This window comes from Streptomyces sp. NPDC050448, assembly GCF_040655295.1.
Taxonomy (GTDB): Bacteria; Actinomycetota; Actinomycetes; order Streptomycetales; family Streptomycetaceae; genus Streptomyces.
This window is the reverse complement of record NZ_JBFAJR010000021.1, coordinates 1-56,800: the sequence shown is the minus strand read 5'-3', so window position 1 is coordinate 56,800 and position 56,800 is coordinate 1. Positions and strand designations below refer to the sequence as shown.

The window sequence follows — 56,800 nt, the reverse complement described above, 5'->3', positions numbered from 1 at the left end:
TCATGGCTTCATGCTCGCCGCCACGGTCGCCCGGCCGACAGCGGCAACGGGGACCCGAACCGATGGGATCCTGCCAAGATGGCAGCATGCATCGTGTCGCCGTCGTCGTCCAGCCCGGCATCCGCAGCTTCGACCTCGCCGTCATCACCGAGGTCTGGGGCCCCGACCGCAGCCGCCTCGGCGTCCCCCGCTTCGAGCTGCGCCGGTGCGCCGTGGACACCGGTCCGATCGCCCTGCCCGGCGGGCTCACCCTGACCCCGGACCGGCGGCTCGACTGGCTCGCCGAGGCCGATCTCGTCGTCGTGCCCGCGCTGGCCGAGCCTTCCGACCCGACGCCCGAGCCCGTCCTCGCCGCCCTGCGGGACGCGCACGCCCGGGGCGTACCGGTCGCCGCGCTGTGCGCCGGGGCGTTCATCCTCGCGGAGGCGGGACTGCTGGCGGGCCGGCGGGCCGTGACCCACTGGTGGCTGGCTCCGCAGCTCGCCGCGCGCCACCCGTCCGTGCTGGTCGAGGACGCTCCGCTGTACGTGGAGGACGGCGGGCTGTGGACCTCCGCCGGGGTGGCCTCCGGAATCGACCTCTGCCTGCACCTCGTGCGGGAGGCCCACGGCGCGGAGGTCGCCGCCGCCATCGCCCGGTCCATGGTGACGGGCCCGTTCCGCACCGGCGACCACGCCCAGTACCTGGACCGGCCCACCCCGGCGGCGGACCGGACCGCTGACGCCCTGGCGGCCGTACGGGAGCGGGCCCTGCGCCATCTGCACGAGCCGCTGTCCGTGGCCACGCTGGCCCGCTGGGCGGGGATGTCGCCGCGCTCCTTCGCCCGCCACTTCGTCGCCGCCACCGGCACCACCCCGCACCGCTGGCTCCTCGGTCACCGCCTGGACGAGGCCCGCAAGCTGCTGGAGCGCACGGACCACCCGGTTCCGGAGGTGGCCCGGCGTGCGGGATTCGCCAGCGAGGTCACCTTCCGCCAGCACTTCACCTCGTACGTCGGCCTCAGCCCCCGCGCGTACCGCGCTGCGGCGACCGCCACACCTGCAGCCCCGCCCAAATCCCGATGACAGTGTTAGAAATGGCTCATGACCGGACGTGTGGGTCGACCCAGGGGATCCCCGCCCCGGCAGCCGTCCGGGCGGGACCCGGACGTGCCGCCACGCCTCTCCCTGGGTGCGCGCAGCGTCGCCGGTCAGGTCTTCGCGCTCCAGGCGTTCATCGTGGTGCTGCTGATCGCCGCCGCCTCGCTGGCCCTCGTGTTCCAGGAGCGGTACGACACCGAGCGCGATGCGCGCCACCGCTCCCTCGCGGCCGCCGAGGCCTTCGCGCACGCCCCCGGGCTCCCCGAGGCCCTCAGGTCGGCGAACCCGACGAGCGAGCTGCAGCCGCTGGCCGATGCCGCCCGGCGAGCCGCGGGCGTCGACTTCGTCGCCGTGATGACGCCCGACGGGATCCGCTACACCGACTCCCGGCCGGAGCTGATCGGCAAACGGGCCACCGGCGACCTCTCGCGCGCCGTCGGCGGGCAGTCCTTCACCGAGGTGTTCAAGGGCTCGCCGAGCGACGCGGTCCGCGCGGTGGTCCCCGTACGGGACGCGAGCGGGGCGGTCGTGGGCCTGGTGGGCACCGGCATCGATGTCGCCAAGGTCTCGGACGTGGTCCAGGGGCAGCTGCCGCTGCTGCTCGGCGCCACGGCGGGCGCGCTGCTGCTCGGCACGGGCGGCGCCGCTCTGGTCAGCCGGCGGCTGCGGCGCCAGACCCGGGGCCTGGGCGAGGTCGAGATGGCCCGGATGAACGAGCACCACGAGGCGGTCCTGCACGCGGTGCGCGAGGGCGTCCTGATCATCAGCGCCGACCAGCGGCTGCTGCTCGCCAACGACGAGGCCCGGCGGCTCCTGAACCTCGCGCCCGACGCCGAGCGGCGCCATGTGAGCGAGCTGGGCCTCGACCCGCGCACCACCGCACTGCTGGTGTCCGGACGGGTCGCGACGGACGAGGTGCACCTGGCGGGCGACCGGCTCCTCGCCGTCAACGTCCGCCCGACCGAACCGTACGCGGGGCACCCGTCCGGCAGCGTCATGACCCTGCGCGACACCACCGAGCTCGCCGCGCTCTCCGGCCGCGCCGAGGTGGCCCGGGAGCGGCTCCAGCTGCTGTACGACGCGGGGGGCCGGATCGGGACCACGCTGGACGTGGTGCGGACCGCGGAGGAGCTGTCGGAAGTGGCCGTCCCCCGGTTCGCCGACTTCGTCACGGTGGAGCTGCTGGAGCCGGTGCTGAAGGGCGAGGAGCCCTCGCCGGCCGCCGGCGCGTACACGCGGATGCGCCGGGCGGCGATGAGCGGGGTGCGCACCGACCAGCCGCTGCAGCCGGTCGGCGACATCATCCGGTTCGAGGTGCCGACGGCGCCGATGGCGGCGGCCCTGGACGCCGGGCACGCGGTGCTGGCGGCCGATCTGAACGCCGCGATGGGATGGCGGGCGCAGGACGAGGCCGGCACCCGCCAAGCCCTGGGGTACGGGCTGCACTCGCTGATCTCGGTGCCGCTCCAGGCCCGCGGCGTGGTCCTCGGCATGGCCAACTTCTGGCGGGCCGCCGACACCCCGGAGGCCTTCGACGAGGAGGACCTGTCGTTCGCGGAGGAGCTGGGCGCGCGGGCGGCCGTCTCCGTCGACAACGCCCGCCGCTTCACCCGGGAGCACGCGACGGCCGTGGCCCTCCAGCGCAGCCTGCTGCCCCGGTCGCTGCCGGACCAGAGCGCCGTGGAGGTGGCCTTCCGATACCTGCCCGCGCAGGCCGGGGTGGGCGGTGACTGGTTCGACGTGATCCCCCTCGCCGGTGCGCGCGTGGCGCTGGTCGTCGGCGACGTGGTCGGGCACGGGGTGCACGCGGCGGCCACGATGGGCCGGCTGCGGACCGCCGTGCACAATTTCTCCACCCTGGACGTGCCGCCCGACGAACTGCTGGGGCACCTGGACGAGCTGATCCACCGCATCGACCAGAACGAGTCCGGGACCGCCGGGAACGGCGGGGACGGCGGGGACGGGGCGGGCGAGGCGGCCGGCGTCACGGGCGCCACCTGCCTGTACGCGGTCTACGACCCGGTCTCCGGGCTCTGCACGATGGCGAGTGCCGGGCACCCCGGACCTGCCGTGATCCGGCCGGACGGGGGCGTGGAGTTCCCGCAGCTGCCCGCCGGGCTGCCGCTCGGCGTGGGCGGCATGCCCTTCGAGGCCACCGAGCTGCGGCTGCCGGAGGCCAGCCGGCTCGTGCTCTTCACGGACGGCCTGCTGGAGGACCGCGACCGGGATTTCGACACCGGCCTCGGCCTGCTGGCCGAGACCCTCGCCCGCCACGGCCGCAGCCCCGAACAGGCCTGTGCGGACGTGCTGGCCGCGCTGCTGTCCCCGGAGCCGAGCGACGACATCGCCCTGCTGGTCGCCGACACCAGGCGGCTGGAGGCGGACCGGATCGCCGAGTGGGAGGTGCCCGCGGACCCGGCCGCGGTCTCCCGGGTACGCAACGCGGGGTCGGCGCAGCTCGCCGCGTGGGGGCTGCAGGACATCGCGTCCTCGGCCGAACTCATCCTCAGCGAGCTCATCACCAACGCCATCCGGTACGGGACCGCGCCCATCCGGGTGCGGATGCTGCGCGACCGCAACCTCATCTGCGAGGTCTCCGACGGCAGCAGCACCTCGCCGCACCTGCGGTACGCGGCCACCACGGACGAGGGCGGCCGCGGCCTGTTCCTGGTCGCGCAGTTCGCCGAGCGCTGGGGCACCCGGTACACCGAGCGCGGCAAGGTCATCTGGGCGGAGCTGCCGCTGACCGGGGGGCCGGAGCCGGCGTTGCCGGTGATGGACCTGGAGGCGCTGGAGGACCTGGCCTGGTGAGGGTCGCCGACGCGGCCGGGGCGCGGCGGTGCAAACAGGGCTCTGCGGTGCAAACAGGGCGGCGGCGGGTCAGCGGGGCCGGGGGGCTGCCGTCCGGGCGAGCAGGACCGCCACGTCGTCCTGCGGGTCCCCGGGCAGCACACGCGCCAGGATGTCGTCGCACAGCCGGTCCAGCGGCTGCCCGGCGTCGCGCAGCGCCCGCCCGAGCTGGGCCATGCCCTGGTCGAGGTCGCGGTCGCGGGCCTCGATGAGGCCGTCGGTGTACAGCACGAGCACGCTGCCGGGCGGCAGGGCCACCTCCTCGGTGCGGAACTCCTTCCCGCCGGTGCCCAGCGGGGTTCCGGGCGGGCCGTCGAGGAAGGCGACCTCACCGCGGGCCGTGGCCACGGCGGGCGGCGGATGGCCGGCACGGGCGATGACGCAGCCGCCCGTTGCCGGGTCGTGCACGGCGTAGACGCAGGTCGCCATCTCGTCCTCGCCCAGGTCGGCGACCGCGGCGTCGAGCGAGCGGAGCAGCCGGGTCGGGGAGACGTCCTGGCGGGCGAGGGTGCGTACGGCCGTGCGCAGCTGTCCCATGACGGCCGCGGCGTGGATCCCGTGGCCCATGACGTCCCCGATGACCAGGCCGGTGCGTCCGCCGGGCAGCTGGATGACGTCGAACCAGTCGCCGCCGACGTCGTGGTCGCTGGCGGGCAGGTAGCGGCCGGTGAGTTCGAGGCCGGTGACCTCGGGCAGGGCGCTGTTGCTGAGGCTGCGCTGGAGGGTCAGGGCGGCCCGCCGCTGGTTGGTGTACATCCGGGCGTTGTCGATGTTGAGCGCGCTGCGGGCGACGACCTCGTCGAGGAGTACGCAGTCCTGCTCGTCGAAGGGCTCGCGGCCGCGCAACCGTGTCACGGTGACCGCGCCGAGCACCGTCCCGCGGGCGAGGAGCGGGATGAGCCGGGCGGAGCCGAGGGTGGCGAGGTAGTCGCGCAGCTCCGTGGCCCGCGGGTCGGGGAGCAGGGCGTGGAGGTCGGACACGTACAGGTTCATGGGCCGCCCCTCGGCGATGACCCGCTCGTAGACCGTGTCCGCCGGGATCTGGAAGGTCTGGCCGGGCGCCAGTGCGGCGGTGGGCGCGTCCGCGTCGGGGAACTCGACGGCGAGGCGGCGGAGCACGCCCTGGTGCGAGGCCGCCGCGTCGTCGGGCGCGAGGACCGCCTCCAGCAGCTGTACGTCGGCGGAGTCGGCCAACTGGGGTACGAGGACCTGCACGATCTCCCGGGCGGTCTGGCCCAGGTCGAGGGTGGTGCCGATGCGGGTGCCGGCCTCGGCGAGGACGGCGAAGCGGCGGCGGGCCCGCTCGGCCTCGACCTGCGCCTGCTGGCTCTCGGTGATGTCGATGAGGGAGGCGATCACGCCGAGCACGCGGCCGGAGCCGTCGAGGAGCGGGGCGTACGAGCAGGACCAGGTCCGGTCGCGGTCGGGGTCGGCCGGGGTCCGGCCGGTGCGGCGGACGTCGACGACGGCGGTGCCCCGGTCCATGACCTGCTGCATCGTCGCCTCGAGCGCGACGGCGTTGACGCCGGGCACGACCTCGGTGAGCCGCTTGCCGACGTGCGCGGCGGCCGAGACGCCGTTCATCCGGGCCAGTGCGTCGTTGACGCGCAGGAAGCGCAGGTCGGGGCCGAGGGTGGCGAGTCCGATGGGCGACTGGGTGAAGAGGCTCTGCAGGGCGGCGAGCGAGTCCCTCATGCGCAGGACCTCGGAGGTCTCCACGGCGATCAGCATGGCCCCCGTACGGCCGCGCGGGTCGGCGGCGGGGACGATCCACATCTCCATCGTGACGCGATGCCCGTCGCGGTGGCGTACGGGGAGCGTGCCGACCACCGTTTCACCCGCCTGGACGCGCCGGGTCAGGTCGCCGGCGAGCGCCCGGTTGGCCTCGGGGACGAGCACGGAGGTGCCGGGGCGGCCGAGGATGTCCTCGGGGCGGTGGCCGAGCAGGTCCTGGGCGGCGAGCGACCATTCGACGATGCGTCCGTCGGCGTCCTCCCGCCACAGGGCGATCGGCAGCAGCTCGCGGAGCACACCGGCGTACCCGACAGCCACGGCCGGCTGATCCGGGACCTCGCTCGTCGACTGGAATGTGTCCACCGCACCGACCTCACCCCGGGGGGCCCGATTCCTACCGATTCACCCTATCCGAGCCATCGGCGCGGGGCGCTGCGTCGATCGGTGTGGTCCACGGCCGCGGACAGAGCCGGGGAAGGACGAAGGTGACCCAGGAGAGGACGGCGTAGAGGATGAGGGCGCCCCACCAGCCGCCGAGCCCGGGGCGGCCGAACTGGACGAGGGCGGCGATCGCTCCCCCGACCGCCGCGGCCGCCGGCAGCCGCCACCACCGGCCGGCGGCGACGTACAGCACGGCCGCGGCGGCGAGGGCGAAGGCGGCTCCGACGATCAGCGTGCGGGCGCCGTCGCCGACGTCCGGGGTGTCCAGGCCGCGCAGCTGCCAGAGGGCGACGGGTGGGCCGGCCACGATCAGGAAGGCGGGGATGCGCAGCCGGGCGGGCCGGATCCACTGCCGGACGAGTGCCGCCAGGGCGACCATGGCGTACAGGCAGACGGGGACGTGGCCGGGGAGCGAGGACCAGTGGCCGGTGGAGAAGGCGATGCCCGTCCACATCAGCACGGCCGCGCACAGGGCCGGTACGGGTGCCAGCACCCCGACCAGCGCCGGGAGGCAGACCAGCGGTTTCAGCGCCCCGAGGAGGCCCCGCACCGGACGGGCCCCGGATTTGCCAGTGGGCTGGAGCGCCGACCAGGCGAGGAGGCCGGTCCGCAGGGCCGCCCGGCGCGGATCCCGTGCCCGCATCAGCCGGCCGACCTCCTCGGCGCCGACCTCGCGGAAGGCCGCCAGCGCCGCGTCGAACTCGGCCCGTGTGGTGAGGCCGGGCGGGCTCGGCGGGGGGTCCGGGGGCCGGTTGCCGCCCCGGAAGCCCTTGCGGTGCAGCGCGGCGAGGAACGGCAGTTCCTCGTGGAGGATCTCGTGCTGGCGGACGGCGGTGAGCACGTCCCGTACCCGGTCCCAGCGCGCCACGTCCGGCCGGGAGGTGACGTCCTGCGCCCAGAGCTCCGTGAACGGCGGGCCGAGTGCCATCTCCCCGGCGATCTCCTCGCCGAGCGCCGTGAGGTCCGCGGTGTCCCCGAACGCGTCGTGCAGGCGCTCGTCGGTGGCGACGACCGACACGAGGGAGGCGGCCCCGTCGAGCCGGCCCCAGGTCCAGTCGCTCATCCGCCAGCGGGCGCTGAGGAACGCGGCGAAGTTGTCGAGCCGGTCGCCGCTGAGCTTGGCCGTGACCATGTCCTTCGGGGAGTTCCCGTCCACCTGCGGCAGCACCGTGCGCGTGGCCCAGCTGCTGTCGGCCGCCGAGACGGTGTGGAAGCCGATGCCGGTGGCCTCGGCCAGCGGGTCCGGGCGCAGCGGGCCGAGCAGCACCTCGGCGTACGCCAGCGCCTCGGCCATCGGCGGACCGGCTCCGCGTGCGGCCGCGTGGAGCGCCTCGTAGCCGTCGACGTCGGGGCTCAGGTCCAGGCCGATCTCCTGGCCCAGTTCCGCGAGCCGCTCCCACAGGTGCCCGAAGCCCTCCGGCACCGCCGCCGGGCCGCTCTCGGGTACCTGCGGCAAGGACCCGGCGCAGACCGCCGTCGCGAGGTTCGCCGCCCAGGTCTCCCACTGCGCCGGCGCGGCCTCGGGCGGGGGCGCAGGCGGCATGAGGGTGCCCAGCAGGCGGGTCGCCTCGCCGAAGGGGGCGGTGGCATCGGTGGGCATCAGCCCCAGGGACAGGGCGGCCCGGTAGCGGCCGAGCAGCAGCCGGTCCCGGGCGGCGGTCAGGGTGGCGACGGCGGAGCGGCACGCGAACAGCCGTGTCCGGTACGCCTCCACCAGCTCCGCGTCCACCGGCCCGTCGCCGCATTCGTACGCCTGCAGCCAGTCCATGAGCAGCCGTACCGTACGCGCCGGGACGAGCGGCGAGTACCCCGGCCCGGGCAGCATGCCCGGACTCACCGCCAGGCCGTCCGAGGCCTGGCGCAGCCGTGCGAACAGGGCCGCCGGGCCCTCCGCCGCGCTCTCGTCCAGCGCCTTCAGCGGCCCCGGTCCCGCGGGCAGCGGCAGCGCGTCCGGGCCGGTCACGTCCGCCGGGTCCTCCAGCAGCCGGATGAGCCGCAGCGCCTCCGCCCTGCCGACCGTGCGGGCGTACGTGTCCCGCCGGGCCATCGCCGCGTCGTACAGCTCGGTGAGGGTCAGGGGCAGCACCCCGGTGAGGGCACGCTTCCGTTCGGCCGCGGCCTCGACGGCGCGCAGTTCGAGGGCGTCGTCGCGCAGGGATTCGGAGCCGGCGTGCACGGCCAGGGACTTCGCGGCCATCCGCACCAGCCGGGTGACGCGCCGGCCGCTCCCCGGCTCGGGAGGCGGCGGGAAGGGGGGCACCGGCTGGAGGAACAGCAGCCGGCGATCGGCCTTGCGCGCCACGGGTGCCCCCGCGACGGCCCGTACCGCCCAGGCGGCGGGGATGCCGTCCAGCAGCCCGCCGTCGATGAGTTCGGCGCAGCCGTTCAGGTTCTCGTCGGGGTGACCGGTCTCGCTGCTGACGCCGCGCATGTCGACCCGGGGCGGGTCCTCGACGGGCTGCGCGCCGTTCCCGACGTACACCCGGCCCGGTTCGAAGGCTCCCGGAAACGAGGAGGAGGTCCGCGCCGCGTACGCCAGCCGGTCCAGCGCCGCCTCCCGGGCCGCGCCCGTGACGTCGTCGGGGAAATCCGTCAGGGCGCCGCGGTGCCGGAAACGGAAGCAGGCGTGGGAGCGCCCGACGGGAAGCGGCCGTCCGAGGGCGGGCCGGATGCGGTCCGGGCGGGGCCGAAGCCGGGTCGCCGTCAGGATCAGCCGCAGCGAGGCGGGCGGCCGCCGGTCCGGCGGGGCCTCGTCGATGAGCCGGCCCAGGGCGCCGCGCAGCTCCTTGTAGAAGACCTCGTCCCCGCACATCAGCGAGGCCGGCCCGTGGAAGGGAGCCGAGCGGCGCAGCAGCCCTTCGAGGTCGCCCAGACGCAGCCACACGTCCCGCACGCCCCGGCCGAAGGGCATTCCGTACACAAGGTGGCAGGCCAGCAGTACGCAGTCCAGCCCCCCGGCGCTGGCTCCGACGAGGACGTCGATGTCGACGTCCTCGTATCCGCACGTGTCCAGCAGCCCTGCGTAGACGCCCGCTTCCGGGGCGGGCTGCTGCCCGGCCGCCGCCCGGAGCGCCGCCGTCTCGCAACAGGCCCCGCCCGTCCATACGGCGAGACTGGCCCCGCCGCGCATCGCGAGGGCCAAGCGTAGTTCCGTACTGCGCCGACCCGGCCGGTCGTCGCTCATGCCTCCAGCTTGGCCCCGGTTCAGGCGTGCCGCACCCGGACGGCCACCGCCTCGCGGGTGCGGGTGGCGGAGCGGCAGAAGTTCCGTATCAGGCCGGAGAGTTCACACCCCGGTTCCACCCCGAGTTCGCGTGGGGCGAGGTCGCGGTACGCGTCGTGGGTGCGCATCGCCTCGATCAGGTTGCCCTCCGCCAAGTGCGCCTCGATCAGGGCCCGCTGGGCGCTTTCGCGCAGTGGTTCGGCGCTCACCGCGACCATGATGGCGGAATACACCCACCTCTGTCCCCCGTGCACCCCGCACACCGACGAGGCCGAGGAGGAGGACCCGGACGCCGACCACGGCGCCGATGCGGCCTGACCGTATGCGCCTCCCCCCAGCCCGCGGGCCCGGGCTACTGCCAGTCGTCCCAGGGCGGGTCCGTCTCGTCGAAGTCGAAGGGCGGTTCCTCGTCTGCATGCGGGGCCTGAGGCTCCGGCGGTGCTGCCGGGGACGGTGGGGACGAGGGCTCGGGGGTGCCGGTCCCGGCCAGGGCGTCGAGGATCCCCTCCGCGTACTTGGCGAGCTTCGCCTCGCCGACGCCGCTGATCGTGCCCAGCTCCTCGGCCGTGGCGGGCAGGCGGGTCGCGATCTCCCGCAGCGTCGCGTCGTGGAAGACCACGTACGCCGGCACGCCCTGCTCGCGCGCGGTCGCCGCCCGCCAGGCGCGCAGGGCCTCGAAGACCGGCACGGCCGCCGCCGGCAGGTCGACCGGGACGCGCCCGGCCTTCCCGGAGCCCGAGCCGGACGTCTTGCGGGACACCGCGGCCGGCGCCGCCTCCTTGCGCATCGGGACGCTGCGGCGGCCGCCCAGCACCTCGCCGCTGGCGTCCGTGAGCACCAGCGTCCCGTAGTCGCCCTCGACCGCCAGCAGCCCCGCGGCCAGCAGCTGCCGGACGACCCCGCGCCATTCCGCGGTGCCCAGGTCCGCCCCGACCCCGAAGACCGAGAGGCCGTCGTGGTCGAACTGGATGACCTTGGCCGTCTTCTTGCCCTGGAGGATGTCGATGATCTGGCCCGCGCCGAACTTCTGCCGGCGCTCCTTGGCCAGCCGCCACACGGTGGACAGCAGCTTCTGCGCGGCGACCGTGCCGTCCCAGGACTCGGACGGCGTCAGGCACGTGTCGCAGTTGCCGCACGGCCCGGCGGCCGCCTGCCCGAAGTACGCGAGCAGCCGCACCCGGCGGCAGTCGACCGTCTCGCACAGCGCGAGCATCGCGTCCAGGTGCCCGGCCAGGGAGCGGCGGTGCGCCTCGTCGCCCTCGGAGCCCTCGATCATCTTGCGCTGCTGCACCACGTCCTGGAGGCCGTACGCGAGCCACGCCGTGGCCGGTTCTCCGTCGCGGCCGGCGCGGCCGGTCTCCTGGTAGTAGCCCTCGACCGACTTGGGCAGGTCCAGGTGCGCCACGAAGCGGACGTCCGGCTTGTCGATGCCCATGCCGAACGCGATCGTGGCCACCACCACGACCCCGTCCTCCCGCAGGAAGCGCGCCTGGTTCGCCGCGCGCGTCCGGGCGTCCATGCCCGCGTGGTACGCGACCGCGTCGATGCCGTGCTCCACCAGGAACGCCGCCGTCTTCTCCACGGACGCCCGCGAAAGGCAGTAGACGACCCCGGCGTCCCCGGCGTGCTCGGTCCGGATCAGCTCCAGCAGCTGCCGGGTCGGGTTGTTCTTGGAGGCGATCCGGTACTGGATGTTCGGCCGGTCGAAGCTGGCGACGAAATGCCGGGCGTCCCCCTCCGCCAGCCCCAGCCGCGCCGCGATCTCGGCGTGCGTGGCCTCGGTCGCCGTCGCGGTCAGCGCGATCCGCGGCACCTTCGGCCAGCGCTCGTGCAGCATCGACAGCGCGAGGTAGTCGGGCCGGAAGTCGTGGCCCCACTGGGCGACGCAGTGCGCCTCGTCGATCGCGAAGAGGGACACCGTGCCCCGGTCGAGCAGCCGCTGCGTGCCCTCGGTGCGCAGCCGCTCCGGGGCCAGGTAGAGGAGGTCCAGCTCGCCGGCGAGGAAGGCCTGCTCGACGGCCTGCCGCTCGTACGGGTCCTGGGTCGAGTTGAGGAACCCGGCCCGCACCCCGAGGGCGGTCAGGGCGTCCACCTGGTCCTGCATGAGCGCGATCAGCGGCGAGATCACCACTCCCGTACCGTCTCTGACCAGCGCCGGGATCTGGTAGCAGAGCGATTTGCCGCCGCCGGTCGGCATCAGGACCAGCGCGTCGCCGCCGCCGGCCACGTGCTCGATGATCTGCTGCTGCTCGCCGCGGAAGGAGTCGTATCCGAAGACGCGGTGCAGCACCTGCAGGGCATCGGGGGTCTCGGTGGGCGCGTCGACAAGGCTCATCCCAGAAGCCTAGCGACCTCCACGGACACGTCCGGCCGGATCCGCCGGACCCGGGGTCCCCGCCGCCGCGCAGCGGTCAGCCCAGGGCCGCCTCGAACGCCGCGTACGCCGTCTCGTCGAAGAGGACGAAGCGGACCTCCTCCACGGCCGGCGCCGCGGCCGCGCGGGCCGTTTCCACCGCGATCCGGGCGCCGTCGTCCATCGGCCAGCCGAAGATGCCGGTGGAGACGGCCGGGAAGGCGACCGTACGGGCGCCCAGCTCGGCCGCGACCCGCAGGGACTCGCGGTAGCAGGAGGCCAGCAGCGCCGAGCGGTCCTCGTCGCCGGACCAGACGGGGCCCACCGTGTGGATCACCCAGCGGGCCGGGAGCCGGCCCGCCGTCGTGGCCACGGCCTGCCCCGTCGGGAGGCCCTTGCCGTAGTGGGAGGCGCGCAGCGCCCGGCAGGCCTCCAGGATCTCGGGGCCGCCGCGCCGGTGGATGGCGCCGTCCACTCCCCCGCCGCCGAGCAGCGAGGAGTTCGCCGCGTTGACGACGGCGTCCGCGTGCTCGGCGGTGATGTCGCCCCGGACGAGGGTGATGTGCACCATCAGGAAGCCTTTCGCAGGTGGCGCCATACGGCCTTGGCCGCGTTGTGCCCGGACATCCCGTGGACGCCCGGGCCGGGCGGGGTGGCCGAGGAGCAGATGAAGACCGCCGGGTGGGCCGTCGTGTACGGGGACAGGGACAGCTTCGGGCGCAGCAGCAGCTGGAGCCCGGAGGCGGCGCCGCAGGCGATGTCGCCGCCGACGTAGTTGGGGTTGCGGGCGGCCAGCTCCGGCGGGCCGGCGGTGGCGCGGGCCAGCACGAGGTCGCGGAAGCCGGGGGCGAAGCGCTCCAGCTGGCGCTCGACGGCCTCGGTGAGGTTGCCGCCCCAGCCCGCCGGGACGTGCCCGTACGCCCAGAACACGTGCTTGCCCTCGGGCGCCCGGCCGGGGTCCACCAGGCTGGGCTGGGCGGTGATCAGGAAGGGGGTGCGGGGGGCCCGCCCGCCCGTGGCGAGCTGGAGGGCGGCGTCGATGTCCCGGGCCCGCGGGCCGATCTGGACGGTGCCGGCCCGGCGCGGCGCCTCGGCGGTCCAGGGCACGGGGCCGGACAGGGCGTAGTCGAGCTTGAAGACCCCGGCGCCGTACGTGTAGCCGTCGTACGCGCGCCCCAGCCGGGCGATCCGGGCCAGTGCGGTCGGGGAGGTGTCGAAGACGTACGCGCGGGCCGGCGGCAGGTCGTCGAGGCGCTTGACCTCGAAGCCGGTGTGGAGGGTGCCGCCCAGGTCGCGCAGGTACCCGGCGAGGGCGTCCGAGACGGACTGCGAGCCGCCGCGCGCCATCGGCCAGCCGCCGGCGTGCGCGGCCAGGGCGAAGACCAGGCCGACGGCGCTCGTGGCGATCCCGCCCAGCGGGGCGATGACGTGCGCGACGAGCCCGGCGAACAGCGCCCGCGCCCGCTCCTCGTGGAAGCGGCTCAGCAGCCAGGTGGAGGGCGGCAGGCCGGCGAGCCCGAAGCGGGCCAGCGTGAAGGGGTCCCGGGGCAGGGCGGTCGACGGCAGGGACATGAAGTCCCGGACCAGGGTGTCCCATTTGCCGAGGAACGGCTCCACCAGCCGCCGGTACGTGCCCGCGTCGCGCGGACCGAGGGACGCCGCCGTCTCGGAGACGGAGCGGGAGAGCACGGCGGCCGTGCCGTCGTCGAAGGGGTGTGCCATGGGCAGGGGGGCGTGCAGCCACTCCAGCCCGTACCGCTTCAGCGGCATGGTGGCGAACACCGGCGAGCCGATGCCGAGCGGGTGCACGGCCGAGCAGGGGTCGTGCCGGAAGCCCGGGAGGGTGAGCTCCTCGGTGCGGGCCCCGCCGCCGACCGTCTCCGCGGCCTCGAACACGGCCACCGAGAAGCCGCGACGGGCCAGCTCTACGGCGGCAGTCAGCCCGTTGGGCCCCGCCCCCACCACGACCGCATCGAGAATCGACGGCACCTTGAGACTCCTTCGTCCGGCGGCGGCTGCGCTCCCAGGATATTCGGCCCGTCCATACGGGCCCTGCCCGCGTCGGGTTACGCGCCGCGCAGCAGGTCGCGGATCCGTATGACCGTGGCCTCGTCGCGGCCCACGGCGAACGGCAGCTCGTTGTCCCGGTCCACCCGGAAGGGGACCCCGGTGACGGTGCTCTGCGTTCCGCCCGCCTCGGCGACCAGCAGCAGTCCGGCCGCGTGGTCCCACGCCGAGGGCCAGGTGAAGGCGAGGCCGTCCATCTCGCCGCGGGCCACCTTCAGGTACTCCAGGCCCGCGGAGCCGCACGGCCGGGCCGCGACCCCGGGCACGTCGAGGCGGGCCAGGGTCCGCTTGTCCTCGTCGGAGGTGTACAGCGGGTGGGCGATGGCGACCCGCAGCGCGGCTCCCTGCTCCGGCGAACCGCTGTGGATCCGCTCGCCGTTGACGTACGCACCCTGCCCGCGCACGGCGGTCGCCAGCTCGTCCAGCGCCGGGGCGAAGGTCCAGGAGGCGAGGATCTCCCCCCGGTGGGCCAGGGCCACCAGGGTGCAGAAGGCCGGGTCGCCGGCGACGAACTGCCGGGTGCCGTCGACCGGGTCCACGATCCACACCGGCGCGTCGGCGCGCAGCGCCCCGTACACGGTCGGGTCGGCGTGCACCGCCTCCTCGCCGACGACGGCGGAGCCGGGCAGCAGGCGGGTCAGGGAGGCCGTGAGGTGCTCTTCGGCCTTGCGGTCGGCGACGGTCACCAGATCGTGCGGACCGCTCTTCTGGTCCACCTCGTGATCGGCCAGCTGCCGGAATCTCGGCATGATCTCAACCGCCGCCGCCTTGCGGACCGCTTCTTCCACCGCGGACAGGTCTTGGGCCAGGAACTGTTCGATCATGCATCCATCACACCACGCCCGGCTGACAAACCGCACCGACAATCGGGTCCGCCGGCCGGACTCCAGGTGGACTCCGGGTGCCGCGGGGAAAGGGAGGTGCAGGGCCGACTGGTGGAGACCCGGCACGACGACGGTTCGGGCCACGAGCAGGCGGAGGCCGAGTTCTGCCGCATCGGGGGCGACCAGGCCGCGGCTGCGCTCGGCCCACGGGCCTGGCGATCGGGTCCGCGGGACGCTGTGCCCGCATGACCGCCGACGGTTCCATTGCTACGACGTCGCGGTCCGGGGGGGGCGTGGGAGCCGGTGCGGCAGGCTCGGCCACACGTGCCACGGTCAGGTGCTCTTCCACGTCACCGGCCATGCGGCGTGACGCCACGTGAGGGTCGAGCGCGTCACTCCTGGTGTGAGTGGCTGAGGTACGGGAGATCCCGGTCGGGATGCCGACGGCTCATGAGCATCGTGTAGAGCAGCATCGACGAGGCCAGGCCCACCGCCCAGCCGTAGTCCGCGAGCGGCTTCAGGAGGGGGATCAGCCCGTCCTCGGGGAAGGGGCCCTGGCCGGGGGCCGAGTGCGAGCCGCCGATGGCCAGCACCCCGCCGACCAGGAAGGCCGCCACCGCCCGGACGTTCCAGCCGCCCGTGTACCAGTACGGCCCGCCCTCCCGGTACAGGTCGGGCAGCGACAGCCGGGTGCGCCGCACGATCCAGTAGTCCGCGATGAGGATGCCCGCGACCGTGCCGAGCAGACCGCCGACCAGGCCGAGCCAGGTGAAGATGTACAGCTCGGGGGTGGAGGTCAGCTTCCACGGCATGATCAGTACACCGACCACCCCCGTGATCAGCGCGCCCCGGCGGAAGTCGATCCGGCGGGGGGCCAGGTTGGCCAGGTCGTACGCCGGGGAGACGACGTTCGCCGCGATGTTGACCGAGATCGTCGCGACGAGCACCGTCACCAGGGCGTAGAGCAGTCCGAAGACACTGTCGGCCTTGGCGACCAGCTCCACCGGGTCCCAGATCGGGGTGCCGTACACCGCCTCCGACCCGGAGGTGACGAACACCGACAGCAGCGCGAAGAGGGTCATCGTCGTCGGCAGGCCGAGCGTCTGCCCGAGGATCTGGGAGCGCTGGCCGGCGCCGAAGCGCGTGAAGTCCGGGATGTTGAGCGAGAGGGTGGACCAGAAGGCGATCATCCCCATCAGCGACGGGAAGAAGACCGCCCAGAAGTCCTCGCCCCAGCCGAGCCTGGACGGCTGGTCGAGCAGCTCGCCGAAGCCGCCCGCCTTCACCCCGATCCACGCGAAGAGCGCGAGCGCGCCGACGATGACGAACGGCGCGGCCCAGTTCTCGAACCGCCGCAGGGTCTCCATCCCCCGGTAGATGATGGCGAGTTCGAGGGCCCAGAAGAGGATGAAGCACAGCCACAGCGGCCAGGGCTGGCCGGCGATCTTCTCCGCGGCCGCCCAGCCGCCGAAGATCTCGCCGAGCAGGACGTAGATCCCGGACCCGCCGATCCAGGTCTGGATCCCGAACCAGCAGCAGGCCACGGCGGCCCGGATCAGCGCGGCCAGATTGGCTCCGCGCACTCCGAACGAGGCCCGGGCCAGCACCGGGAACGGGATCCCGTACTTGGGACCGGCATGCCCGGTGAGCAGCATCGGCACCAGCACGATGAGGTTGGCCAGCGCGATGGTGAAGACTGCCTGCTTCCAGTCCATCCCCAGGGCCACCAGCCCGGAGGCGAGCAGCCAGGAGGGGATGTTGTGCGCCATGCCGACCCACAGGGCCGTGAAGTTGTACGTCGTCCAGCGCCTGGCCTCGACCGGTACGGGCAGGAGGTCGGGGTTGGCGAAGCGGCCGTCGGAGGGGACTTCGCCGGGAGCGAGCTCGACGCGGTCCGGGGTGTCGCCGATGGTGTGGTCCAGCATGAGCGCGCTCCCTTCGGGTCGGGATCCGGGCCCGGTCCGGGCCCGGGCGTCAGGATCCGAGCGCCGGGATGACGTGCTGCCCGTACGCGTCGATGGTGGCCTCCTTCGCGTCGTGCATGTCGTACAGGGCGAACTGGTCGACGCCCAGGTCGCGCAGGGCCCGCAGCTTCTCGATGTGGGCCTCGGGCGGGCCGAGCAGGCAGAAGCGGTCCACGATCTCGTCCGGCACGAAGTCGGCGGACGGGTTCCCGGCGCGGCCGTGGTGGCTGTAGTCGTAGCCCTTGCGGGCCTTGATGTACTCGGTGAGGGCGTCCGGCACCATGCCGGAGTGCTCGCCGTAGCGGCCGACCAGGTCGGCGACGTGGTTGCCGACCATCCCGCCGAACCAGCGGCACTGGTCGCGGGCGTGGGCCAGGTCCTCGCCCACGTACGCCGGCGCCGCCACGCAGATCGTGACCGCGCCCGGATCGCGGCCCGCCCGTTCGGCGGCCTCACGGACCGATCCGACCATCCACTCGGTGAGGTAGGGATCGGCGAGCTGGAGGATGAACCCGTCAGCCTTCTCGCCGGCGAGGGCCAGCGCCTTCGGCCCGTACGCGGCCATCCAGACGGGGAGTTTCCCGTCCCGGACCCACGGGAGCCGCAGGGCGTTGCCGTCGACCTCCGCCTCGCGGCCCTCCGCGAGGTCCCGGATGACGTCGATGGCCTCCCCCAGCCGGGCCAGGGTGTTCGGTTTGCGCCCGGCGACCCGCATCGCGGAGTCGCCGCGGCCGATCCCGCACACCGTGCGGTTGCCGTACATGTCGTTGAGGGTGGCGAAGGTGGAGGCGGTGACCTCCCAGGTACGGGTGCCGGGGTTGGTGACCATCGGGCCGATGTGCAGCTTCTGCGTGTTCGCGAGGATCTGGCTGTAGATGACGAACGGCTCCTGCCAGAGAACGGCGGAGTCGAAGGTCCAGCCGTAGCGGAAGCCGTTGCGCTCGGCGCGCTTCATGAGGCTGACCACCTGGGAGGCGGGCGGGTCTGTCTGCAGGACGAGGCCGAAGTCCATCACGGTTCCTTAGAGGTACTGGCAGGTGGAGCGGGGGATGAACACGCCGTGACCGGCCCGGCCGGTGTACTCGCGCCGGTCGATGACGAGTTCGCCGCGCGAGAGCACGGTGTCGACGCGGCCGGTGATCCGTTTGCCCTCGTACGCCGAGTAGTCCACGTTCATGTGGTGCGTCTCGGCGGAGATGACCTGCTCGGCGTGCGGATCGTAGAGGACGATGTCGGCGTCGGAGCCGGGCGCGATGGTGCCCTTCTGGGGGTAGAGGCCGAACATCCGGGCCGGGCTCGCGCAGGCGATCTCGATCCAGCGGCGGCGGCTGATGTGCCCGTCCAGGACGGCCTGGTGGAGGAGGTCCATCCGGTTCTCCACGCCCGGCAGCCCGTTCGGGATCTTCGAGAAGTCGCCGCGGCCGAGCTCCTTCTGGCCGCGGAAGCAGAACGGGCAGTGGTCGGTGGAGACCACCTGGAGGTCGTTGGTCCGCAGGCCCCGCCACAGCGCGGCCTGGTGCTCGCGCGGCCGCAGCGGGGTGGAGCAGACGTACTTGGCGCCCTGGAAATCGGGCTCCGCGAGATTGTCGGTGGACAGGAACAGGTACTGCGGGCAGGTCTCCCCGAACACCGGCAGGCCCTTGTCGCGGGCGGCGGCGAGTTCGGCCACCGCCTCCTGCGCCGAGACGTGGACCACGTACAGCGGGGAGCCCGCCACCCGGGCGAGCTGGATCGCCCGGTGCGTGGCCTCGGCCTCGAGGAGGACCTTGCGGACCTCGCCGTGGTGGCGGGGATCGGTCTCGCCGCGGGCCAGGGCCTGTTCGACGAGGACGTCGATCGCGATGCCGTTCTCGGCGTGCATCATGATCAGCCCGCCGTTGCCGGAGGCCTGCTGCATGGCGCGCAGGATCTGCCCGTCGTCGCTGTAGAAGACGCCGGGGTAGGCCATGAACAGCTTGAACGAGGTGACGCCCTCCCCGATCAGGTGGTCCATCTCCTTCAGGGTCCCCTCGTTGACGTCCGAGAGGATCATGTGGAAGGCGTAGTCGATGGAACACTTGCCGTCGGCCTTGTCGTACCAGGTGTCGAGCCCCTGGCGCAGGGCCTGGCCCATGCTCTGCACGGCGAAGTCGACGATGGTGGTGGTGCCGCCCCAGGCGGCGGCCCGGGTCCCGGTCTCGAAGGTGTCCGAGGCGGCGGTCCCGCCGAAGGGGAGCTCCATGTGGGTGTGGGCGTCGACCCCGCCGGGGATGACGTACTTCCCGCTCGCGTCGATCGTGCGGTCGGCGGTCCAGGCCTCGGCGGCCGCCGAGCCGTGGGCCGCCAGGGCGGCCACCCGGCCGTCCTCGACCAGTACGTCTGCATGGAGCTCGTCGGCGGCCGTGATGACGAGGCCGCCGCGGATCAGGGTGCGGATGGACATGTGCGGCGCCTCCCGGTTACACGATGCTGCGCAGGGCCCGTTCGAGGATGTCGGCGCCCTCTTCCGCCTCGGCGACGGTGAGGGACAGCGGCGGCGCGATGCGCAGCACGCTGGTGTCGTGCCCGCCGCCCTTGCCGAGCAGCAGGCCGCCTTCGCGGGCGGCCTCCAGGACGGCGGCGGCCGCGTCCGGGTCGGCCTCGTCGGTGCCGGGCTTCGTCAGCTCCAGCCCGGCCATCAGGCCCCGGCCGCGGACCTCCCGTACGGCGGGCACGGTGGCGGCGATGGCGCGCAGCCGTTCCAGGAGCAGGCCGCCGACGCGGCGGGCGTTGCCCTGGAGGTCGTGCTCCAGCAGGTACGCGAGGTTGGCGACGCCGGCCGCCATGGTGACCGGGGAGCCGCCGAAGGTGGAGATGGAGTTGGTGTCGATGCAGTTCATCACCTCGGCGCGGGCCACGACCCCGCCGATGGACATGCCGTTGCCGATGCCCTTGGCGAAGGTGAGGATGTCCGGGGGCCCGTTCTGGGCGTGGGCCTGCCAGCCCCAGAAGTGGTCGCCCGTACGGCCCCAGCCGGTCTGCACCTCGTCGCTGATCCAGAGGATGCCGTGCCGGTCGAGGACCTTGCGGAAGGCCGCGTACAGCCCGTCGGGCGGGGCGGTGAACCCGCCGACGCCCTGGATGGGCTCCGCGATGAGCGCGGCGACCCCGCCACGGGCCTGGCCGAGCACGTCCTCGAGGTCGGCGACGGCGGCGGCGGTGAACTCGGTGTCGTTCAGGTGCGCGAAGGGTCCGCGGGTGCGGACGGCGCCGTGGACGTAGTACGTCTGGAGCGGCGAGAGGCTGGTCGGGGACCAGCCTCGGTTGCCGGTGATGGAGACGGTGGAGAAGGACCGGCCGTGGTAGCTGTTGCGCATCGCCAGGATCTGGTTGGAGCGGCGGTACGCCGTCGCCAGCAGCAGGGCGGTGTCGTTGGCCTCGGTGCCGGAGGTGGTGAAGAAGACCCGCGCCTCGGGGATGCCGGACAGGGCGGCGACCCGCTCGGCCAGCTCGATCATCGGGCGGTTGAGGTACAGGGTGGAGGAGTGGATGAGCCGGCCGGCCTGCTCGGAGACGGCCTTGGTGACCTCGGGCAGCGCGTGGGCGGTCATCGTGGTGAGGATGCCGCCGAAGAAGTCGAGGTAGCGGTTGCCGTCGGCGTCCCAGACGTGACGGCCCTCGCCGTGCGTGAGCTCGATGGGGCGGCGGTAGTAGAGCGCGAGCCAGTCGGGCAGGACGGCCTGGTGGCGGCTGTGCAGGGGGATCGGGTTGGTCACCGGACACCTCCGAGGATGCCCCGGCCTTCGGGCTGGGGAGAAATCGGACCCCTGCGGAGCAGGGCAGGAAAAGGCGAGTCGCCATCAGGGGCAAGCGTGCTGGGATGCCGGAGCACAAGAAGAAGAACCTGGCCGCTCCAGCGCCGAACCACACCCGCTGCGGATTCCGGGTGAAGGCCGGCCGGCTGCATCTCGCGGGCGGCACCGTCGTGACGGTGGTGTGGTCGTCGCGAGACCTTCCGTCCGAACCGTCCAGCGTGCGTGTCTACCGCGACGGCCTCGGACACTGGTACGCCTCGTTCGTCGTGGCGGCTCCGGCCGAAGTCCTCGAAAGGACCGTCCGGTGCACAGGCATCGACCGGGGCGTGCAGGAAACCGCGACCACCACCAGCGACGACCAAGTCACCAAGGCCGAGCTGATCAACACGGCCCGCAAGCACGGCAGGAAGCTGCACCTCGTGAACCCCGCGCACACCACGATGGACTGCGCCCGGTGCGGAGCAAGAGCCAAGCACGCACTACCTCTTTCCGAACGTATCTACGAGTGCTGCGCGTGCGGAGCCCTGTCTCCCAGGGACAGGAACTCCGCCCGCATGATGCTCGTCCGGGCTGGCCTCCACCCGGCTGGTGCTGATCGTGCAAGACCTGTCGGACCGCCGGTTCGCAGGCAACGTGAGCCAGGAATCCCCCTGCTGCAGGAGGAGGAGTCAAGGCTGTACGAGCCCTCCGTAGGCGTCGGGGCGGCGGTCGCGGTAGAAGGCCCACTGGTCGCGGACCTCCTTGATCAGGTCGAAGTCGAGGTCCCGGACGAGGAGTTCCTCCTCCTTGTCGCTGGCGACCTCCCCGATGAACTGGCCGCGCGGGTCGACGAAGTAGCTGGTGCCGTAGAAGTCGTTGTCGCCGTACTCCTCCTGGCCGACGCGGTTGATCGCGGCGACGAAGTACTCGTTGGCGACGGCCGCGGCGGGCTGTTCGAGCTGCCACAGGTAGGAGGACAGACCCCGGTGGGTGGCCGAGGGGTTGTAGACCAGCTGGGCCCCGGCCAGGCCCAGGGCGCGCCAGCCCTCGGGGAAGTGGCGGTCGTAGCAGATGTAGACGCCGACGCGGCCGACGGCGGTGTCGAAGACGGGCCAGCCGAGGTTGCCCGGGCGGAAGTAGTACTTCTCCCAGAAGCCCTTGACCTGGGGGATGTGGTGTTTGCGGTACTTGCCGAGGTAGCTGCCGTCGGCGTCGATGACGGCGGCGGTGTTGTAGTAGAAGCCCTCGGACTCGAGCTCGAAGACCGGTACGACGATGACCATGCCCGTCTCGCGGGCGAGCGCCTGCATGCGCTGGACGGTGGGGCCGTCGGGCACAGGCTCGGCCCAGCGGTAGTGCTCGGGATCCTGGACCTGGCAGAAGTACGGGGCGTTGAACACCTCCTGGAAGCCGATGATCTGCGCGCCCTGGGCGGCGGCCCGGCGGGCGTGCTCCTCGTGTTTGGCGATCATCGACTCGGTGTCTCCGGTCCAGGTGGCCTGGACGAGTGCGGCGCGGACGACTTGGGCCATGAGCTGCTCCTCGCGACGGGAACGCCGAGTTCTACGCACGTAGACGGTGTGTGTAGGGAGTAGAACGTAGGCCGCGTCACACCGTGGGGCAAGACCGCCGTGCGCGGTTGGCCTAGTCGATCACGTAAGGACGACCAGCGGTCGAATGCGGTCAGGAGACGGGCGGTTTCGCAACGCGGAGGGCGTGTACGAGGTCACGGTGGTGGGTGAGGGAGAGGGACTCGGCGGCCCGGAGCAGCCGGGGGGTGAACCACTGCGGATCACGGCGGGCGAGGCGGACCGCCTCCTCCGCGGTGCGGACCTTGACGAAGGCGCCGAGCAGGGCGTCGGCCTCGTGAGTCCGGCCGGCCCCGGCCAGGGCCAGGGCGGCGTCGGCGATCTCGGGGGCGGGGCGGGCCGCGCCCTGGCGCAGCAGCGCCTCGCAGTCGGCGTGCCGGCCGGCCTCGCCGAGGGCGGCGGCGGCCGCGGCGAGCCGCTCGGGCGGGAGCGACGCGGCCTCCCACAGCAGCGTGGCCCAGTCCGCACCGAGCCCGGCGCGGACCAGCTCGGCGGCGAACCCGGGCAGCCACTCGGCGGGCCGGGCGGCGGCCTCGCAGAGCAGCGCGTGCGCCTCCCCGCTCCGCCCCTGGGCGCGCAGCGCCACCAACTCGGCGATCACCCCCGGAATCCCGCCACCGGCCTGCCCGTCCGACCCCGTGGCCGCAAAACGCCCCCCGCCGACGGACGGCACCTCGTGCTCCGGCGGCGCTGAACGGCCCCCGTCGGCGGACCACACCTCCGGCTCCGGCACCGCGGAACGGCCCCCGGTGGCAGACGGTGCATCCGGCTCCGGCGGGGCGAAGCGGGGGCGGCCGATCGGCGGGGGCGCGAAGCGGGCTCCGCGGGGAGCAGGGAGCTCGGCCCCGGGGTCGGGCCGGCCGAAGCGCGCGCCGCGGGGCGCAGGAGCGGGCGCGCCCGGGTGCCCGGGCGGCGGGGTGAAGGCGGCGGGGGCCGCGGTGCCTGCGTACCGGGCCCCGCCGGCCCGCCGCGCCCCGCGCAGCCACCGCCCCTCGGCCCGCGCGACGGGCGGCTCCGCCCGGTCCTCCCCCGCCTGCCACTGCCGCGGCACCCCGGGCAACGGCCCGCCGTCCTCGACCCCGGCCCACGCCCCGCCCGGCTGCGCCGCATCCCCAGCCCCGGCCCCGGCCGGCCACGAGGCTCCGGGCTGCTGCCCGCCCACTGAGGCCCCGGGCTCCGCCACCCCGCCTGGGCCCGACTGCCGCTCGACGGACACCGGCGCTCCGGCGGCTCCCCAACCGCCGGCCCACGCCCCGCCCGGCTGCGCCGCATCCCCGGCTCCGGCCCCGGCCGGGAGACGCCGCCCCGGCCCGGGCCCGACCCGTCAGCGGGCCGTCCCGCCCGGGGCAGGTCCCGGTACGGGCCGGCGGCGGCGGCCGCCGGGCTGCCGAGCGGTGGCGCGGGCTGCGCCCCGAAGGGCTGACCTGCACCGGCCATACCCGCCGACGGATCGGCTCCGGCGGGCCGGGAGTCGCCGGACCAGGCCGGTCCGGGCGAGGCGGGGCCCGGCCGGACCGACCACCGGGAGGCGGGCTGCCCGGCCTGCGCAAGGTCCGCCGGCAAGGCGGTGAGGCGGGCGGTCAGGTCCTCTTGGCGGGCTGCCGCCCTGGCCGCGTCGTCGCGGGTCCAGGCGAGTTCCCGGGTCAGCGCGTCCGCCTCGGTCCGGTCCGTCGTGGCGGCCAGCCGCGCTGTCAGCCCGCGGACCGCCGCCTCCGAGACGGCCCGCTGGTCGGCGGCCGCCGCCAGCAGGGTCCGCAGCTCCTCCGCGCCGCCCGGCAGCCGGTCCCACACCGCGACCGCCGCGGCCCGCAGCCGGGCCGCGTACTGCGTCTCCCGCACCGCGAACTCGGCGCCCCTGGCCCCCGCGAGGTCGGTGAGCAGGGACTCCAGCACGTCCCACGGCGGCATCGCGGCCCCGTCCAGGCAGGCCCGCAGGCCTTCCGGATCCCGACGCAGGAACTCCCCGTACCAGCCTGCCCCCGGATCGAGTCTCTCCATCAACCCGCGTAAGTAGCCCGAGAGTTGACCGATCACCAGCGAAGTCGCGGTCTCCATGCCCGCATTGGATCCCACCGGTGTTACGGGAGGGCTACGGGAGTCTCAAAGCTTGACGGCGATCGCGGTGTGCGGACGCTTCCCGAGCCGGGCCACCGCGGCCGGCACGTCCAGCGCCCAGAACTGCCAGGTGTACTTCCGCAGCATCAGCTTGCGCACCCGCTTCAGCCCGGCCTCGTCCAGGAGCCGCGCCTCGCCCTCCAGCACGGGCGCCCCTTCCGCGACCCGCCCCCGCACGTCGCAGGGGCCGACCGTGACCCGCCCGTTGTTGCGGATCCGCTTCACCTTCCAGGAATCGCTGCGCGTCCATACGTAGAGCTCACCACCGTCGGCCACCGCCCACACGGGCGTCGCGACAGGTGTGCCGTCCTTGCGGAAGGTGGTGAGGCTGACGTACTTGCCCTGGTCCAGCTCATCGAGAGTCATCCGCGGAGCCTAAGGGCTGTCCCGCGATCCCCGGCCGGCGCGGCGACGGGGCGCGGTCCGGCGCCCGAGGTCCCGCGGTCCCGGGGTCGCGGAGGACCGCGCCAGCCGGGGCCCTGGCGTGGGCCCGGCCCTCGGGCGCCGTGCAGACGGCGAGCAGCAGACCTGCCGCGAGGAGGGCGCCGAGGAGTCCGAAACCGAGTCGTTTGGAAGCGTTCGAGGCTGACACGCTTTCACGCCTGCCCCGCGCCCGGCCGCTCCGATCGCCGATTGGGCCGTTCGGCCCGCCGGGCCCGCCCGAAAGAAACCGCAGGTCCGCAGGCCGGAGGGGCGTCAGGCGGGGACGAAGGAGCAGCGGCGCAGCACATCGTCCAGGGACAGCCCGAGCGCCTCGGCCAGGGCGGCCACGGTGAAGAAGGCCGGGGTGGGCGCGCGGCCCGTCTCGATCTTGCGGAGGGTTTCGGCGGACAGCCCGGCGCTCGCCGCGACCTCGACCATGCTGCGGCCTCCGCGGGCCTCGCGCAGCAGCGCGCCCAGGCGTTCGCCGCGCTCGCGCTCTTCGGGGGTGAGAGGTGTCCGGACCATGCCTGCATCCTACCCCCTCCCCCAATAATTATCCCGTTACAGTTATACCGGTATAGTTATTGGCATGGTGGAACTGAAGACGGAACAGTCAATCGACGCAATGCGCGCCCCGGGCCGGGTCGTCGCCCAGACCCTGGCCGCCGTACGGGAGGCCGCACGGGTCGGGATGTCCCTGCTGGACCTGGACCGGGTGGCCCGCGAGGTGCTGGCCGGGGCCGGCGCGAGCTCGCCCTTCCTCGGCTACCGGCCGGAGTTCGCGCCGGTGCCCTTCCCCGCGGTGATCTGCGCCTCGGTCAACGACGCGATCGTGCACGGCATCCCCGACGGCTACCGGCTGCGCGACGGCGACCTGGTCAGCATCGACTGCGGGGCGAAGCTCGGCGGCTGGGTCGGGGACGCGGCGGTCAGCTTCACCGTCGGCCGGCCGCGCCCGGCCGACCTGCGGCTGATCGAGACCGCCGAGGCGGCCCTCGCGGCCGGCATCGCCGCCGCGCTGCCCGGCAACCGGATCGGCGACATCGCCCACGCCGTCGGCACGGTCTGCCGCTCCGCCGGGTACGGCATCCCGGACGGCTTCGGCGGCCACGGCATCGGCCGCAGCATGCACGAGGACCCGGGCGTGCCCAACGAGGGCCTGCCGGGGCGCGGCATGAAGCTGCGCGCCGGCATGGTCCTCGCGATCGAGCCGATGCTGGTCGCGGGCGGTACGGACGACTACCGGTGCGACGGGGACGGCTGGACCCTGCGGACCGTCGACGGCAGCCGCGCCGCGCACGCGGAACACACGGTCGCGATCACCGCCGACGGCCCGAGGATCCTCACCGCCCTCTGAGTCCTACGGCTTCCCGTGCGGGTGGACCACCATCGCCGAGCCCCCGCCGCGCCGGCTCGTCTCGGCGGCGGCCAGCCAGCGCCCGTCCGGGAGCCGCTGGACCCCGGTCGCCGCGCCGATCTCCGGGTTCTGCCGGAACCCCTGTCCCAGCGCCTCCAGTTCGGTGCGCACCGGGCTGTTCCACAGGCCCGGCTCCAGCTCGGTGGTGGTCTGGTTGCGCTGGCTGGCCCGCGGCGCCGCGATGGCGTCGACCAGCGGCAGCCCGCGGTCCAGGTGCCCGATCAGGGTCTGCAGGACGGTGGTGATGATGGTGGCGCCGCCCGGGGAGCCCACCGCGAGCACCGGACGCCCGTCCTCCAGCACGATGGTCGGAGACATGGACGAGCGCGGCCGCTTGCCGGGGCCGGGCAGGTTCGGGTCCGGGACCCCGGGAGCCGCCGGGGCGAAGGAGAAGTCGGTCAGCTCGTTGTTGAGGAGGAACCCGCGACCCGGGACGGTGATCGCGCTGCCGCCGGTGGACTCGATGGTCAGGGTGTACGAGACGACGTTGCCCCAGCGGTCGGCGACCGTCAGGTGCGTGGTGTTCTCCCCCTCGTACGTGGTCGGGGCTGCCTGGCCCGAGCCTCCGCAGGCGGCCGGGTGGCGCGGGTCGCCGGGGGCCAGCGGGCTGGTCAGCGTCCGGTCCGGGGCGATCAGGCAGCCGCGCGAGTCGGCGAACCTCTGCGAGAGCAGTTCCTTGGTGGGCACGTTCTCGGCGGCCGGGTCGCCGACCCAGCGGCCGCGGTCGGCGAAGGAGATCCGCGAGGCCTCGATGAACCGGTGCAGGTACTGGGTCTCGGACAGCTTCGAGAGGTCGGTGCGCTCCAGGATGTTGAGCGCCTCGCCGACGGTGGTGCCGCCCGAGGAGGAGGGCGCCATGCCGTACACGTCGAGGCCCCGGTAGCTCACCTGGGTCGGTGCCTGGCGCTTGGTCGCGTACGCGCGCAGGTCGCCGGTGGTCAGGTCGCCGGAGCGGACGATCCGGGTGGCGGCCGGGTCCACGGGGGGCTTGCGGACGGCCCGGACGATGTCCTCGGCGATCGGGCCCCGGTAGAGCGCGCCGGTGCCCTTGCGGCCCAGCTCCGCATACGTGGCCGCCAGGTCGGGGTTCTTGAAGGTGGAGCCGACCACCGGCAGGGCGCCGCCGGGCAGGAAGAGCTTCCTGGTGTCCGGGAAGTCCTTGAAGCGGTCCTGGTTGAGCTCGGTCTGGGCCCGGAAGGTCGGGTCTACGGTGAATCCGTCGCGGGCCAGCTTCTCGGCGGGCTCGAGGAGCCGGCCGAGCGGACGGGTGCCCCAGGCGTCGAGGGCGCTCTTCCAGGTGGCCGGGGTGCCGGGGACGCCGACCGAGCGGCCGCTGGTCTGGCCCTGCTCGAAGGGGATGGGGACCCCGTTCTCCTGGAACAGGCCGGCGGTGGCCGTGGCGGGCGCGGTCTCGCGGCCGTCGATGGTCTGCACCCGGCGGGACCGTGCGTCGTAGTAGACGAAGTAGCCGCCTCCGCCGATACCGGCCGAGTACGGCTCGGTCACCCCGAGCGCGGCGGCCGTCGCGACGGCGGCGTCCACGGCGTTCCCGCCGGAGCGCAGGACGGCGATGCCGGCGGCGGAGGCGTCGGCGTCGACACTGGCGACGGCTCCGCCGTAGCCGGCGGCGACCGGGACCTTGGCCGGAGTGCCGGCGGCCGCCTGTGACGGCGGGGCCGCGGCGCCGGTGGACACCAGCGCTCCGGCGAGGGCGACGAGCGCTAACTGACGTGTGGCGGAACGACGCATCCGTACCTCCAGTCGACGGCCTGTCGGACCCCACCGGACAGGCCTGAACTCGGCACTGTAACTTCACCGCACCCCCCGCGTCAGGAAGACCCCGTGCGGGCTAGCATCCGGCGCATGAACGACGACGTGCGCAACATCGTGCTCGGAGTGGTGGCCACCGCCATCAGCGGCGGCTTCGGCTGGTTCTCCCGGACCTATCTGTGGCGCCGTACGCTGCGCCGCAAGCAGGCCTTCTTCGGCCTGCCCACCGGCTCCGACTGCCTGTTCGTGGTCAACCGGAAGATGGGCGACTCCGAGGGGGCTGTGCACCGCAACGACGCCTTCGCGCTGCTGGAGATATCCGCGCTGATCAAGGACTGCGGGGCGAACCTGCAGATCGTCTCGCACGACGCGGTCCGTCAGGGCTTCGGCGAGCGCGCCGAGTTCTGCGTGGGCGGGCCGATATCCAATGCGCGGACGGCGGCCCACCTGGCCTCCATGCTGCCGGGCGTCCGGGTCGACCAGTCCAGCGAGCCGGGTCCGGACCGCGGGGCGATCCAGGTCGGCGGCGAGACGTACCGCTGGCAGAAGGGCCAGATCGACCACGTGCTGCTGGCCCGGCTGACGACCGGGCCGGGGAGCCGGCCGGTGTTCCTGGTATCCGGCCAGACCGCGATCAGCAACCAGGCGGGCGCCCGCTATCTGGCGCGCCACCACAAGGACTTGGCGCGCCGCTACCGCGGTGACTCCTTCTGCGTGGTGCTGAAGGTCAACAACTCCGATGCCTACGGCCCGGACGTGGTCGAGCTGCTGGCGGACGTCACCCGGCAGGCCCGGACACCCGCAGCGGCAGCCGTGTGATCCCGTTGATGAAGTTCGACACCAGCCGGCGCGGCGGGCCCGCGAGTTCCGGGGCCGGCATGGCCGCGCGCCACTCCTCGTAGAGCACGCGCAGCTGGAGCCGGGCGAAGTGGGCGCCGAGGCAGACGTGCGGACCGTCCCCGAAGGACACGTGCGCGTTGGGCGTCCGGCCGAGGTCGAGGCGCCCGGGGTCGGTGAAGACGCGCTCGTCGTGGTTGGCGGAGGCGTGGAAGACCACCACCTTGTCCCCGGCGCGGATCGGCTGCCCGGCGAGTTCGGTGTCGACGGCGGCCGTGCGGCGGAAGCTGAGCACCGGCGGGTGGACGCGCAGGAGTTCGTCCACCGCGGTGTGCACCGGGGCCCGGCCGTCGGCGAGCAGGCGGTACGCGCCCGGGTCGCGGGCCAGGGCCAGCAGTCCGCCGGGGGCGGCGCTGCGTACGGTGTCGTTGCCCGCGACGGTGAGCAGGAAGAAGAACATCTCCAGCTCGGCCGGGTCCAGTCCGGCCCCGGCGAGCGCGGTCATGACGTCGTCGCCGGGGTGCGCGCGCTTGTGGGCGGCCAGTTCCCGGGCGTACGAGAACATCTCGCCCAGCAGCGCCGGGGAGCGCGGGTTGAGGGGCTTGCCGTCGCCGCCGAGCGGGGGCGCGGGCGCGTCCTCGGGATCCTGGTAGCCGATGATCCGTACGGTCCACTCCAGCAGCAGGCTCCGGTCGGCGGGCGGGACGCCCAACAGGTCGGACAGGTTGAGCAGTGCGTACTCGTCGGTGACCGTGCGGACCACGTCGGCGGCGCCGTCCTCGGCCTTCGCGCGGGCGGTGGCGAGCAGGGTGCGGGCCCGTTCGCGGACCCGGCAGGCGAAGGCGTCGACCCGGGCGGGGGTGAAGGTGCGGGAGACCAGCCGGCGCAGCCGCCCGTGGCCGCCCGCGGTCTTCGCCGGGTCCTGGTTGAGCATGGTGCGCCGCAGGAACGGCAGGTCGGCCGGGTCGGGATCGCGGATCTGGGTCGCGCCGAGCCAGGAGGAGTACGTGGCGTGGTCGCGCAGCACCCGGACCACGTCGGCGTGCCGGGTGACCGCCCAGAAGCCGGGGCCGGCGGGCCACCCCTGGATCTCCGGCTCCTCCTGCCAGGCGACCGGGTGGCGGTCCCGCAGCAGCCGGTAGGCCCCGTACGGGATCCCGGCGGCGTAGATCCGGGGGTCGAAGACGTCGGGCACGTACGCGGCGGGGTCCATGGGGCCACGGTGGCGGGAGCACCGGCCGCCCCGCAAGGGGACGATCAGCCGCCGAGGTCGCAGCGGGCGGGGCCGAGGTCGAGGTCCGGGCCGCGCAGGACCACCCGGTACTGCGGGTTGGCGGAGGCCACCGTGCACACCAGCTGGCGGCGGCCCGTCTCGGACAGGCTACCGACCTTGAACGGCACCCCGACCTCGATGGTGTCCGACGACACGACGCTCGTCCCGGCACTGGCGCCCTGTTTCTTGATGTCCAGCGCGGGCAGCCGGGTCTGGAGGCCCGCGGCCCTCTCCTGTTCGGTGGGGCCGATCAGCAGCCGGATGAGGACGGCGCCCGGCGACACCGCGGGCTGCTCCGGCTCGGGCACGGGGGCGAGCCGCCCGTCGGACGTCACGAAGTACACCGTCCCCTTGGTGTTGGCCCCCGGCACGACCACCTTCGCGGCGGCTCCGCTCTCGATGACCCCGGTGGTCTTGATCCCGCAGCCGGTGAGCAGCGGCCCGCCCAGCAGCAGGGCGGCGGTGGCGGCCGCGGCCGCCCGTACCCGGGTCATGCGTCGGCCTCCAGGGGCATGTCGAGCGTGAAAACGGCTCCCCCGGCCGGACCGTTCGCGGCGCGCAGGGTGCCGCCGTGCAGCCGGACGTTCTCCAGGGTGATGGCGAGGCCGAGGCCGCTGCCCGCGGAGCGGGTGCGGGCGGCGTCGGCCTTGAAGAACCGGTCGAAGATGTGCGGCAGGACCTCGGGGGCGATGCCGGGCCCGCTGTCGGCCACCTCGATCAGCAGCCGGGGGCCGCCGGGCCGCGGCTGCGCGCGCACGGTGACGTGGACCGGGGCTCCGCCGTGCTTGAGGGCGTTGCCGACGAGGTTGGCGAGGACCACGTCGAAGCGGCGCGGGTCGAGCCGGGCGCGGACCTGCGACGGAAGGTCGGTGACCACCCGCTCGTCGTCCCAGTGGCGGCGCTCGAGGCTCTTGCGCACGGCCTCGGCCACGTCGACGTCGTCGAGGTTGAGCTCGGCCGCGCGGGCGTCGAAGCGGGAGATCTCCATGAGGTCCTCGACGAGGACGGCGAGCTTGCCGGTCTCGGCGCTGACCAGCCGCAGGGCGGCGGCCGTGTCGGGGTCGAGTCGCTCGGCGTCCTCGTCCAGGACCTCGGTGACGGCGAGCATCCCGGAGAGCGGGGTGCGCAGTTCGTGGGAGACGTCGGAGGCGAAGCGGCGGGCCCGGGCCTCGGCGTCCCGCAGTTCGCTCACGGACTGTTCGAGGGCGCGGGCGGTCTCGTTGAAGGTGCGGGCGAGTCCGGCGAGCTCGTCGGCGCCGCGGACCTCGATCCGGGTGTCGAGGCGGCCGAGGCCGAGGCGCTGGGCGGCGCGGCGCATGTCCCGTACGGGGCGCAGTACGCTGCGCGCGGCGAGCAGGGCGGGGATGACGGCGATGGCGAGGCCCGGGACGGCGCCGCGCTTGGCGGCTTCGACCATGGCCTCGACCGTCTTCCCCTCGGTGGCCAGGGGCATCGTCGCGAAGACGACCAGACCGGTGGGTTCCCGGGTGTCGTTGTGGAGGAAGACGGCCGGCATGCCGACGGCGAGGTACGGGGTGCCGGCGGCGTCGGTCACCCGCTGGAAGGCGCCGTGCGGATGGGCCGTCACCTGGCGGCGGAGCTGCTCGGTGACCACGGCGGGGGTGGCCGCGCTGGTGCTGGAGGCCCGCAGGGTGCCGTACTCGGCGAAGACGCTCCACGGGTGCGGCTTGCCTCGTTTGCCCAGGTCGTTGACGATGCGCTGGAGCTGCGCCTGGTCCAGCGGCAGCTGGAGGGGCTGGGCCTCCACCAGGTCGCGCAGGGTGCTGACCGCGGTGTCCTGGCTCTGCTTGAGGACCGCGGTGCGGGCCTGCTGGTAGGTCAGCGCGGCCGTGGTCACCGCGCTGATCGCGGCGACCAGCAGGAAGGCCGCGATCAGCCGGGTGCGCAGCCCGAGCGGCGCGATGCGCCTCACAGCGGTCCGAAGCGGTAGCCGAAGCCCCGTACGGTCTGGATGTAGCGGGGGCTGCCGTCGGGGTCCTCGACCTTGGTGCGCAGCCGGCGTACGCAGGCGTCCACGAGCCGGGCGTCGGCGTGGTAGCTGTGCTCCCACACGTACTCGAGGAGATGCTGGCGGGAGAAGACCTGCTCGGGCGAGGCGGACAGGTGCAGCAGGAGCTTGAGCTCGCTGGGGGCGAGGGGGACGCGCTCGCCGTTCTTGGCGACGGCCAGCCCGGCGCGGTCGATGGCGAGCTCGCCGTGGAACTCGACCTCGGGGCGGCTGCCCGCCGGGGCGCCGAGGCGGCGCAGCACGGCCTTGATGCGGGCCTCGATGACCTCGGTGCGGGCGGGCTTGACGATGTAGTCGTCGGCGCCGGCCTCGAGGCCGACGACTATGTCGAAGTCGTCGCCGCGGGCGGTCAGCATGATGATCGGGACCTGGCTGGTCTCGCGGATGCGGCGGCAGACCTGCACGCCGTTCATCCCGGGGAGCATGAGGTCGAGCAGCACCAGCTCCGGGAGGAAGCTCCCCATGAGCGCGAGGCCCGCCTCGCCGGTCTCGGCGGCGCTCACCTCGTGGCCGCGGCGGCGCAGGCCCAGCCCCACTCCTTCCCGGATGGAAGGGTCGTCCTCGATCAGCAGTACGCGTGGCATCCGGTCGTCGTCCAAGGTGGTTCGGGGCTTTTTCTCCTGCTAACGGCCGGTCTTTCGCCGCAGGGAGTCCAGCAGGTCGGTGATTTCCGTGAGGCGCAGCGGCCTGGCGAGAAGGACGACGACGACCGCGATGGCCACGGTTCCGGCGCCGACGGCGGCGAAGTCCCCGAACCGCTCGGCGGCGCGGGCGGCCCCGTATCCGGCGCCGGTCGCGGGCCCGCAGGCGATCAGCAGCCGCAGGTGGGTGCGGACCGCGGTGGCACGCCGCCCGGTACGGGTTCCCGTGCGCGGGCCGAGCCGCCGGGAGAGGGTGTACGCGGTGACGGCCATGCCCGCGAAGAGCGCGACGGAGTAGGCGCCCGCCATGCCGGTGACCGCCCAGCGCGGCGGCAGCAGGAGGTAGGCGGCGGCCGACAGCGCGGCGTTCAGGGCGGCGATGACCAGGTTCAGGAAGAACGGGGTCCGGGTGTCCGAGAGGGCGTAGAACCCGCGCGAGAGGACGTACTGGCCGGAGAAGGCGATCAGGCCGGGCGCGAACGCCATGAGCATGCCCGCCATGACCTCGGTGTCGGCGGCGCCCGTGCGCCCGTATCCGAACACGCTGCCCATCACCCACGGGGCGAGCGCCGCGAACAGTGCGGCGGCCGGGACGACGAGGGCGGCGCTGGAGCGCAGCGCGTACGACACGTCCCGGCGGAGCGCGCCGAGGTCGCCGTCGGCGGCGGCCACGCTCATCCGGGGCATCAGGGCGGTCACGAGGGAGACGGTGACGATGCCCTGCGGGACGATCCACAGCTGGTAGGCGTTGCTGTACGCGGTGTACCCGGCGCCGCCCGCGAGGCCGGCCAGGGCGGCGTGCCGTCCGGTGGCGGTGGAGAGGCGGGTGACGACCCAGTAGCCGATCTGGTTGGTGAGGACGAGCATGACCAGCCAGCCCGCGTTGCGCAGCGGGCGCGCCAGGCCGCTGCCGCGCCAGTCGAAGCGGGGGCGCCAGCGGAAGCGGGCGGCGCGCAGCGAGGGGACCAGGGCGAGGGCCTGGACGACGATGCCGGCGGTGGTGCCGAGGCCGAGGAGCCGGGTCTCGCCGGCCGTCAGGCCGTCCGCCGCATCGTGGGAGACGTAGAGGAACAGCCCGAAGACGCCGATGATCACGAAGTTGTTGAGGACCGGCGTCCACATCATCGCGCCGAACCGCCCGCGGGCGTTGAGCACCTGGCCGAGCAGGGTGAACAGCCCGTAGAAGAGGATCTGCGGGAGGCAGTACCGGGCCAGGGCCACGGTGGTGCTCGCCTGGGGCCCGGTGTACGGGGTGTATGCCGAGACGATCAGCGGCGCCGCGAGGACGGCGACGGCGGTGAGGACCAGGAGCGCCGCGGTGCAGGCGGTCAGCAGCCGGTCGGTGTACGCGGCTCCGCCGTCCTCGTGCTCCTTGGCGGCCCGGACGAGCTCGGGCACGAAGACCGCGTTGAGCGCGCCGCCTATGAGCAGCATGTACAGGATGTTCGGGACGGTGTTGGAGACGGCGTAGCTGTCGCCGAGCAGCCCGGTGCCGAGCGCGGCGACGACGACGGCGGAGCGGACGAAGCCGGTGGCGCGGGAGACGATCGAGCCGGCCGCCATGAGGGCGCCGCTGCGCAGCACCGAGGACTTCCCGGGCGCCGGGTCCGCGGCGCCGTCGGCGGACGGACCGGTCGCCGGTCTGGTGTCGGTGGTGGTCACCGGCGGGCCAGGTGGGCCTGGAAGGCCTTGTGCCGCGCCGCGTTGCCGTATCCGTCCATCGGGGTCTCCCACTCGCCGAGCGTTTCGACGATCTGCCCGCCGGTGCCGAGCTTCCAGCGCAGCAGCCCGAAAGATCGTTCGTCGGGGTCAAGGGTGGAGGGTACCCCGCGCATGTCGTACGCGTCCGCGCCGAGGATGTGGGCGTCCCGCGTCATGCGCCACTGCAAGGCTGGGCGTCGCCGTCGTCCTCGCCGCCGCAGCGCTTCCAGCCGCGGGTGCGCAGCCGGTCGGCCGAGGGCGGCGCCGACCGGGTCCTGGGGGTCGGACCAGTCGGCGACAGGGCCTTCGGGGAGATGGGCGAAGTATTTGCGGGTGCCCGGGAATTGCCGGTAGAGGACCAGTCCGGCACCCGCTATTCCTCCGTCCGGGTAGTGCCATCCGACCCTTTCGAAGCGCCAGAGGTCTTTATACCGCGGGCCCAGGACGGGTACTGGAGAAAGCTCGCATTCCGGTTCCGCGAAAGGAAGCCCTGGTATTCGGGAACGGACAGCGGACGCACGCTCAGCTCCTGGTTCGGGAACGGGTGTCGCGGGGCGGGGATCACGAGGAGCGCGCACACGGCGGATCGGCCTTCCTGTACGTCCGGGGAAGCGGGACGCACAGGACTCCCACAGGTGTCCATGACCGATGTGCGCGGCGATTGTGACCGGACGGTGACCGTTTCGCTGCGGTCCACGTCACAACCGAAAGTCCGATCTTTTCGGCGGATTGCGCAACCTACAGTCGTGCCGTTCGCATCTCCTTTTGCGGACGATCGTTACTTGGAGGGGTTTTCGTGAGCCGCACACGCCGTATCGCACGCAGTCGCCATGCCATGCTGGCCGGGACCGCGCTCTTGGCCGCCGCGCTGACCGCCTGCGGGGGCGGCTCGGGCGGGAGCGGGTCCGGCAACGCGGAGATGAAGAAGAAGCCGGACATGGCGATGTCCGTGAACCTCACGGGCGATCAGGCCAAGCCCGGCGAGCCGGTGAAGGTGACCCTCACCGAGGGCAAGCTGGCCCTGGTGAAGGTGTCCGACGGCAAGGGCGGCGAACTGCCCGGGAAGATAGCCGACGACGGCAAGACGTGGACCTCCGAGCGCAACGCCTCGCCGGGCACGGACTACAAGGTCGAGGCGCAGAACACCGACAGCCAGAGCGCGAGCGCCCAGTTCAAGACGGCCGCCGCCGACAAGGTGAACAAGGTCACGATCAATCCGGGCAAGGCCACTGCGGTGGTGGGCATCGCCCAGCCGGTCTCGATCGCCTTCGACAACCCGGTGAAGAACAAGGCCGAGGTCGAGAAGCACCTGAAGGTGACCACTTCGAACAACACCGAGGGGTCCTGGGGCTGGTTCAAGGACTACTCGGGCAACGACCGGGTGGACTGGCGGCCGAAGGAGTACTGGAAGTCCGGCACCGACGTCAAGGTCGAGATGAACCTCAACGGGGTGGACTCGGGCCAGGGCGGCGGGATGTTCGTCAAGGACTACAACACCGAGTTCAAGATCGGCAAGGACCGCCGGCTGCACGTCGACCTCGACACCCACAAGATGACGGTGACCGAGGACGGCCAGGCGGTGAAGACCATCCCCGTCTCGGCGGGCACACCCGGCGGCCAGAAGGCCTCCTGGTCCGGAAAGATGGTGCTGATGGCTAAGGAGGGCACCATCCGGATGGACTCCCAGACGGTGGGCCTGGGCGACTCCTACGACAAGATGGTCGACTACTCGATGCGGTTGACCTGGTCGGGCATGTACATCCACGCCGCGCCGTGGAACAACGACAACTTCGGCCGGGCCAACACCAGTTCCGGCTGCGTGGGGATGAGCGACTCCGACGCGAAGGCGCTCTTCGCCGAGGCCCAGGTCGGCGACCTGGTCGAGGTCACCGGCGACGGCTCCAAGGGCAAGGCCGACGTCGGCAACGGCTACGGCGAGTGGAACCTGTCCTGGGACGAGTGGAAGGCCAAGAGCGCGCTGAGCGGCGCTCCCCAGAACGGCTGATCACCGCACCTGACGCGCGTTCGCTCGCTACCAGCGCGTGACTTACCGATAGGTTACTTCCGGTAAGTCCGTCCCGCCGCCGTCTTCTGCATCGAGCACAACCCCACCGGCGCGCAGCTGACCTTCTCCTCGCCGCGCACCGATCCCTCGTACGTCTCGGTACCTCTGCGCGAGCAGTGATCTGCGGCTGCTGCCGGACGGGGCGGCTCTTCGGAGCTACCGTGAACCGCCCGGCAGCACCGTTCCGGGTTCGGCCGCGGCGCCGGGGAGGCGCGTACGCAGCCGCGCGCCGCGGGTTCGCTTCATCGGCCCGCCGCTCAATGCTTGAGGATCTTGGAGAGGAAGTCCTTGGCCCGCTCGCTCTGCGGGGCGGTGAAGAAGGCCTCCGGCATCCGTTCCTCGACGATCCCGCCGTCGGCCATGAACACGACCCGGTTGGCGGCGGAGCGGGCGAAGCCCATCTCGTGGGTCACCACGACCATGGTCATGCCGTCGGCGGCGAGCTGCCGCATGACCTCCAGCACCTCGTTGATCATCTCCGGGTCGAGGGCGGAGGTGGGCTCGTCGAAGAGCAGCGCCTTGGGGTTCATGGCCAGGGCACGGGCGATGGCGACGCGCTGCTGCTGGCCGCCGGAGAGCTGGGCGGGGAACTTCGGGGCCTGGTCGGCGAGGCCGACGCGGGCGAGCAGTTCCCGGGAGCGTTCGTCGGCCTCTGCCTTCTTGCGATGCCTGACCTTGATCTGCGCGAGCGACACGTTGGCGAGGACGGTCTTGTGCGCGAAGAGGTTGAAGGACTGGAAGACCATCCCCACATCGGCGCGGAGCGCGGCCAGTTCCCTGCCCTCTTCGGGCAGCGGCTTGCCCTCGAGCCTGATGGTGCCCGACTCGATGGTCTCCAGGCGGTTGATGGTCCGGCACAGGGTCGACTTCCCGGAACCGGACGGGCCGATGATCACCACGACCTCCCCGCGGCCGACGGTGAGGTTGATGTCCCGGAGGACGTGCAGCGCCCCGTAGTGCTTGTTGACGTCCCGCAGCTCGATCAACGGCTCGACGGTCATACGCTGCCCTGCCCACCTGTCGGAGTGTCGAGGTCAGCGCAAACTATCCAGCCGCGCAAGACCCGTTCGCCTCGACACGCCTAAAGGCGGCATAAAGCCCACGCGCTGATGAAACGGCCTGTCAGATCCCGGGATGCACGGCTGTGTAACCTCCTCGTACACGTCAACACCGGGGGACATCATCCGCACCAGCCGCTTCGCCCTGCCCATGCTCGTCTGCACCGCTTCGCTCGCCGTCACGGCATGCGGATCCTCCGCACCGACGGCCGCCGAGGTCTTCGACAAGTCCCGCAAGGCGACCGAGCGGGTGCGTTCGGCGACCGTGACGGCGTCCCTGAAACTGGAGGACGGGCGCTCCGTGCAAGGGCGCCTCTTCATCGACGCCCAGGGCAACTGCGAGGGGGAGCTGATCTTCCCCAGGGCGGGAGCGGCCCATGTGCTCGTGGTCGGGGCCCGGGTGTACATCAAGGGCGACGACGGCTACCTGGAGAGCGTGTTCCAGGAGCCCGGCGAGCGGGACCGGCTGCGCGGCAGCTGGGCCGACTTCGAGGCGTCCGACCCGCTGATACGCCCGGTCACCGCCGTGTGCGAGGCGTCTCGCCCGATGGCCCCGTTCGCGCTCGACCGCTCGGCCACCGTCCTGGACTCCGCGTCGCACGTCGACACGCGGCCCGTGGCCGTCTTCAAGACGCCCGGGGCCGGGGGCGGCACCATCACGGAATCCGTGGCGGCCGAGGGCAAGCCGTACATCGTCGCACGCAACGAGTTCGGCGGCCCGACCTCCTTGAACCTGAGCGGGATGGCCTACTCCACCAGCACGGAGCGGCCTGTGGGCGCGCCCGCTCAGGGGGTGCTTCCGGCGCACCGGGGCGGCGTGGTCGCCTGACGGTGGGCGGGGAGCTCAGCCCTCGGAGGCCTCGGCGTAGGCCTGGGAGAGCTCGGGGGATCCGGTCATCGCCCAGGACACCCCCGACTCCACCACGTTCAGCTCGCGGCCCGAGGTCAGCCGGATCACCGGCTGGCCGTTGGGCCACACCTGCCAGGCGGAGCCCAGCTTGGTCCGAATGATCACGGTCCCGAGGTAGAGGCCCGCGTCGTTGCCGAGCCAGGGCACGACCTCGGGGTCCCGGCGCCAGCGGGGCATCAGCTGGTCGATCGCCGCCAACGAGGCCGGGCTCTCGTCGAGTTCCAGCCCGGCCGCCCGCGCGTGGGCGCGCAGCATCTGGCATTCCGAGAACAACTCGTTGACGCACTCGGGGTCGTCCGCGAGGGCGGCGGCGAGCCCCGCACCCCGTTCCGTTTCGTGCCGGTTCAGCCAGTTGTCCAGGAAGGGGATGTTCATACCGACCAGCCTGGCACCAGGAACCCGCGGTGGCCACAGGGCGCGCGGGATCCGTTCGCGCCCGGCTACGCGTCCAGCGCCAGGTCGACCACCACCGGCGCGTGGTCCGAGGCGCCCTTGCCCTTGCGCTCCTCGCGGTCGACGTAGGCGTCGGTGACGGCCTTCGTGAAGGGCTCGTTCCCGTAGACCAGGTCGATGCGCATGCCCCGGTTCTTGGGGAAGGCGAGCTGGCGGTAGTCCCAGTACGTGTACGGGCGGTCGTACTTGAGCGGACGCGGCAGCACATCGGAGAGCCCGGCGGCACGCAGTGCCTCCAGGGCGGCGCGCTCGGCGGGGGTCACGTGGGTCAGGCCCTCGAAGACCGACGGGTCGTAGACGTCCTCGTCGGTGGGGGCCACATTGAAGTCGCCGAGCACGGCGAACGGGCGCGGGCCGGCCGCGTCTTCGGCGACGGCGGTGGTCAGCGAGCGGAACCAGTCCAGCTTGTAGCCGTAGTGGTCGTGCTCGACCTCGCGCCCGTTCGGCACGTACACCGACCACAGGCGCACCCCGCCGCAGGTGGCGGAGATCGCCCGGGGCTCCTGGACGCCCTCGTAGTCGGGGCCGCCGGGCAGGCCCGTGACCACGTCCTCCAGGCCGGCCTTGGAGATCAGGGCCACCCCGTTCCACCTGCCGGTGGCGTTGACGGCCGCCTCGTAGCCCAGCTCGCGCAGCTCCGCGTACGGAAACTGCTCCGCGGAGCACTTGGTCTCCTGGATGCACACGACATCCGTGCCGGAGCTCTCCAGCCAGGCCAGCAGGCGCGGCAGCCGGGCGGTGATCGAGTTGACGTTGAACGTGGCGATACGCATGCCGTCCAACCTACCGCCCGGCACCGACAGTCACAGTTCGGCGGCGTCCCCGGCGGCGAGCCGTCCGTGGTCCGTACCGCCCAGCGCGTCCAGGGCGTAGTCGTAGATCGGCCGGGCGATGTCCGAGAGGTAGGCGTCGTGGATGTCGATGGCCCGGCGCGGCTTGACCTCGCGCAGGTAGTCGATCACCTCGCTGACCTTGTTCCACGGCGCGTGCACCGGGAGCATCAGGGTGTCCACGGGCACCTCGGGCACGGTCAGCGCGTCACCGGGGTGGAAGAGCGAACCCTCCACCAGGTAGCCGACATTGGTGACCCGCGGGATGTCCGGGTGGACCACGGCGTGCAGCTCGCCGTGCACCTGGACCTCGAAGCCGGCGGCGGTGAAGGCGTCCCCGTGGCCGACGGTGTGCACCCGGCCCGGATAGGCCGGGGCCAGCCGCTCCGCGACGCTGCGCAGCGTCCACAGCGCGGCGGCGGGATCGGCGTCGAGGGCGGCCCGCAGCCGGCCCTCGTCGAAGTGGTCGGGGTGCTCGTGCGTGACGAGCAGGGCGTCCGCCCCGAGCCCCGCGTCGGGCTCGCTGAAGGCGCCCGGGTCGATGACGAGCACACGCCCGTCCTTCTCGAGTTGGACACAGGAGTGCAGCCGCTTGGTGAGCTTCATGATCCCAGGCTAGTGCTGTGACCGGAAGGGTTCACCGGCCCGCGACGTCCGGCACGGCACTGGCGCGGGCCGGGCCGCTCCGCCGCCGCTTGGCGGGCGGGCTACGGGGTCGCCGTGGACACCACGTAGACCCTGGGCTTGGCCGGGTCCGTGAGGTCGACCGTGACGTCCCGGGTCGGGCGTGGGTTCGGCTGCTCCAGGGTGGTGCCGTACCAGGTGTTCTGCGGGCCCCAGCTCCAGCCCGCGATCGCGGCGTCGTGCGCACCGACGGAGACCTCGCGGGTCAGCGCGGAACGGCTGGTGCCGACGTCGGCCAGGAAGGCGTCCAGGTCGGCGGGGGTGACCGCGAACTGCACGTACAGCCGGCTGGTGCGCCAGTTGTTGGTCTCCAGGAACCCGACCCGCCAGGCCTTCGGCGGGATCGGCACCTCGTAGATGCTGCGCTGCACCGTGGAGGGCCAGCCCGGGCGCACCTTGACCGCGCCGACCTTGGCGGCCTTGTCGCGGCCGCTCTCGCGGCTCTGCTGGGCGGATACGGCGAGGTAGCCCGCGGGCACGCCGACCAGCAGCAGGATGATGATCGCCGTGATCCAGCGGCGCCGGACGACGTGCCTGCGGTCCTCGGCGGCGGGCTGCGGCGTACCGCCCTCGTCGGGTGCGCAGGCCTGGCGGGGCAGGGTGGTCGGATTCACGCTTTCGGTTCCTGGTCCTCGGGGCCGGTGGTGTCGCGCCGGCCCAGCTGCTGCGCGTAGCGCTCGTACCGTTCGTACCGCTCGACGCGGCGGCGCGTGGCGCGGCGGAAGCGGCGGGCGACGAGCCGGGCCAGGTCGGCGGCCCCGACCATACCGGCCTCGGGGCCGAGCTGGGCCTTGGCGATGCGGGCCTCGGGCCGGTAGCCGCGGCCGGTGAGGTGGCGCCGGAAGGCGTCCCGGGCGGGGCCGATCAGCAGGTCGTGGGCGGCGCTGACGCCGCCGCCGATGACGAAGCAGGAGGGGTCGAGGGCGGCCGCGAGGTTGGCGATGCCCACGCCGAGCCACTGGCCGATGTCCTGGAGGAGCTCGACGCACATGGCGTCGCCCTCGCGGGCCAGCTCGGTGATGAGCGGCCCGGTGATCTCCGAGACGTTGCCGCCCACCTTGGCGATGATGTTGTACGCGACCGGGGAGTCGGCGGCGGCCAGCTCGCGGGCCTCGCGGACCAGGGCGTTGCCGGAGCTGTACTGCTCCCAGCAGCCGCGGTTGCCGCACGGGCACCGGTGGCCGCCCGGGACGACCTGCATGTGGCCGAACTCGCCGGCGACCCCGAAGCGGCCGCGCTTGACCTGGCCGCCCTCGAGGATGGCGCCGCCGATGCCGGTGCCGAGCGTGATCATGACGAGGTGGTCCTCGCCGCGCCCGGCGCCGAAGCGCCACTCCGCCCAGGCGGCGGTGTTGGCATCGTTGTCCACCATGACCGGGACCGCGAGCCGGGACTGCAGCGCGTCGCGCAGCGGCTCGTCGCGCCAGGCCAGGTGCGGTGCGAACAGGACGCGGGAGCGGTCGGCGTCGACCCACCCGGCCGCGCCGATGCCGACGGCGTGGACGTCGTGCCGGTCGGACAGGTCGAGCACCAGCTCGACGATGGTGTCCTCGACGACCTTGGGGCTCTTGGACTTGTCGGGGGTCTCGGTCCGGATCTTCTCCAGGATGATCCCGTCGGCGTCGACGACGCCGGCCATCACCTTGGTGCCGCCGATGTCGATGCCGACGGTCGGGACGCGGGGGGCGGTCAGGTGCGACCGGCGCTCACGGGTCCCTATGGTCCGCAGGACGGTGCCTCGCGCCGACCCCCGGTGGGTGAGCGTGAAGTCCCGGTACGTGCTCATCGAGTCGTGTCGTCCCTCAGGGTGCGGTGGTGCCGGATGCCGGATCGACTGCTCCGGACGGGTGGTCCGGTCCTGATTCTGCCACCCGCTCCAGTTCGTGGCTCAGCTCGTCCAGCTCGGAGCCGCCCGCCATCTGCCGGGTCAGCTCGTCCAGGGAGATCGAGTCGCGGGTGTGGCTGCCGGCCATGGTGCCGCGCTTGAGCAGCACGAACCGGTCCCCCACCAGGTAGGCGTGGTGCGGGTTGTGCGTGATCAGGACCACGCCGAGGCCCGCGTCGCGGGCTGCGGCGACGTACTTGAGGACCACGCCGGACTGCTTCACGCCGAGGGCGGCGGTGGGCTCGTCGAGGACGAGGACCTTCGCGCCGAAGTAGACGGCGCGGGCGATGGCCACGCACTGCCGTTCGCCGCCGGACAGGGTGCCGATCGGCTGGTCGACGTCGCGCAGGTCGATGCCCATGCGCAGCAGCTCGGCGCGGGTGGTCGTCCGCATGAACTCCGCGTCGAGGCGGCGGAGGGGGCCGCGGCCCTTGGTGGGCTCGGAGCCGAGGAAGAAGTTCCGCCACACGGGCATGAGCGGGACGACGGCCAGGTCCTGGTAGACGGTGGCGATGCCGTGGTCGAGGGCGGCGCGCGGGTTGGCGAGCGCGCTCTCCTCGCCCTCGATCTCGAGGCGGCCGGCGTCGTGCCGGTGCAGCCCCGCGATGATCTTGATGAGGGTGGACTTGCCGGCGCCGTTGTCGCCGAGGACACAGGTGATCTCGCCGGCGTGGACCTCGAGGGACACGCCCTGGAGTGCGCGGATGTTGCCGTAGAACTTGCTGACGTCGGTCATCTTCACGAGCGCCGACGCGGGAGTCTTCCGGTTCGCGGTCGCGGACACGTTCTCGGTCATCACTTCGCCTCCGCCCGCTTGCGGACCCATGCGTTGAGCAGCGTGGCCAGCAGGAGCATCGCGCCGAGGAAGAACTTGAACCAGTCCGGGTTCCACTGCGCGTACACGATGCCGTTGCTGGCCATGCCGAAGATGAAGGCGCCGACCGCCGAGCCGATGGCGGAGCCGTAGCCGCCGGTCATCAGGCAGCCGCCGATGACGGCCGCGATGATGTACAGGAACTCGTTGCCCACGCCCTCGCCCGACTGGACCACGTCGAACGAGAAGAGGAGGTGCTGCCCGGAGATCCAGGCGCACAGGGCGACGCCCATGTAGAGGCCGATGCGGGTCTTGACGACCGGGACGCCGGTCGCGCGCGCCGCGTCCGCGCCGCCGCCGACCGCGAAGATCCAGTTCCCCGCGCGGGTGCGCAGCAGGATCCAGGTGGCGACGGCGACCACGGCCAGCCACCACAGGATGGTGACCTTGAGCGTGACCGAGCCGGTGTTCCACTGCGAGGCGAAGAGCGCCCTGGCGGAGGCGAAGCCCTCCATGTCGGCGATGCTCTTGGTGGAGACGGTGCCGCTGATCAGTTTGGTGAAGCCGAGGTTCAGGCCCGTGAGCATCAGGAAGGTGCCGAGCGTGATGATGAAGCTCGGCAGCTTCGTGCGGGTCAGCATGAGCCCGTTGAAGAAGCCGATGGCCAGGGTGACCAGCAGGGACACCCCGACGCCCACCCACACGTTGGCGGTCATCTGGTAGCTGAACATCGAGCTGACCAGCGCCGAGGTGGTGACCATGACGCCGGCGGAGAGGTCGAACTCGCCGCCGATCATCAGCAGGGCCACCGGGGCCGCCATGATCCCGATGGTGGAGGCCGAGTACAGGATCGTGCTCAGGCTGGAGGCCTGCAGGAAGCTGGGGGCGGCGAAGGAGAAGAAGACGAAGAGGGCGGCCGCGCCGACGACCGCGCCCAGCTCGGGGCGGCCCAGCAGCTTGCGGACCAGGGAGGTGGGGGCGAGCCGCTCGTCGACGGCCGTTGCCGTGCTCATCGGCTGCCCCGCTTGATGAACTCCTCCAGCTTGCCCGCCTCGGCGGCCGTCACGATCTGCGGTCCGGTGAGCACCGGGCGGCCGCCGCCGAGCACGTTCGCGTTGTAGCGGTACAGCCAGAGCAGGTCGATGGCCTCGTAGCCCTGGAGGTAGGGCTGCTGGTCGACGGCGAAACCGAGGGCGCCGGACTTGAGGTCGCGGGCGACGGACTCGTTGAGGTCGAAGGTGTCGACCTCGGCCTTGCTGCCCGCCGCGTCCTTCGCCTTGACCGCGGTCGGGGCGAAGGGGGCACCGAGGGTGACGATCGCGTCGACGGACGGGTCGGCCTGGAGCTTCGCCTGGATGGCCGCCTGGACGGAGGGCATGTTGGTGCCCTCGACGTACAGGTTCTCCATGACCCCGCCGGACCCGCCGAAGGTCCTCTTCGCCCCGGCGCAGCGCTGCTCGTGGCCCACGTTGCCCTGCTCGTGCAGGACGCAGACGGCCTTCTTCTTCCCGCGCTTGGCCAGCTCGGTGCCGACCGCCTCGCCGGCGATCTGCTCGTCCTGGCCGATGTGGGTGAGGGCGCCGTACTCGGCGGACTGCGCGGATCCGGAATTGACCGTGATCACCGGGATGCCGGCCTTGACGGCCTTGACGATGACGTCCTTGAGCGCCTCGGGCTTGGCCAGGCTCACCACGATCCCGTCGACCTTCTGGTCGATGGCGTTCTGCACGAACTGGGCCTGCTGCTGCGCCTGGTCGTCGTGGGCGTAGACGAAGTTGATGTTGTCCTTCGCCGCGGCTTCCTTGGCCCCCTTCTGGACGATGTCCCAGAAGGTGTCGCCGTCGCCCGCGTGGGTGACCATCGCGAAGGTCCAGCGCGGGGTGGACACGGCGGGCCGGCCCGCCTGGGCGGCCTTCGCCCGGTCCTCGGCACGCTTGCCGCCCGTACTGCTGCAGCCCACGAGGGAGGCTCCCAGTACCGCCGCGAGCACGGCGCCCACGACGCGTACCCCTGTCCGAACCCTAGCCACGTCTGCGTGCCCTTCCTTCGTCCTGCATGCTGCTGTTGTCAAAGCGGTCATTACGGTTCCAGCCGCTCAGTATCCGCCACAGTGGACCATGTGCGGTCATCGGGGGCTTCGAGGCCATCTGGGTCAGATGGGTACGGTCGGGCAGATTGACAGCCAACCCCGACGGGGTCAGGTTGAGTGCATGCGCATCGGGGTGATCGGAACGGGCCGGATCGGCTCCTTCCACGCGGCGGCACTGGCCCGCCGCCCGGACGCCGGCTCGCTGCTGCTCGCCGACGCCGATCCCGCGCGGGCGGCACGGGTCGCCGACCGGCTGGGGGCGACCGCCGCGCCTTCCGTGGAGCAGGTCTTCACGTGGGGTGTGGACGCCGTGGTCGTGGCCTGCGCCACCGACGGGCACGCGGAGTTGGTCCTGCGGGCGATCCGCGGCGGCCTCCCGGTGTTCTGCGAGAAGCCCCTGGCCACCGATCTCGCCCGGACGCTGGCCGTGCTGCGCGAGGTGACCGCCGCGGACGGGGTGCTCCAGCTGGGCTTCATGCGCCGCTTCGACGCGGGCTGCCGCACCGCGCGGGAGCTGGTGCGCTCCGGAGCCCTGGGCCGGGTGCACACGGTACGGACGATGACCGCCGATCCGGCGCCGCCGCCCGCCGCGTACCTGGCGACGTCCGGAGGCCTGTACCGGGACTGCCTGGTGCACGACTTCGACATGGTCCGCTGGGTGACCGGGCACGAGGTGACGGAGGTCTACGCGACCGGCTCCGACGCGGGTCCGCCGCTGTTCCGGGAGGTCGGCGACGTGGACACCGGTATCGCCGTCCTCACCCTGGACGACGGGACCCTGGCCACCTGTACGGGCACCCGGTGCAACGGCGCCGGGTACGACGTGCGGATGGAGCTGGCCGGGGAGCTCGACCAGGTCTCCTCCGGGCTGGACGACCGCACGCCGATCGCCTCGACCGAACCGCACGGCCCGCCCCCGGCGAGCAAGCCGTGGGCGGGGTTCCTGGAGCGGTTCGCCCCCGCGTACGAGGCGGAGCTGGCGGCCTTCGTCCGGCTGGTGCGCGGCGAGGGCTCCAACCCGTGCGACGGCCGGGAGGCGCTGGCCGCGCTGCGGATCGCGGAGGCGTGCGAGCTGTCGCGACGGGAGCGGCGCCCGGTCCGGATGGCGGAACTCCCGGACCTGTGAGGGCTGCGGCGGCGCGGGCTGCGGCAGGGGTGAGGGGGGACGGGCCACGGCGGCGCTTACCAGCGCACCGGCAGTCGGGTCACGCCCCGGATCAGGCTGGCCCCGATCCAGGTCGGCGGATCCCCGGCCGGGTCCTCGGCCAGGTCCGGGAAGCGCTCCAGCAGGCCGCGGATCGCGATGCGGCCCTCCATCCGGGCGAGCGGGGCGCCGATGCAGAAGTGCAGTCCGTGCCCGAAGGCGAGGTGGCCCTGAGGGGCGCGCCGGATGTCGAACGTGTCGGGGTTCTCGTACCGCTCGGGGTCGCGGTCCGCTCCGGCCAGCGAGACGAGGACGGTGGCTCCGGCCGGGATGGCGGTGCCGCCGATCTCCATGTCCTCGCGGGCGTAGCGGTAGGTGGTGTTCTGCACCGGGCCGTCGTAGCGGAGCATCTCCTCGATCGCGCCGTCGAGCAGGCCGTCGTAGTCGGCGCGCAGGGCGGCCAGCTGGTCCGGGTGGGCCAGCAGGGCGCGCGTGCCGTTGGAGATGAGGTTGACGGTGGTCTCGTGGCCGGCGATCAGCAGCAGGAAGGCCATCCCGATCAGCTCTTCGGAGGACAGCGCGTCGCCGTCCTCGTCCCGGGTCCGGATGAGGGCGCTGAGCAGGTCCTCGCCCGGGTCCTCGGCCTTGGCCTCGACGAGCTCAGTGAGGTATTCGCCGAGTTTCTGGTGCGCGGTGGTGCTCGGGGTGAGGGAGGTGGGCGCGAGGACCTCCTTGGACCAGTAGCTGAAGCGCTCGCGGTCCAGGTCGGGGACTCCGAGGAGTTCACCGATGACGGTCATGGGCAGCGGGAAGGCGAGGGCCTTGATCAGGTCGCCGGTGCGCTGCGGGCGTGCGGCCATCGCGTCGAGCAGTTCGTCGGTGATCTGCTGGACGCGGGGGCGCATGGCCTGCACGCGGCGGGCGGTGAACTCGCGGGCGACCAGCCGGCGCAGCCGGGTGTGCTGCGGCGGGTCGGTCTCCAGCATGTTGCTGTTGGCGACGGTGGCCTTGACGCCCGGCAGGACTCCGCTGCTGCTCCAGTCCTTCGACAGACCGGGATGGTTGAGGGCCTGGCGGGCCTCTTCGTAGCCGACGACCAGCAGGGTGGGCGCGTACTCGGCGGCCGTGACCTCGACGTGGTGCACCGGTCCCGCCGCGCGCAGCCGGGCGTAGAAGGAGTAGGGGTCTGCGTGGAAGTCCGCGTCGTTCGCGCTGATGTCCGGTTGTGGCATGCAGTCACATTAGTGGGGCGGTTCAGCGCTGGACCGGGCGTTTTTCGGTCACTCGTGCAAGATCATCCGGCCACGGCGCGGCGGCCCCAGGCGGTGCCTCCGAGGACGAGTGCGGCGCCCGCGAAGCCGGCCGGGCCGAGGTGTTCGCCGCCGATGGCGATGCCGGCGGCGGCCGCCCACAGCGGTTCGGTGCCGAGCAGCAGGCTGACCCGGGAGGGTGAGGAGCGGCGTACGGCCCACATCTGCACGAAGAAGGCGAAGAGGGTGCAGAACACGGAGAGGAAGGCGAGCCCGGCCCACTCGGCGGCCCCGAAGCCGGCGGCGGCCGCCCAGGGGCTGTCGCCGGTCCCGGGCACGGCGGCCAGCACGGCGAAGACGAGGACGGCGCCGCCGAGCTGGACGGTGGTCAGCGACAGCGAGTCGGCGCCCTGGACGGCCTTGATCCGCGCCATCAGCAGCACGTGCAGCGTGCGCGCGAGGGCCGCGCCGAGGATGAGCAGGTCGCCGGTGCCCGGGACGGTGAACCCGGCGCCCTGGGTGAGCAGGACGACGCCGGCGACGGAGACAGCGGCGGCCGCGACGAAGGCACCCGAGGGGGCCTTGCGCTGTACTGCGGCCTCGGCGAGCGGGGTGAAGATCATGGTCAGGCTGATGATCAGCCCGGCGTTGGTGGCGGAGGTGTGGACGACCCCGTAGGTCTCCAGCAGGAAGATCCCGCCGAGTACGAGCCCCAGCAGTCCCGCGCCGCGCAGCTGGCCGGCGGTGAGCGCCCGCAGCCGCTGCCACCCGGCGACGGCGAGCACGGGCAGCACGAGCGCGAAGCGCAGGACGAGGACGGCGATCACGGTGTGGGCCGTGGTGATGCCCTTGGCGGCGAGATAGCTGCCGCCCCAGACGACGGCGACGGCCAGGACGGGCAGATCCGCGTGCCAGGCCCGGCGGGGGGAGGCGGCGCGTGCAGGGAGGGCGGACGTGCTCACCAGGGACTCTCCAGCGGCATCAAGCGGGTGGAGACTTCGGCGGCTCCCGGGGGCGCGGCTCACCGTACCCGAGCCGATCATGACGGTCGACCGATTTCACCGGGGCCCGCCGCTCCGGAGCCCCGGGGCCGGGAGGCCGCGGCCGCCCTCCCCGGGCTCCCGGGCCCCCGGGCTCCCGGGCCCCCGGGCCCGTCGGGCCGGTCGGGCCGGTCGGGCCCGTCGGGCCCGTCGGGCCCGTCGGGCGGCCACGGTGTCAGAGGAAGGAGCCGAAGGTGGCGCGGCCCGTCGGGCGGTAGGTGAGGATCGCCGTGCCGTTCGGCGTCGTGCGCGAGCCGGTCAGCTCGCAGGCCGTCGGCAGCCCGCCCGTCGGGAACAGCCGGCGCCCGGCGCCCAGGAAGACGGGGAACACGAGCAGGTTCAGCTCGTCCACGAGGTCCCGTGCCAGCAGCCACTGGGCCAGCGCCCCGCTGCCGTGCACCTGGAGCTCCCGGCTCCCCTCCAGCGCGTCCTTGACCCGCATGATCTCGCTCTGCAGCTGCTCGCCGTCGATGACGGTGGTCCCGGCCCAGGCCGGTTCCTTGAGCGTGGTCGAGGCGACGTACTTCGGCAGGCCGTTCAGCCGGCTCGCGACCGGGTCCGTCGGGTCGGTCATCTTCGGCCAGTACCCGGCGAAGATCTCGTACGTCCGGCGCCCGAGCAGGAAGGCCCCGGCCCGGTCGAACAGCTCGTTGATGAACGCCCCCGTGCCCTCGTCGTGCAACGGCACCAGCCAGCCGCCGTACTGGAACCCGCCGCTGGGGTCCTCCTCCGGGGCGCCGGGGGCCTGCATCACGCCGTCGAGGGTCACGAAGGTGGTGAGGGTCAGCTTGCCCATGGCTCTACGCTCCTTGCGTCCGGTTTCTCCTGCACCCGTCCAGACTCCCGGCCGCCCCGGAACTCATCGGGGCGGCGCGCGCGAACGCGACGTCCGATTCCCGCCAGCGCCCGTTCCCCGCCCCCCGTTTCATTGAACCCGCAACGAGTTTCGGGCGAGAGAGGGAGACGACATGAGCAACGGCACGGTGGCACTGGTGACCGGCGGCAGCCGGGGGATCGGCGCGGCCACCGCCCTGCGGCTGGCGGAGGACGGCCTGGACGTCGCCCTCACCTACGTCGACGGCGCGGAGGCCGCCGCCGGGGTCGCGGGCAGGATCGAGGCGCTCGGCCGGCGCGCCCTGGCCGTGCGGGCCGATGTGGGCGACCCGGCGCAGGCGGTCGCCGCGGTGGAGGAGACCGTACGGGGCCTGGGGCGGATCGACGCTCTCGTCAACAACGCGGGCGTGGGTGTGCTCGGGCCGCTGGACGGCTTGGCGCTGGCCGATGTGGACCGGGTGCTGGCGGTCAACGTGCGCGGGGTGTTCCTGACCGCGCAGGCCGCGGCGGCGCGGATGGGTTCCGGCGGCCGGATCGTCACCATCGGCAGCTGCATGGTCCAGCGGGTCCCCGGCCCGGGCGGCACGCTGTACGCGATGAGCAAGGCCGCGCTGACCGGCCTCACCAAGGCGCTGGCCCGGGAGCTCGGCGGGCGGGGCATCACCGCGAACCTCGTGCACCCCGGCCCGGTGGACACCGACCTGAACCCGGCGGACGGCCCCCACGCCGCCTCGCAGAGCGCGCTGACGGCCCTCGGGCGCTTCGGCACGGCGCGCGAGGTGGCGGCCCTGGTGTCCTTCCTCGCGGGCCCGGACGCCGCCTATGTGACGGGCGCCGAGTTCGCGGTGGACGGCGGCCACGCGGCGTAGCTCCCGCTCCGGGCCGCGGGGCCTGCGGCCTGCGCGGCGGGACTTGCGGCCTGCGGCGGGGCTTGCGGCGTCTGCGCGGCGGGGCCTGCGGACACGCCGACGGGGCGCGCCGCGCCTGCGGTGCGCCCTGTCGGGCTGCGCGGGCCCGGGGGTGTCGGCCCCCGGGGCAGTCACCTGGCCGGCGTCAGCCGCCCAGCTCCTGGTGACGGGTGGTCAGCGCGGCCGCGCCGGCCTCCGTCAGCGAGCCGTACAGGCGCAGGCGGGAGAAGCCGCCGTCCGGGAAGATGTCGATCCGGACGTGGGTGCCGACCGCCGGGGTGTCCAGCACGAAGCGGTGGTTGGTGTCGGGCTGCAGGCGGGTGCGCGGCAGGAACTCCGTCCACTCGCCCTCCTCGCCGGACTTGACGGACAGCGAGGCCCAGCCGGCCGAGTTGCCCTTGAGGTACGCGGTGTCGATCTCGACGGCGCGGATCTCGGAGTCGGCCACCAGCTGGTAGCGGATCCAGTCGTTGCCGTTGTCGCGGCGGCGGGCGGTCTCCCAGCCGTCGTCCATCTTGCGGGAGCGGCCCGGGTTGATGGTGTTGGTCGGCGGCGAGTAGAAGCGGTTGGAGGCGTCCTGCACCGAGCCGCCGTTCTCCAGCGCGACCACGTCGAAGGAGCCGAGCGACGCGAGCCACTTCGGGTCCGGGAGGACCTCGCCGTAGACGCGCAGGCGGGCGATGCCGCCGTCGGGGTGCTGGTTGACGCGCAGGTGCGTGAAGCGCTGCTCGGCGGTGACCTCGAAGCCGTTGGCCGCGTGGCCGCCGACCGGCGTGCGGGCGACGACGGTCGTCCACTTCACGTCGGCGCCCTGGAGCTCCTCCGGGGTCGGCGCGAGGGCACCCTCCCAGTTGGTGGCCTCGATGGAGACGGCCTGCGGCATGTTGCCGCGGAAGTGGGCGGTGTCGACGACGATGCCGCGGATCACGCCGGGGGCGCCCAGGCGTACGAGCGCCCAGTCGTGGTCCTCGGCCGTCGGCCAGGGCTGGGTGGCGCAGACGCCGCGGCGGCGGCGGGTCTCCCAGCCGTCCATGACCTTGCCCTTGTGGCCGAAGTCCTCGGGGTCGAAGTGCGCGGCCTCGGAGATCAGCAGGTTCTCGCGCTGGGCGAAGAACTCGTCGTTGGCGGCGATGACACCGGCGCCCAGCTCACGGGCGGCGAGGTTCGCGTACTGGGTGAAGGGGAAGTCCGCGGTGCGGTAGTCCGCGTACGGGTCGCCGCCTCCGTACGGGTTCGCGTTGCCGGTGAAGGAGGCCAGTCCAGTTGAACGCTGTGCCACTTCAGTTCTGCCTTTCGAGGAGGAGGCCCGTGGGCTCGGTCGGGGTGCCGTGGTCGGCGATCTGCGTTCCGCGCAGCCAGGTGGACTTCACGACGCCGTGCAGGGTCTTGCCCGCGTACGCCGTGACCTGGTTGCGGTGGTGCAGTTGCGCGGGGTCCACGGTGAAGGTCTCTTCGGGCGCCAGCACGGCGAAGTCGGCGTCGCGGCCGGCCTCGATCGCGCCCTTCTGCGCCAGGCCGGCGAGGGCGGCCGGGGCGGCGGACATCCAGCGCACGACGTCCTCCAGGGTCCGGCCGCGGCGGCGCGCCTCGGTCCAGATCGCGGGGAGGCCCAGCTGCAGGGAGGAGATGCCGCCCCACGCGGTGGCGAAGTCGTCCGTCTTCAGGTCCGACGTGGAGGGCGAGTGGTCGGAGACGATGCAGTCGATGGTGCCGTCGGCGAGCGCGTCCCACAGGAGGTCCTGGTTGGCGGCCTCGCGGATGGGCGGGCAGCACTTGAACTCGCTGGCGCCGTCGGGCACTTCCTCGGCCGTGAGGGTGAGGTAGTGCGGGCAGGACTCGACGGTGATCCGGACGCCCTCGGCCTTGGCCGCGGCGATCAGCGGCAGCGCGTCGGAGGAGGACAGGTGCAGGACGTGGACGCGCGCGTTCAGCCGCTTCGCCTGGGCGATCAGATTGCCGATCGCGGTGTTCTCGGCGTCGCGCGGGCGGGAGGCGAGGAAGTCGGCGTACTTGGGTCCCGGGACGACCGGCGCGGAGTCCAGGTGGTGCGGGTCCTCGGCGTGCACGATCATCAGGCCGCCGAAGCCGGTGATCTCGGCGAGGGAGGTCGCCAGCCGCTCCTGGTCGAGCTCGGGGAACTCGTCCACGCCGGAGGGCGACAGGAAGCACTTGAAGCCGTAGACGCCGGCGTCGTGCAGCGGGCGCAGGTCCTTGACGTTGTCCGGCAGGGCGCCGCCCCAGAAGCCGACGTCCACGTGCGCCTTGGTCCGGGCGACCTCCTGCTTGACGCGGAGGTTGCCGACCGTGGTGGTCGGCGGCAGGGAGTTGAGGGGCATGTCGAGGATGGTGGTGATGCCTCCGGCCGCGGCGGCGCGGGTGGCCGTCCAGAAGCCCTCCCACTCGGTGCGGCCCGGGTCGTTCACGTGCACGTGGGTGTCGACCAGGCCGGGGAGCAGGACGTCGTCGCCGAAGTCCTCGAGCCGGGCGCCGGCCGGTACCTCGGCGTCGTGCGGCAGTACGGCGACGATCTTCCCGGCGGCGACGGCGACCGAAGCGGCGCGCGTCCCCCCGGGGGTGATGACGCGAGTCGAGCGCAGTACCAGTTCCACGTCGTCGGACACGCCGGAACCTCCCCATCTACTTCCACAGAGCGAAATTCAACGTTCTGTTGACGGAGTCTTCCCGCCGATCCGGGGCCAGTCAAGAGCGCCCGGACAGAGCACTGACACGCCGGTGTCGCAATTGGATGTTTCCACAAGATGGAATTAAGATTTCACTATCCAGAATGTAGCTATCACCACCGGGGGCGGGCGGGTAACTTCCGGAGGACGTCCACCACCCTGGACAAACCCCCTCTGACCGGCGGGGACGGCTTCGCCCCGGCTCTAGGGCCGACGCCGACCGACCGGTAGGCTGCTTCCTTGCCTGCCAGCACCGAAAGGACCGCGCCGTGCCGACGTCCAGCGCCAGCACCACCGACGCTTCCGCCAAGCCCACCGCCGCCAGCGGTGGCGTCCAGTCCCTGGAGCGCGCCTTCGATCTGCTCGAACGCATGGCCGATGCCGGGGGCGAGGTCGGCCTCAGCGAGCTCTCCACCGCCAGCGGTCTGCCGCTGCCGACCATCCACCGGCTCATGCGCACCCTCGTGGCCTGCGGCTACGTCCGGCAGCAGACCAATCGACGGTACTCCCTCGGCCCCCGGCTGATCCGCCTCGGCGAGTCCGCGTCGCGCCTGCTGGGGACCTGGGCCCGGCCGTACCTCGCCCGTCTGGTCGAGGAGACCGGCGAGACGGCCAACATGGCCCTGCTCGACGGGGACGAGATCGTCTACGTCGCCCAGGTGCCGTCCAAGCACTCCATGCGCATGTTCACCGAGGTCGGCCGCCGGGTGCTGCCGCACTCCACCGGTGTGGGCAAGGCACTGCTCGCGTACACTCCCGCCGACGAGGTACGGGCCCTGCTGGCGCGCACCGGGATGCCGGCCGCGACCGAGAAGACCATCACCACGCCCGAGGGCTTCCTGGAGGCTCTGGAGCAGGTCCGCAAGGTGGGTTACGCGGTCGACGACAACGAGCAGGAGATAGGAGTCCGCTGCCTCGCCGTGTCGGTGCCGAACTCGCCGACCGCCGCCGCGATCTCCATCTCGGGTCCGGCCGGCCGCGTGACCGAGGCCCTTACGGACTCGATCGTGCCGATCCTCCAGAACGTCGCGGCCGACCTGTCCGTGGCCCTGCAGAGCCAGAACCCCGCATAGGTTCCGGCCCGGGCCCCGGCCCCGTCCGTACCAAGGCCCCGGCCCCTCTGGTGTGAGGGGCTGGGGCCTTCGCGTACGCGGCACGGCTGCGGCTCGGCCGCTCAGGCCGCCGGGACCGGCTCCGGCTCCGTTTCCGCCTCCTCCTGCGCCTCCGATTCCGTCAGGCGGCCGTCCGTCATCGTCGCCGTCCGGTCCATCCGCTCCAGGTGGGCGTGGTCGTGGGTGACCAGCACGGTCGCGGTGGAGCGCTCTCGGGTCAGGGTGACCAGCAGGTCGAGGACGGCCGCCCCGCGATCGTGGTCCAGGGCACTCGTGGGCTCGTCGACCAGGAGCACGGCCGGCTCGTTCATCAGGGCGCGGGCGATGTTGACGCGCTGGCGCTGGCCGCCGGAGAGCTGGTGGGGGCGCTTGTCGGCCTTGTCGGCCAGGCCCACCGCGTCCAGCAGCTCCAGCGCGCGGCGGCGCAGCGTCCGCGCGGGGCGGCCCGAGAGGTGCGCCATCACCTGGAGCTGTTCGGCGGCGGTGAGCGAGGCCAGCAGGTTCGGCTGCTGGAAGACGATCCCGATCTTCTCGCGGCGCAGGGCCGACTTCTCGGCCGCGCCGAGCTTCGCGGTGTCCTGGCCGGCCACCACCACCTGCCCGGAGTCCGGGGTGACCAGGGTGGCGGCGACCGCCAGCAGGCTGGACTTGCCGGAGCCGGAGGGTCCGATCACCGCGGTCAGGGTGCCGGCGGGCACCTCGAGGCGGACCCGGTCGAGGGCGGTGAGCCGGCTCTCGCCGTCCGGGTAGGTGAGCGTGACGTCGTGCACGAGAAGGGTCATCGGGCGCTCCCGAGGGCGGTCAGGGGGTCGACGGCGGTGATCCGCCGGATGGACAGGGCCGCGCCCAGCGCGCCGAGCACGATCATGATCGCGGCGGGCACCAGCACGGTCGCGGTGTCGAGGACGAAGGGCACGTTGCCCCCGCTGATCAGCGCGCCGAACCCGGCTGCGAGCGCCGTACCGAGCCCGGTGCCGATCGCGAGCATGACCACGGCCTGGCCGAGCGCGTCCTTCAGCAGGTACGGGGTGGAGGCACCCAATGCCTTCAGCACGGCGATGTCGCCGCTGCGCTGGATCGTCCAGACGGTGAAGAAGGCCCCTATGACCAGGGCGGAGATGACGAAGAGGAAGCCGCGCATCAGCTGGAGCGAGCCGTTCTCGGCCTGGTAGGACCCTATGGCGCCGAGCGCCTCGTCGATGGTCTGCGCCGTGGTGGCGGCGGCCTCGTCGCCGGCGGCGAGGTCGGCGGAACCGGCGGTGTCGAGCGCGATCACGGTGGCGAGGGTGTCGACGGAGCTGCCGGGGTTGCCGATGCGCTGCCAGTCGTTCAGGTCCGTCCAGACGACCGGGGTGTGGCTGTAGGCGGCGGTGCCGGAGACTGCGGCCACGGTCAGCTCGAGCGGGCCGATCTTCAGCTTGCCGCCGGCGCCGAGCCCGCCGAGCTCCTTCGCGGCCTTCTCGGTGAGTACCGCCTTCCCCTGGGCGAGGCCGCTCCCGCGCGGGGGGAGGGGGCCGGCCGGGTCGACGCCGAAGACGGAGACGGCGGCGGTGCGCTCACCCGCCGCGGCGTTGGTGGTGCGGATGCCGAGCGGCTCCGCCGACTTCACGCCGGGCTGCGCCCGCCAGGCCCGCCAGGCCTTCTCGGGCACCTGGGAGTTGGTGAAGGACACCTTCTGGTCCCCCGTGGGCGCGGCGAAGGCCAGATGGGTGGCGGGCAGGCCGGTGACGGCCGAGATATTCTCCCGGGCCAGGCCGGCGGTGAGCCCGGACAGCAGGCCGACCAGCAGCGTGATCAGCAGTACGACCGAGCCCATGAGGGCGAAGCGGCCCTTCGCGAACCGTAGATCTCTCCATGCGACGAACATGACCCCCACCCTGGTCTTCCGCGTGGACCGGGGGCATCGCGCCACGGTAGCGATCCTGGTATCGAAGGACGCATCCGGACATCAAACTTTCGATTGACCGGGGGCGGCGGGCCCGCGCTTAGGCTGGTCGGGCCATGGCTGATCCGGAATCCCTCGCTCCCCGCCCCCTCACCCCCGTCTCGCGCGTCCTGCGCCTGTGCCTGCACGCGCTGCTGTTCGGGCTGCTCGCGCTGGCCGCAGGACGGGCCGTCACCGACTCCGCGCCGCGCGCGGGATGGGTGGTCGCCGCCTGCGCGGTGCTGGCCGCCGTGTACGTGGCCGGCGTACTGGCCCCCGCGGTGCACCGCTCGCCGCGCGCCGGGGCGGTGTGGCTGGCCGGGCTGGGCGCGGCCTGGGCGGGGCTGCTGGTGGTCTCCCCCGACGGGCTGTGGATCGCCTTCCCGCTGTACTTCCTGGAGCTGCACCTGCTGCGGCTCCGCTGGGGCCTTGCGGCCGTCGCGCTGACCGCGTGCACGGCGATCGGCGGTTTCCTGGCGCACGCGCACAGCAGCGCGGTGACGCCCGGGGCCTTCCTCGGACCGCTGCTCGGCGGGGCCGTGGCGGTGGCGACCGTACTGGGCTACCAGGCGCTGTACCGCGAGAGCGAACGCCGCCGCGAGCTGATCGAGGAGCTCATCGCCACCCGGGCCGAGCTGGCCGCGGCCGAGCGCGACGCCGGGATCCTGGCCGAGCGGGAGCGGCTGGCGCGCGAGATCCACGACACCCTGGCGCAGGGCCTGTCCTCCATCCAGCTGCTCCTGCGGGCGGCGGAGCGGTCGCTCGCCGAGGACGCGGCGGCGGCAGCGGGCACGGCAGGCGTGGCAGGTGCGGCGGGCACGGCAGGCGTACCGCACGCAGCGAGCGGGCCGGGCACGGCGAGCGGGCCGGGCGCAGCGAGCGCGGCAGGTGCGGCGGGCACGGCAGGCGGGCCGCACGCGGCGGGCGGGCCGGGCACGGCGAGCGGGCCGGGCGCAGCGAGCGGGCCGGGCGCAGCGAGCGCGGCAGGTGCGGCGGGCACGGCAGGCGGGCCGCACGCGGCGGGCGGGCCGGGCGCA

The 56,800-nt window shown here is 73.1% G+C and carries 48 protein-coding genes and 2 pseudogenes (1 of these 50 cut by a window edge); 11 read left to right on the top strand and 39 right to left on the bottom strand.

From position 1 onward, the window contains the following. Positions 1-4, bottom strand: the 5' portion of a protein-coding gene (locus tag AB0I68_RS23705) for a cysteine hydrolase family protein (protein ID WP_363179351.1). 626 nt of this gene lie to the left of the window's left edge; the window shows 4 of its 630 coding nt (coding positions 1-4); the start codon lies at positions 2-4; the stop codon falls past the left edge of the window. 82 nt (positions 5-86) lie between these two features. On the opposite strand from AB0I68_RS23705, the gene AB0I68_RS23700 reads away from it, so the two are divergent. Both AB0I68_RS23700 and AB0I68_RS23695 read left to right on the top strand, forming a co-directional pair. Continuing rightward, positions 87-1,064 carry a helix-turn-helix domain-containing protein gene (locus AB0I68_RS23700; RefSeq protein WP_363179350.1) on the top strand — a complete coding sequence of 326 codons (978 nt, stop codon included), beginning with the start codon at positions 87-89 and terminating at the stop codon, positions 1,062-1,064. Positions 1,065-1,082: 18 nt separating this feature from the next. Then, positions 1,083-3,890: a SpoIIE family protein phosphatase gene (locus AB0I68_RS23695; RefSeq protein ID WP_363179349.1), complete on the top strand. Its 2,808-nt coding sequence runs from the start codon at positions 1,083-1,085 to the stop codon at positions 3,888-3,890. Positions 3,891-3,959: 69 nt separating this feature from the next. On the opposite strand, the gene AB0I68_RS23690 is transcribed toward AB0I68_RS23695, so the two are convergent. From AB0I68_RS23690 to AB0I68_RS23640, 11 genes are all read right to left on the bottom strand, one after another. Next, entirely contained in the window at positions 3,960-6,026 is a 2,067-nt protein-coding gene (locus tag AB0I68_RS23690; RefSeq protein WP_363179348.1) for a SpoIIE family protein phosphatase, read from the bottom strand. 31 nt (positions 6,027-6,057) lie between these two features. After that, the gene (locus tag AB0I68_RS23685; protein ID WP_363179347.1) at positions 6,058-9,288 is read right to left on the bottom strand and encodes a DUF3376 domain-containing protein; all 3,231 of its coding nucleotides are present in this window, start codon (positions 9,286-9,288) and stop codon (positions 6,058-6,060) included. A gap of 20 nt (positions 9,289-9,308) precedes the next feature. Next, positions 9,309-9,536, bottom strand: a complete 228-nt coding sequence (locus AB0I68_RS23680; protein ID WP_363179346.1) for a BTAD domain-containing putative transcriptional regulator — start codon at positions 9,534-9,536, stop codon at positions 9,309-9,311. Between the two features lie 143 nt (positions 9,537-9,679). Further along, on the bottom strand, positions 9,680-11,662 hold the full coding sequence (gene recQ / locus AB0I68_RS23675) for a DNA helicase RecQ (protein WP_363179345.1): 1,983 nt from the start codon (positions 11,660-11,662) through the stop codon (positions 9,680-9,682). 76 nt (positions 11,663-11,738) lie between these two features. Then, entirely contained in the window at positions 11,739-12,251 is a 513-nt protein-coding gene (locus AB0I68_RS23670; RefSeq protein WP_363179344.1) for an O-acetyl-ADP-ribose deacetylase, read from the bottom strand. Continuing rightward, entirely contained in the window at positions 12,251-13,669 is a 1,419-nt protein-coding gene (locus AB0I68_RS23665; RefSeq protein WP_363179343.1) for an NAD(P)/FAD-dependent oxidoreductase, read from the bottom strand. The genes AB0I68_RS23670 and AB0I68_RS23665 overlap by 1 nt, the downstream gene beginning before the upstream one ends. Positions 13,670-13,746: 77 nt before the next feature. Then, complete coding sequence (locus AB0I68_RS23660) at positions 13,747-14,571, bottom strand: inositol monophosphatase family protein (protein ID WP_363179342.1); 825 nt, start codon at positions 14,569-14,571, stop codon at positions 13,747-13,749. A 392-nt stretch (positions 14,572-14,963) separates the two neighbouring features. After that, positions 14,964-16,496, bottom strand: coding sequence for an NCS1 family nucleobase:cation symporter-1 (locus tag AB0I68_RS23655; RefSeq protein ID WP_363179341.1), 1,533 nt, complete (start codon positions 16,494-16,496; stop codon positions 14,964-14,966). A 49-nt stretch (positions 16,497-16,545) separates the two neighbouring features. After that, on the bottom strand, positions 16,546-17,547 hold the full coding sequence (locus tag AB0I68_RS23650) for a TIGR03842 family LLM class F420-dependent oxidoreductase (RefSeq protein WP_363179340.1): 1,002 nt from the start codon (positions 17,545-17,547) through the stop codon (positions 16,546-16,548). Positions 17,548-17,556: 9 nt separating this feature from the next. Continuing rightward, positions 17,557-18,957 (bottom strand): dihydropyrimidinase, encoded by a 1,401-nt coding sequence (gene hydA, locus AB0I68_RS23645; RefSeq protein WP_363179339.1) that lies wholly within the window; start codon positions 18,955-18,957, stop codon positions 17,557-17,559. Between the two features lie 16 nt (positions 18,958-18,973). After that, positions 18,974-20,269 carry an aspartate aminotransferase family protein gene (locus tag AB0I68_RS23640; RefSeq protein ID WP_363179338.1) on the bottom strand — a complete coding sequence of 432 codons (1,296 nt, stop codon included), beginning with the start codon at positions 20,267-20,269 and terminating at the stop codon, positions 18,974-18,976. Between the two features lie 38 nt (positions 20,270-20,307). Between AB0I68_RS23640 and AB0I68_RS23635 the strand changes: the two are divergent. After that, positions 20,308-20,964 (top strand): annotated as a pseudogene (locus tag AB0I68_RS23635) (transposase); the annotation flags it as partial. A 12-nt stretch (positions 20,965-20,976) separates the two neighbouring features. Here AB0I68_RS23635 and AB0I68_RS23630 read toward each other — a convergent pair. The 4 genes from AB0I68_RS23630 to AB0I68_RS23615 all read right to left on the bottom strand — a co-directional run bounded on the left by AB0I68_RS23630 (position 20,977) and on the right by AB0I68_RS23615 (position 24,939). Then, positions 20,977-21,819: a nitrilase-related carbon-nitrogen hydrolase gene (locus tag AB0I68_RS23630; protein WP_363179337.1), complete on the bottom strand. Its 843-nt coding sequence runs from the start codon at positions 21,817-21,819 to the stop codon at positions 20,977-20,979. A gap of 151 nt (positions 21,820-21,970) precedes the next feature. Next, positions 21,971-23,038 carry a hypothetical protein gene (locus tag AB0I68_RS23625; RefSeq protein WP_363179336.1) on the bottom strand — a complete coding sequence of 356 codons (1,068 nt, stop codon included), beginning with the start codon at positions 23,036-23,038 and terminating at the stop codon, positions 21,971-21,973. A 938-nt stretch (positions 23,039-23,976) separates the two neighbouring features. Then, positions 23,977-24,357, bottom strand: coding sequence for a PPOX class F420-dependent oxidoreductase (locus AB0I68_RS23620; RefSeq protein WP_363179335.1), 381 nt, complete (start codon positions 24,355-24,357; stop codon positions 23,977-23,979). A 330-nt stretch (positions 24,358-24,687) separates the two neighbouring features. Continuing rightward, positions 24,688-24,939 carry a helix-turn-helix transcriptional regulator gene (locus AB0I68_RS23615; protein WP_363179334.1) on the bottom strand — a complete coding sequence of 84 codons (252 nt, stop codon included), beginning with the start codon at positions 24,937-24,939 and terminating at the stop codon, positions 24,688-24,690. 64 nt (positions 24,940-25,003) lie between these two features. On the opposite strand from AB0I68_RS23615, the gene map reads away from it, so the two are divergent. Further along, positions 25,004-25,771, top strand: a complete 768-nt coding sequence (gene map, locus AB0I68_RS23610) for a type I methionyl aminopeptidase (RefSeq protein WP_363179333.1) — start codon at positions 25,004-25,006, stop codon at positions 25,769-25,771. A 3-nt stretch (positions 25,772-25,774) separates the two neighbouring features. Here map and ggt read toward each other — a convergent pair whose 3' ends face one another. Further along, the gene (gene ggt, locus AB0I68_RS23605) at positions 25,775-27,580 is read right to left on the bottom strand and encodes a gamma-glutamyltransferase (protein ID WP_363179332.1); all 1,806 of its coding nucleotides are present in this window, start codon (positions 27,578-27,580) and stop codon (positions 25,775-25,777) included. Positions 27,581-27,694: 114 nt separating this feature from the next. Between ggt and AB0I68_RS23600 the strand changes: the two genes are divergently transcribed. Next, the gene (locus AB0I68_RS23600; protein ID WP_363179331.1) at positions 27,695-28,420 is read left to right on the top strand and encodes a hypothetical protein; all 726 of its coding nucleotides are present in this window, start codon (positions 27,695-27,697) and stop codon (positions 28,418-28,420) included. On the opposite strand, the gene AB0I68_RS23595 is transcribed toward AB0I68_RS23600, so the two are convergent. The 6 genes and pseudogenes from AB0I68_RS23595 to AB0I68_RS23570 all read right to left on the bottom strand — a co-directional run bounded on the left by AB0I68_RS23595 (position 28,380) and on the right by AB0I68_RS23570 (position 34,602). Continuing rightward, positions 28,380-29,651, bottom strand: coding sequence for a cytochrome P450 (locus AB0I68_RS23595; RefSeq protein WP_363179330.1), 1,272 nt, complete (start codon positions 29,649-29,651; stop codon positions 28,380-28,382). The genes AB0I68_RS23600 and AB0I68_RS23595 overlap by 41 nt on opposite strands. 44 nt (positions 29,652-29,695) lie before the next feature. Continuing rightward, entirely contained in the window at positions 29,696-30,205 is a 510-nt protein-coding gene (locus AB0I68_RS23590; RefSeq protein ID WP_363179329.1) for a hypothetical protein, read from the bottom strand. After that, entirely contained in the window at positions 30,202-31,644 is a 1,443-nt protein-coding gene (locus tag AB0I68_RS23585) for a HAMP domain-containing sensor histidine kinase (RefSeq protein ID WP_363179328.1), read from the bottom strand. The genes AB0I68_RS23590 and AB0I68_RS23585 overlap by 4 nt, the downstream gene beginning before the upstream one ends. Beyond that, the gene (locus tag AB0I68_RS23580; protein WP_363179327.1) at positions 31,641-32,324 is read right to left on the bottom strand and encodes a response regulator transcription factor; all 684 of its coding nucleotides are present in this window, start codon (positions 32,322-32,324) and stop codon (positions 31,641-31,643) included. Before AB0I68_RS23580 ends, AB0I68_RS23585 begins: the two co-directional genes overlap by 4 nt. Before the next feature lie 39 nt (positions 32,325-32,363). Beyond that, positions 32,364-33,965 carry a murein biosynthesis integral membrane protein MurJ gene (gene murJ / locus AB0I68_RS23575; RefSeq protein ID WP_363179411.1) on the bottom strand — a complete coding sequence of 534 codons (1,602 nt, stop codon included), beginning with the start codon at positions 33,963-33,965 and terminating at the stop codon, positions 32,364-32,366. Positions 33,966-34,039: 74 nt separating this feature from the next. Beyond that, a pseudogene (locus tag AB0I68_RS23570) lies at positions 34,040-34,602 on the bottom strand (peptidoglycan bridge formation glycyltransferase FemA/FemB family protein). A 315-nt stretch (positions 34,603-34,917) separates the two neighbouring features. Between AB0I68_RS23570 and AB0I68_RS23565 the strand changes: the two are divergent. Continuing rightward, the gene (locus AB0I68_RS23565; protein WP_363179410.1) at positions 34,918-36,087 is read left to right on the top strand and encodes an Ig-like domain-containing protein; all 1,170 of its coding nucleotides are present in this window, start codon (positions 34,918-34,920) and stop codon (positions 36,085-36,087) included. A gap of 317 nt (positions 36,088-36,404) precedes the next feature. On the opposite strand, the gene AB0I68_RS23560 is transcribed toward AB0I68_RS23565, so the two are convergent. Beyond that, positions 36,405-37,148: an amino acid ABC transporter ATP-binding protein gene (locus AB0I68_RS23560; protein WP_363179326.1), complete on the bottom strand. Its 744-nt coding sequence runs from the start codon at positions 37,146-37,148 to the stop codon at positions 36,405-36,407. 133 nt (positions 37,149-37,281) lie between these two features. Between AB0I68_RS23560 and AB0I68_RS23555 the strand changes: the two genes are divergently transcribed. Continuing rightward, on the top strand, positions 37,282-38,034 hold the full coding sequence (locus tag AB0I68_RS23555) for a hypothetical protein (RefSeq protein WP_363179325.1): 753 nt from the start codon (positions 37,282-37,284) through the stop codon (positions 38,032-38,034). A 15-nt stretch (positions 38,035-38,049) separates the two neighbouring features. Here AB0I68_RS23555 and AB0I68_RS23550 read toward each other — a convergent pair whose 3' ends face one another. The 8 genes from AB0I68_RS23550 to AB0I68_RS23515 all read right to left on the bottom strand — a co-directional run bounded on the left by AB0I68_RS23550 (position 38,050) and on the right by AB0I68_RS23515 (position 44,780). Beyond that, complete coding sequence (locus AB0I68_RS23550; protein ID WP_363179324.1) at positions 38,050-38,490, bottom strand: DUF6278 family protein; 441 nt, start codon at positions 38,488-38,490, stop codon at positions 38,050-38,052. A gap of 65 nt (positions 38,491-38,555) precedes the next feature. Then, on the bottom strand, positions 38,556-39,341 hold the full coding sequence (locus AB0I68_RS23545; RefSeq protein ID WP_363179323.1) for an exodeoxyribonuclease III: 786 nt from the start codon (positions 39,339-39,341) through the stop codon (positions 38,556-38,558). Between the two features lie 30 nt (positions 39,342-39,371). Beyond that, positions 39,372-40,004 (bottom strand): MBL fold metallo-hydrolase, encoded by a 633-nt coding sequence (locus tag AB0I68_RS23540; protein ID WP_363179322.1) that lies wholly within the window; start codon positions 40,002-40,004, stop codon positions 39,372-39,374. Between the two features lie 101 nt (positions 40,005-40,105). Next, a complete protein-coding gene (locus AB0I68_RS23535; protein WP_363179321.1) occupies positions 40,106-40,696 on the bottom strand; it encodes a hypothetical protein in 591 nt (196 codons plus the stop codon). Continuing rightward, positions 40,693-41,868: an ROK family glucokinase gene (locus AB0I68_RS23530; RefSeq protein WP_363179320.1), complete on the bottom strand. Its 1,176-nt coding sequence runs from the start codon at positions 41,866-41,868 to the stop codon at positions 40,693-40,695. Before AB0I68_RS23530 ends, AB0I68_RS23535 begins: the two co-directional genes overlap by 4 nt. A gap of 16 nt (positions 41,869-41,884) precedes the next feature. After that, positions 41,885-42,763 (bottom strand): ATP-binding cassette domain-containing protein, encoded by an 879-nt coding sequence (locus tag AB0I68_RS23525; protein WP_363179319.1) that lies wholly within the window; start codon positions 42,761-42,763, stop codon positions 41,885-41,887. Continuing rightward, the gene (locus tag AB0I68_RS23520; protein WP_363179318.1) at positions 42,763-43,794 is read right to left on the bottom strand and encodes an ABC transporter permease; all 1,032 of its coding nucleotides are present in this window, start codon (positions 43,792-43,794) and stop codon (positions 42,763-42,765) included. Before AB0I68_RS23520 ends, AB0I68_RS23525 begins: the two co-directional genes overlap by 1 nt. Then, positions 43,791-44,780 (bottom strand): sugar ABC transporter substrate-binding protein, encoded by a 990-nt coding sequence (locus tag AB0I68_RS23515; protein WP_363179317.1) that lies wholly within the window; start codon positions 44,778-44,780, stop codon positions 43,791-43,793. The genes AB0I68_RS23520 and AB0I68_RS23515 overlap by 4 nt, the downstream gene beginning before the upstream one ends. Positions 44,781-44,991: 211 nt before the next feature. Here AB0I68_RS23515 and AB0I68_RS23510 point away from each other — a divergent pair, with 211 nt between their 5' ends. Beyond that, positions 44,992-45,996, top strand: coding sequence for a Gfo/Idh/MocA family oxidoreductase (locus tag AB0I68_RS23510; RefSeq protein ID WP_363179316.1), 1,005 nt, complete (start codon positions 44,992-44,994; stop codon positions 45,994-45,996). Between the two features lie 56 nt (positions 45,997-46,052). Here the strand turns inward: AB0I68_RS23510 and AB0I68_RS23505 are convergent, their stop codons facing one another. From AB0I68_RS23505 to AB0I68_RS23495, 3 genes are all read right to left on the bottom strand, one after another. Then, positions 46,053-47,246: a cytochrome P450 gene (locus AB0I68_RS23505; RefSeq protein ID WP_363179315.1), complete on the bottom strand. Its 1,194-nt coding sequence runs from the start codon at positions 47,244-47,246 to the stop codon at positions 46,053-46,055. A 62-nt stretch (positions 47,247-47,308) separates the two neighbouring features. Next, on the bottom strand, positions 47,309-48,226 hold the full coding sequence (locus tag AB0I68_RS23500; protein ID WP_363179314.1) for a DMT family transporter: 918 nt from the start codon (positions 48,224-48,226) through the stop codon (positions 47,309-47,311). A gap of 253 nt (positions 48,227-48,479) precedes the next feature. Then, positions 48,480-49,100, bottom strand: coding sequence for a dihydrofolate reductase family protein (locus tag AB0I68_RS23495; protein ID WP_363179313.1), 621 nt, complete (start codon positions 49,098-49,100; stop codon positions 48,480-48,482). A 172-nt stretch (positions 49,101-49,272) separates the two neighbouring features. Here AB0I68_RS23495 and AB0I68_RS23490 point away from each other — a divergent pair, with 172 nt between their 5' ends. Next, a complete protein-coding gene (locus AB0I68_RS23490) occupies positions 49,273-50,007 on the top strand; it encodes an SDR family oxidoreductase (protein ID WP_363179312.1) in 735 nt (244 codons plus the stop codon). A gap of 184 nt (positions 50,008-50,191) precedes the next feature. On the opposite strand, the gene alc is transcribed toward AB0I68_RS23490, so the two are convergent. After that, positions 50,192-51,325, bottom strand: coding sequence for an allantoicase (gene alc, locus AB0I68_RS23485; RefSeq protein ID WP_363179311.1), 1,134 nt, complete (start codon positions 51,323-51,325; stop codon positions 50,192-50,194). A gap of 1 nt (position 51,326) precedes the next feature. Further along, positions 51,327-52,667, bottom strand: a complete 1,341-nt coding sequence (allB, locus tag AB0I68_RS23480) for an allantoinase AllB (RefSeq protein ID WP_363179310.1) — start codon at positions 52,665-52,667, stop codon at positions 51,327-51,329. Between the two features lie 329 nt (positions 52,668-52,996). On the opposite strand from allB, the gene AB0I68_RS23475 reads away from it, so the two are divergent. After that, a complete protein-coding gene (locus tag AB0I68_RS23475; protein ID WP_363179309.1) occupies positions 52,997-53,800 on the top strand; it encodes an IclR family transcriptional regulator in 804 nt (267 codons plus the stop codon). A 101-nt stretch (positions 53,801-53,901) separates the two neighbouring features. On the opposite strand, the gene AB0I68_RS23470 is transcribed toward AB0I68_RS23475, so the two are convergent. Both AB0I68_RS23470 and AB0I68_RS23465 read right to left on the bottom strand, forming a co-directional pair. Beyond that, positions 53,902-54,621, bottom strand: coding sequence for an ABC transporter ATP-binding protein (locus tag AB0I68_RS23470; RefSeq protein ID WP_363179308.1), 720 nt, complete (start codon positions 54,619-54,621; stop codon positions 53,902-53,904). Beyond that, a complete protein-coding gene (locus tag AB0I68_RS23465; RefSeq protein WP_363179307.1) occupies positions 54,618-55,706 on the bottom strand; it encodes an ABC transporter permease in 1,089 nt (362 codons plus the stop codon). Before AB0I68_RS23465 ends, AB0I68_RS23470 begins: the two co-directional genes overlap by 4 nt. 134 nt (positions 55,707-55,840) lie before the next feature. Here AB0I68_RS23465 and AB0I68_RS23460 point away from each other — a divergent pair. Further along, positions 55,841-56,800: histidine kinase (locus tag AB0I68_RS23460; RefSeq protein ID WP_363179306.1), on the top strand; the 960-nt coding region annotated here is incomplete at its 3' end.

Coding starts and splice junctions, on each gene's coding strand:
- AB0I68_RS23700 (WP_363179350.1), top strand. CDS start 87: ATGCATCGTGTCGCCGTCGTCGTCCAGCCCGGCATCCGCAGCTTCGAC.
- AB0I68_RS23695 (WP_363179349.1), top strand. CDS start 1,083: ATGACCGGACGTGTGGGTCGACCCAGGGGATCCCCGCCCCGGCAGCCG.
- AB0I68_RS23685 (WP_363179347.1), bottom strand. CDS start 9,288: ATGAGCGACGACCGGCCGGGTCGGCGCAGTACGGAACTACGCTTGGCC.
- recQ (WP_363179345.1), bottom strand. CDS start 11,662: ATGAGCCTTGTCGACGCGCCCACCGAGACCCCCGATGCCCTGCAGGTG.
- AB0I68_RS23670 (WP_363179344.1), bottom strand. CDS start 12,251: ATGGTGCACATCACCCTCGTCCGGGGCGACATCACCGCCGAGCACGCG.
- AB0I68_RS23660 (WP_363179342.1), bottom strand. CDS start 14,571: ATGATCGAACAGTTCCTGGCCCAAGACCTGTCCGCGGTGGAAGAAGCG.
- AB0I68_RS23655 (WP_363179341.1), bottom strand. CDS start 16,496: ATGCTGGACCACACCATCGGCGACACCCCGGACCGCGTCGAGCTCGCT.
- AB0I68_RS23650 (WP_363179340.1), bottom strand. CDS start 17,547: ATGGACTTCGGCCTCGTCCTGCAGACAGACCCGCCCGCCTCCCAGGTG.
- hydA (WP_363179339.1), bottom strand. CDS start 18,957: ATGTCCATCCGCACCCTGATCCGCGGCGGCCTCGTCATCACGGCCGCC.
- AB0I68_RS23630 (WP_363179337.1), bottom strand. CDS start 21,819: ATGGCCCAAGTCGTCCGCGCCGCACTCGTCCAGGCCACCTGGACCGGA.
- AB0I68_RS23620 (WP_363179335.1), bottom strand. CDS start 24,357: ATGACTCTCGATGAGCTGGACCAGGGCAAGTACGTCAGCCTCACCACC.
- AB0I68_RS23615 (WP_363179334.1), bottom strand. CDS start 24,939: ATGGTCCGGACACCTCTCACCCCCGAAGAGCGCGAGCGCGGCGAACGC.
- map (WP_363179333.1), top strand. CDS start 25,004: ATGGTGGAACTGAAGACGGAACAGTCAATCGACGCAATGCGCGCCCCG.
- ggt (WP_363179332.1), bottom strand. CDS start 27,580: ATGCGTCGTTCCGCCACACGTCAGTTAGCGCTCGTCGCCCTCGCCGGA.
- AB0I68_RS23600 (WP_363179331.1), top strand. CDS start 27,695: ATGAACGACGACGTGCGCAACATCGTGCTCGGAGTGGTGGCCACCGCC.
- AB0I68_RS23595 (WP_363179330.1), bottom strand. CDS start 29,651: ATGGACCCCGCCGCGTACGTGCCCGACGTCTTCGACCCCCGGATCTAC.
- AB0I68_RS23590 (WP_363179329.1), bottom strand. CDS start 30,205: ATGACCCGGGTACGGGCGGCCGCGGCCGCCACCGCCGCCCTGCTGCTG.
- AB0I68_RS23580 (WP_363179327.1), bottom strand. CDS start 32,324: ATGCCACGCGTACTGCTGATCGAGGACGACCCTTCCATCCGGGAAGGA.
- AB0I68_RS23565 (WP_363179410.1), top strand. CDS start 34,918: ATGCTGGCCGGGACCGCGCTCTTGGCCGCCGCGCTGACCGCCTGCGGG.
- AB0I68_RS23560 (WP_363179326.1), bottom strand. CDS start 37,148: ATGACCGTCGAGCCGTTGATCGAGCTGCGGGACGTCAACAAGCACTAC.
- AB0I68_RS23555 (WP_363179325.1), top strand. CDS start 37,282: ATGCACGGCTGTGTAACCTCCTCGTACACGTCAACACCGGGGGACATC.
- AB0I68_RS23550 (WP_363179324.1), bottom strand. CDS start 38,490: ATGAACATCCCCTTCCTGGACAACTGGCTGAACCGGCACGAAACGGAA.
- AB0I68_RS23545 (WP_363179323.1), bottom strand. CDS start 39,341: ATGCGTATCGCCACGTTCAACGTCAACTCGATCACCGCCCGGCTGCCG.
- AB0I68_RS23540 (WP_363179322.1), bottom strand. CDS start 40,004: ATGAAGCTCACCAAGCGGCTGCACTCCTGTGTCCAACTCGAGAAGGAC.
- AB0I68_RS23530 (WP_363179320.1), bottom strand. CDS start 41,868: ATGAGCACGTACCGGGACTTCACGCTCACCCACCGGGGGTCGGCGCGA.
- AB0I68_RS23525 (WP_363179319.1), bottom strand. CDS start 42,763: ATGACCGAGAACGTGTCCGCGACCGCGAACCGGAAGACTCCCGCGTCG.
- AB0I68_RS23520 (WP_363179318.1), bottom strand. CDS start 43,794: ATGAGCACGGCAACGGCCGTCGACGAGCGGCTCGCCCCCACCTCCCTG.
- AB0I68_RS23510 (WP_363179316.1), top strand. CDS start 44,992: ATGCGCATCGGGGTGATCGGAACGGGCCGGATCGGCTCCTTCCACGCG.
- AB0I68_RS23505 (WP_363179315.1), bottom strand. CDS start 47,246: ATGCCACAACCGGACATCAGCGCGAACGACGCGGACTTCCACGCAGAC.
- AB0I68_RS23495 (WP_363179313.1), bottom strand. CDS start 49,100: ATGGGCAAGCTGACCCTCACCACCTTCGTGACCCTCGACGGCGTGATG.
- AB0I68_RS23490 (WP_363179312.1), top strand. CDS start 49,273: ATGAGCAACGGCACGGTGGCACTGGTGACCGGCGGCAGCCGGGGGATC.
- AB0I68_RS23470 (WP_363179308.1), bottom strand. CDS start 54,621: ATGACCCTTCTCGTGCACGACGTCACGCTCACCTACCCGGACGGCGAG.
- AB0I68_RS23465 (WP_363179307.1), bottom strand. CDS start 55,706: ATGTTCGTCGCATGGAGAGATCTACGGTTCGCGAAGGGCCGCTTCGCC.